Origin of the sequence: uncultured Escherichia sp. (assembly GCF_948475835.1) — a bacterium.
Lineage (GTDB): Bacteria > Pseudomonadota > Gammaproteobacteria > Enterobacterales > Enterobacteriaceae > ECMA0423.
Genome location: NZ_CAOLGM010000025.1, coordinates 1 through 44,125 on the forward strand (window position 1 = coordinate 1; position 44,125 = coordinate 44,125).

The 44,125-nt window shown below is 50.4% G+C and carries 38 protein-coding genes and 1 pseudogene; 19 read left to right on the top strand and 20 right to left on the bottom strand.

Annotated features, from left to right (window positions below; genetic code table 11):
• Window positions 1-91 precede the first annotated feature (91 nt).
• The gene (gene fdhD / locus QZF50_RS07275) at window positions 92-925 is read right to left on the bottom strand and encodes a formate dehydrogenase accessory sulfurtransferase FdhD (RefSeq protein WP_000753589.1); all 834 of its coding nucleotides are present in this window, start codon (window positions 923-925) and stop codon (window positions 92-94) included.
• 193 nt (window positions 926-1,118) lie between these two features.
• On the opposite strand from fdhD, the gene fdnG reads away from it, so the two are divergent.
• From fdnG to fdhE, 4 genes are read left to right on the top strand one after another with little or no spacing between them, the layout of a single operon-like run.
• Window positions 1,119-4,169, top strand: coding sequence for a formate dehydrogenase-N subunit alpha (gene fdnG, locus QZF50_RS07280; RefSeq protein WP_011310337.1), 3,051 nt, complete (start codon window positions 1,119-1,121; stop codon window positions 4,167-4,169).
• Between the two features lie 12 nt (window positions 4,170-4,181).
• On the top strand, window positions 4,182-5,084 hold the full coding sequence (gene fdoH / locus QZF50_RS07285; protein WP_000331377.1) for a formate dehydrogenase O subunit beta: 903 nt from the start codon (window positions 4,182-4,184) through the stop codon (window positions 5,082-5,084).
• Window positions 5,081-5,716, top strand: a complete 636-nt coding sequence (gene fdoI, locus QZF50_RS07290) for a formate dehydrogenase cytochrome b556 subunit (RefSeq protein ID WP_000829013.1) — start codon at window positions 5,081-5,083, stop codon at window positions 5,714-5,716. Before fdoH ends, fdoI begins: the two co-directional genes overlap by 4 nt.
• On the top strand, window positions 5,713-6,642 hold the full coding sequence (gene fdhE / locus QZF50_RS07295; RefSeq protein WP_001749031.1) for a formate dehydrogenase accessory protein FdhE: 930 nt from the start codon (window positions 5,713-5,715) through the stop codon (window positions 6,640-6,642). The genes fdoI and fdhE overlap by 4 nt, the downstream gene beginning before the upstream one ends.
• A gap of 329 nt (window positions 6,643-6,971) precedes the next feature.
• Here the strand turns inward: fdhE and yiiF are convergent, their stop codons facing one another.
• The 4 genes from yiiF to QZF50_RS07315 form a co-directional block, all read right to left on the bottom strand.
• Window positions 6,972-7,214, bottom strand: a complete 243-nt coding sequence (gene yiiF, locus QZF50_RS07300; protein WP_001086388.1) for a protein YiiF — start codon at window positions 7,212-7,214, stop codon at window positions 6,972-6,974.
• 218 nt (window positions 7,215-7,432) lie between these two features.
• The gene (locus QZF50_RS07305) at window positions 7,433-7,651 is read right to left on the bottom strand and encodes a CopG family transcriptional regulator (protein WP_001295676.1); all 219 of its coding nucleotides are present in this window, start codon (window positions 7,649-7,651) and stop codon (window positions 7,433-7,435) included.
• A 604-nt stretch (window positions 7,652-8,255) separates the two neighbouring features.
• On the bottom strand, window positions 8,256-8,546 hold the full coding sequence (gene nadS / locus QZF50_RS07310; RefSeq protein ID WP_000356397.1) for a NadS family protein: 291 nt from the start codon (window positions 8,544-8,546) through the stop codon (window positions 8,256-8,258).
• Complete coding sequence (locus QZF50_RS07315) at window positions 8,547-8,858, bottom strand: hypothetical protein (protein WP_000897305.1); 312 nt, start codon at window positions 8,856-8,858, stop codon at window positions 8,547-8,549. It abuts the gene before it with no gap.
• A 228-nt stretch (window positions 8,859-9,086) separates the two neighbouring features.
• Between QZF50_RS07315 and QZF50_RS07320 the strand changes: the two genes are divergently transcribed.
• Window positions 9,087-9,995, top strand: coding sequence for an alpha/beta hydrolase (locus QZF50_RS07320; protein ID WP_001162704.1), 909 nt, complete (start codon window positions 9,087-9,089; stop codon window positions 9,993-9,995).
• A gap of 63 nt (window positions 9,996-10,058) precedes the next feature.
• On the opposite strand, the gene fabY is transcribed toward QZF50_RS07320, so the two are convergent.
• The 6 genes from fabY to yihV all read right to left on the bottom strand — a co-directional run bounded on the left by fabY (window position 10,059) and on the right by yihV (window position 14,758).
• A complete protein-coding gene (gene fabY, locus QZF50_RS07325; protein WP_001343389.1) occupies window positions 10,059-11,000 on the bottom strand; it encodes a fatty acid biosynthesis protein FabY in 942 nt (313 codons plus the stop codon).
• Between the two features lie 44 nt (window positions 11,001-11,044).
• Window positions 11,045-11,482, bottom strand: a complete 438-nt coding sequence (gene dtd, locus QZF50_RS07330) for a D-aminoacyl-tRNA deacylase (RefSeq protein WP_000560983.1) — start codon at window positions 11,480-11,482, stop codon at window positions 11,045-11,047.
• Window positions 11,479-12,351, bottom strand: coding sequence for a virulence factor BrkB family protein (locus QZF50_RS07335; RefSeq protein ID WP_061892615.1), 873 nt, complete (start codon window positions 12,349-12,351; stop codon window positions 11,479-11,481). Before QZF50_RS07335 ends, dtd begins: the two co-directional genes overlap by 4 nt.
• Window positions 12,345-12,944, bottom strand: coding sequence for a glucose-1-phosphatase (yihX, locus tag QZF50_RS07340; RefSeq protein ID WP_001295269.1), 600 nt, complete (start codon window positions 12,942-12,944; stop codon window positions 12,345-12,347). The genes QZF50_RS07335 and yihX overlap by 7 nt, the downstream gene beginning before the upstream one ends.
• Before the next feature lie 98 nt (window positions 12,945-13,042).
• A complete protein-coding gene (locus tag QZF50_RS07345; RefSeq protein WP_000059678.1) occupies window positions 13,043-13,828 on the bottom strand; it encodes a DeoR/GlpR family DNA-binding transcription regulator in 786 nt (261 codons plus the stop codon).
• A gap of 33 nt (window positions 13,829-13,861) precedes the next feature.
• Entirely contained in the window at window positions 13,862-14,758 is an 897-nt protein-coding gene (gene yihV, locus QZF50_RS07350) for a sulfofructose kinase (RefSeq protein WP_000621656.1), read from the bottom strand.
• A 167-nt stretch (window positions 14,759-14,925) separates the two neighbouring features.
• Between yihV and yihU the strand changes: the two genes are divergently transcribed.
• The 8 genes from yihU to ompL all read left to right on the top strand — a co-directional run bounded on the left by yihU (window position 14,926) and on the right by ompL (window position 24,894).
• Window positions 14,926-15,822, top strand: a complete 897-nt coding sequence (yihU, locus tag QZF50_RS07355) for a sulfolactaldehyde 3-reductase (protein ID WP_000718893.1) — start codon at window positions 14,926-14,928, stop codon at window positions 15,820-15,822.
• A 23-nt stretch (window positions 15,823-15,845) separates the two neighbouring features.
• Window positions 15,846-16,724 carry a sulfofructosephosphate aldolase gene (gene yihT / locus QZF50_RS07360; protein ID WP_001737627.1) on the top strand — a complete coding sequence of 293 codons (879 nt, stop codon included), beginning with the start codon at window positions 15,846-15,848 and terminating at the stop codon, window positions 16,722-16,724.
• A gap of 16 nt (window positions 16,725-16,740) precedes the next feature.
• A complete protein-coding gene (gene yihS, locus QZF50_RS07365) occupies window positions 16,741-17,982 on the top strand; it encodes a sulfoquinovose isomerase (protein ID WP_000870916.1) in 1,242 nt (413 codons plus the stop codon).
• 137 nt (window positions 17,983-18,119) lie between these two features.
• Window positions 18,120-19,022 (top strand): aldose-1-epimerase, encoded by a 903-nt coding sequence (locus QZF50_RS07370; RefSeq protein WP_001167553.1) that lies wholly within the window; start codon window positions 18,120-18,122, stop codon window positions 19,020-19,022.
• Between the two features lie 198 nt (window positions 19,023-19,220).
• The gene (yihQ, locus tag QZF50_RS07375; RefSeq protein ID WP_038999031.1) at window positions 19,221-21,257 is read left to right on the top strand and encodes a sulfoquinovosidase; all 2,037 of its coding nucleotides are present in this window, start codon (window positions 19,221-19,223) and stop codon (window positions 21,255-21,257) included.
• 45 nt (window positions 21,258-21,302) lie between these two features.
• The gene (locus QZF50_RS07380) at window positions 21,303-22,688 is read left to right on the top strand and encodes an MFS transporter (protein WP_000018376.1); all 1,386 of its coding nucleotides are present in this window, start codon (window positions 21,303-21,305) and stop codon (window positions 22,686-22,688) included.
• A gap of 42 nt (window positions 22,689-22,730) precedes the next feature.
• Window positions 22,731-24,134 carry an MFS transporter gene (locus tag QZF50_RS07385; protein WP_001297066.1) on the top strand — a complete coding sequence of 468 codons (1,404 nt, stop codon included), beginning with the start codon at window positions 22,731-22,733 and terminating at the stop codon, window positions 24,132-24,134.
• A gap of 67 nt (window positions 24,135-24,201) precedes the next feature.
• Window positions 24,202-24,894: a porin OmpL gene (gene ompL, locus QZF50_RS07390; protein WP_000723475.1), complete on the top strand. Its 693-nt coding sequence runs from the start codon at window positions 24,202-24,204 to the stop codon at window positions 24,892-24,894.
• Between the two features lie 90 nt (window positions 24,895-24,984).
• Here ompL and QZF50_RS07395 read toward each other — a convergent pair whose 3' ends face one another.
• The 4 genes from QZF50_RS07395 to typA all read right to left on the bottom strand — a co-directional run bounded on the left by QZF50_RS07395 (window position 24,985) and on the right by typA (window position 30,090).
• Window positions 24,985-26,250 (bottom strand): MFS transporter, encoded by a 1,266-nt coding sequence (locus QZF50_RS07395; protein WP_038999036.1) that lies wholly within the window; start codon window positions 26,248-26,250, stop codon window positions 24,985-24,987.
• A 101-nt stretch (window positions 26,251-26,351) separates the two neighbouring features.
• The gene (locus tag QZF50_RS07400) at window positions 26,352-27,332 is read right to left on the bottom strand and encodes a TIM barrel protein (protein WP_000256396.1); all 981 of its coding nucleotides are present in this window, start codon (window positions 27,330-27,332) and stop codon (window positions 26,352-26,354) included.
• Window positions 27,333-27,339: 7 nt separating this feature from the next.
• A complete protein-coding gene (locus tag QZF50_RS07405) occupies window positions 27,340-28,050 on the bottom strand; it encodes a GntR family transcriptional regulator (protein ID WP_000147427.1) in 711 nt (236 codons plus the stop codon).
• 216 nt (window positions 28,051-28,266) lie between these two features.
• The gene (gene typA / locus QZF50_RS07410; RefSeq protein WP_000570668.1) at window positions 28,267-30,090 is read right to left on the bottom strand and encodes a ribosome-dependent GTPase TypA; all 1,824 of its coding nucleotides are present in this window, start codon (window positions 30,088-30,090) and stop codon (window positions 28,267-28,269) included.
• Window positions 30,091-30,462: 372 nt separating this feature from the next.
• Between typA and glnA the strand changes: the two genes are divergently transcribed.
• The 4 genes from glnA to QZF50_RS07430 all read left to right on the top strand — a co-directional run bounded on the left by glnA (window position 30,463) and on the right by QZF50_RS07430 (window position 34,883).
• On the top strand, window positions 30,463-31,872 hold the full coding sequence (gene glnA, locus QZF50_RS07415; protein ID WP_001271717.1) for a glutamate--ammonia ligase: 1,410 nt from the start codon (window positions 30,463-30,465) through the stop codon (window positions 31,870-31,872).
• Window positions 31,873-32,190: 318 nt separating this feature from the next.
• Window positions 32,191-33,240, top strand: coding sequence for a nitrogen regulation protein NR(II) (glnL, locus tag QZF50_RS07420; protein WP_000190577.1), 1,050 nt, complete (start codon window positions 32,191-32,193; stop codon window positions 33,238-33,240).
• Window positions 33,241-33,251: 11 nt separating this feature from the next.
• Window positions 33,252-34,661: a nitrogen regulation protein NR(I) gene (gene glnG, locus QZF50_RS07425; protein ID WP_001188777.1), complete on the top strand. Its 1,410-nt coding sequence runs from the start codon at window positions 33,252-33,254 to the stop codon at window positions 34,659-34,661.
• Window positions 34,662-34,772: 111 nt separating this feature from the next.
• Window positions 34,773-34,883, top strand: a complete 111-nt coding sequence (locus QZF50_RS07430; protein WP_000893994.1) for a YshB family small membrane protein — start codon at window positions 34,773-34,775, stop codon at window positions 34,881-34,883.
• Window positions 34,884-35,072: 189 nt separating this feature from the next.
• On the opposite strand, the gene hemN is transcribed toward QZF50_RS07430, so the two are convergent.
• The 3 genes and pseudogenes from hemN to QZF50_RS07445 form a co-directional block, all read right to left on the bottom strand.
• Entirely contained in the window at window positions 35,073-36,446 is a 1,374-nt protein-coding gene (gene hemN, locus QZF50_RS07435) for an oxygen-independent coproporphyrinogen III oxidase (protein WP_000116090.1), read from the bottom strand.
• 188 nt (window positions 36,447-36,634) lie between these two features.
• Window positions 36,635-37,144: a Der GTPase-activating protein YihI gene (yihI, locus tag QZF50_RS07440; protein WP_001295266.1), complete on the bottom strand. Its 510-nt coding sequence runs from the start codon at window positions 37,142-37,144 to the stop codon at window positions 36,635-36,637.
• Between the two features lie 118 nt (window positions 37,145-37,262).
• Window positions 37,263-37,429, bottom strand: a pseudogene (locus tag QZF50_RS07445) (hypothetical protein).
• Between the two features lie 296 nt (window positions 37,430-37,725).
• Here QZF50_RS07445 and yihA point away from each other — a divergent pair.
• Entirely contained in the window at window positions 37,726-38,358 is a 633-nt protein-coding gene (gene yihA / locus QZF50_RS07450; RefSeq protein WP_000183349.1) for a ribosome biogenesis GTP-binding protein YihA/YsxC, read from the top strand.
• Between the two features lie 381 nt (window positions 38,359-38,739).
• Here yihA and polA read toward each other — a convergent pair whose 3' ends face one another.
• Entirely contained in the window at window positions 38,740-41,526 is a 2,787-nt protein-coding gene (gene polA, locus QZF50_RS07455; RefSeq protein ID WP_000250006.1) for a DNA polymerase I, read from the bottom strand.
• A 363-nt stretch (window positions 41,527-41,889) separates the two neighbouring features.
• Between polA and QZF50_RS07460 the strand changes: the two genes are divergently transcribed.
• Entirely contained in the window at window positions 41,890-42,822 is a 933-nt protein-coding gene (locus QZF50_RS07460) for an acyltransferase (RefSeq protein ID WP_001593843.1), read from the top strand.
• 40 nt (window positions 42,823-42,862) lie between these two features.
• Here QZF50_RS07460 and QZF50_RS07465 read toward each other — a convergent pair.
• Window positions 42,863-44,125, bottom strand: a 1,263-nt coding sequence (locus tag QZF50_RS07465; RefSeq protein WP_290388842.1) for a DUF945 family protein, incomplete at its 5' end; no start/stop codon positions are given.

Sequence of the window (44,125 nt, forward strand, 5' to 3'; positions counted from 1 at the left end):
CACTACACGCGTTTTATTTATAAATAAAATAATAAAATTCACGAAATGAATAAGTCCTGCAATTTAATATATATCGCAGGACTTATTTTAATTAATTGCTCAAACGCTGCGGATGGGTATAAACCGTTGCCCGACCCGGCTTACAAAAACCCACCAGCGTCAGATTACAACGCTCAGCCACTTCTACAGCAAGCGTGGTCGCGGCAGACACCGCAAACAAAATCTCTACGCCGCACATCGCCGACTTTTGCACCATTTCATAACTGGCACGACTGGAAACCAGTACCGCACCTTGCTGCCAGCTTTCCCCTTCTTGTGACCGGCGGCCTAACAGTTTGTCCAGCGCCACATGGCGACCCACGTCTTCATGCCCGCCGACCAGTTCGCCAGATGGCAACATCCAGGCAGCGGCGTGAGTACAACCAGTCAGTTGCCCCACTGGCTGAAAATCGTTGAGATGACGTAATGCATCATCCAGTTTGTTGAGATCAAACGTCTGGGTGAACGGTAGCGGCTGCACCGGTTTTCCGATGTCATTAAGTTGCTCCACGCCGCATACGCCACAGCCCGTACGTCCCGCCAGCGCCCGGCGGCGCTCCTTCAACCCCATAAAGCGGCGGCTGGAAAGCTCAATTTGTACTTCAAGACCATTACAGGAAGGAACGACATCCATGCCGAAGATATCGCGCGGACTTTCTATTATCCCCTCGGAAAGCGAAAAACCGAGCGCAAAGTACTCAAGGTCTTTGGGCGACGCCATCATCACCACATGCGAAATGCCGTTGTAGACCAGCGCAACGGGAACTTCTTCCGCGACCTCATCTAACCGTGGGTGTTGTAAATCATCACGCCGCCATAACTCAATTTGACGAACACCTGTGATATTTGTCACATTTTCGATTTCTTTTTGCTGTGTTTTTTTCACTTTCTCTTAACCAGATAAGAACACACACACCAACATTATGGTATTCTGTTACAAACCCTTCCTGGATGGAGGGAAATTGAGCCAATTCTGGACCTTTGCGGCCCCTTCCGCAAAGAAAAATAACTCCCACTCCCTGCACACGCAGCAAGCGAATGTAAATGGGACGTGACAATGTCGAAACAAGGAGCAATCCATGCAGGTCAGCAGAAGGCAGTTCTTTAAGATCTGCGCTGGCGGTATGGCAGGCACCACGGCAGCGGCACTGGGTTTTGCACCCAGCGTAGCGCTCGCGGAAACCCGGCAGTATAAACTGCTGCGCACCCGCGAAACCCGTAATACCTGCACCTATTGTTCCGTAGGCTGTGGGCTGTTGATGTACAGCCTCGGTGACGGAGCAAAAAACGCCAAAGCATCTATCTTCCATATCGAAGGCGATCCGGATCACCCGGTCAACCGCGGTGCACTTTGTCCGAAAGGCGCTGGCCTGGTGGATTTCATCCACTCTGAAAGCCGTCTGAAGTTTCCGGAATACCGTGCGCCAGGTTCTGATAAATGGCAGCAAATCAGTTGGGAAGAGGCGTTTGATCGCATCGCCAAACTGATGAAAGAAGACCGCGATGCTAACTACATTGCGCAAAACGCCGAAGGCGTGACTGTTAACCGCTGGCTCTCCACCGGGATGCTGTGTGCTTCCGCGTCGAGTAACGAAACCGGCTATTTAACGCAAAAATTCTCCCGCGCGCTGGGTATGCTCGCGGTCGACAACCAGGCGCGTGTCTGACACGGACCAACGGTAGCAAGTCTTGCTCCAACATTTGGTCGCGGTGCGATGACCAACCACTGGGTCGACATCAAGAACGCCAACCTCGTCGTGGTGATGGGCGGTAACGCCGCTGAAGCTCACCCGGTCGGGTTCCGCTGGGCGATGGAAGCCAAAATTCACAACGGCGCGAAGCTGATTGTGATCGATCCTCGCTTTACGCGTACGGCGGCGGTAGCTGACTACTATGCCCCTATTCGTTCCGGTACTGACATTGCTTTCCTGTCAGGCGTATTGCTGTACCTGCTGAACAATGAAAAATTCAACCGCGAATACACCGAAGCCTATACCAACGCCAGCCTGATAGTGCGTGAGGATTACGGCTTTGAAGATGGCCTGTTCACCGGCTACGACGCGGAAAAACGCAAGTACGATAAATCCTCCTGGACTTATGAACTGGACGAAAACGGCTTCGCCAAACGCGATACCACGCTGCAACATCCGCGCTGCGTGTGGAACTTGCTGAAACAGCACGTTTCCCGCTACACGCCAGATGTGGTTGAAAACATCTGTGGTACGCCAAAAGACGCGTTCCTGAAAGTCTGCGAATACATCGCAGAAACCAGTGCTCACGATAAAACTGCCTCGTTCCTGTATGCCCTCGGCTGGACGCAACACTCCGTTGGTGCGCAAAACATTCGTACGATGGCGATGATCCAGCTGCTGCTCGGCAATATGGGGATGGCCGGCGGCGGCGTTAACGCCCTGCGCGGTCACTCCAATATTCAGGGGCTGACGGACCTGGGGCTACTGTCGCAGAGTCTGCCAGGTTACATGACGCTGCCAAGCGAGAAGCAGACCGATCTGCAAACCTACCTTACCGCCAACACGCCAAAACCGCTGCTGGAAGGCCAGGTAAACTACTGGGGCAACTACCCGAAATTCTTCGTCTCTATGATGAAGGCCTTCTTTGGTGATAAAGCGACGGCGGAAAATAGCTGGGGCTTTGACTGGTTGCCGAAGTGGGATAAAGGCTACGACGTCCTGCAGTACTTCGAGATGATGAAAGAGGGCAAGGTCAATGGCTATATCTGCCAGGGCTTTAACCCTGTTGCCTCATTCCCGAACAAAAACAAAGTGATCGGTTGTCTGTCGAAACTGAAGTTCCTCGTCACCATCGACCCACTGAACACTGAAACCTCTAACTTCTGGCAGAACCACGGTGAGCTGAACGAAGTTGACTCGTCGAAGATCCAGACCGAAGTGTTCCGTCTGCCATCGACCTGCTTCGCAGAAGAGAACGGTTCAATCGTTAACTCAGGTCGCTGGTTGCAGTGGCACTGGAAAGGTGCGGACGCCCCGGGGATTGCGCTGACTGATGGCGAGATCCTCTCCGGTATCTTCCTGCGCTTGCGCAAGATGTATGCCGAACAGGGTGGCGCGAACCCGGACCAGGTGCTGAACATGACCTGGAACTACGCCATTCCGCATGAGCCGAAGTCGGAAGAAGTAGCGATGGAGAGCAACGGTAAGGCGCTGGCCGATATTACCGATCCGGCAACCGGTGCGGTTATCGTCAAGAAAGGCCAACAACTTAGCTCGTTCGCCCAATTGCGCGATGACGGTACAACCTCCTGTGGCTGCTGGATTTTCGCCGGTAGCTGGACGCCGGAAGGCAACCAGATGGCGCGTCGTGATAACGCCGATCCGTCTGGCCTCGGTAACACGCTGGGCTGGGCATGGGCATGGCCGCTTAACCGCCGCATTCTGTATAACCGCGCCTCCGCAGATCCGCAGGGTAACCCGTGGGATCCGAAGCGTCAGTTGCTGAAATGGGACGGCACTAAGTGGACCGGCTGGGATATTCCGGACTACAGCGCAGCGCCTCCGGGTAGCGGCGTCGGGCCGTTTATCATGCAGCAGGAAGGCATGGGGCGTCTGTTTGCCCTCGATAAGATGGCGGAAGGTCCGTTCCCGGAACACTACGAGCCGTTTGAAACGCCGCTGGGAACTAACCCGCTGCATCCAAACGTTATCTCGAACCCGGCTGCACGTATCTTTAAAGACGACGCCGAAGCATTGGGTAAAGCCGATAAGTTCCCGTATGTCGGAACCACCTATCGTCTGACCGAGCACTTCCACTACTGGACCAAACACGCGCTGTTGAACGCGATTTTGCAACCAGAGCAGTTTGTGGAAATCGGGGAGTCGCTGGCGAATAAACTTGGCATTGCCCAGGGCGATACCGTGAAAGTCTCCTCCAACCGTGGCTATATCAAAGCCAAAGCGGTGGTGACCAAACGTATTCGTACGCTGAAAGCGAACGGCAAAGATATCGATACCATCGGTATTCCGATTCACTGGGGTTATGAAGGTGTAGCTAAAAAAGGCTTTATTGCCAATACGTTAACGCCATTCGTTGGTGATGCGAACACGCAGACGCCGGAGTTTAAGTCCTTCCTTGTGAATGTGGAAAAGGTGTAACGGAGACGACATATGGCTTATCAATCTCAAGATATCATTCGTCGTTCCGCGACTAACGGTCTGACCCCCGCGCCTCAGGCGCGGGACTTCCAGGAAGAAGTGGCGAAACTCATCGACGTCACCACCTGTATCGGCTGTAAAGCCTGTCAGGTGGCGTGTTCAGAGTGGAACGACATTCGCGATACCGTCGGCAATAACATTGGGGTGTACGACAACCCCAATGATTTAAGCGCCAAATCGTGGACGGTAATGCGCTTCTCGGAAGTGGAGCAGAACGACAAACTGGAATGGCTGATCCGCAAAGACGGCTGTATGCACTGTTCCGATCCAGGCTGCCTGAAAGCGTGCCCGGCGGAAGGTGCAATTATTCAGTATGCCAACGGTATCGTCGACTTCCAGTCCGAGCAGTGCATTGGCTGCGGTTATTGCATTGCGGGCTGTCCGTTCGACATTCCGCGCCTCAACCCGGAAGACAACCGCGTCTACAAATGTACGCTGTGCGTTGACCGCGTGGTGGTTGGGCAAGAACCAGCCTGCGTGAAGACCTGCCCAACGGGCGCGATTCACTTCGGTACGAAAGAGTCGATGAAAACGCTGGCGAGCGAGCGCGTTGCTGAGCTGAAAACCCGCGGTTACGACAATGCGGGTCTGTACGATCCGGCAGGCGTCGGTGGTACACACGTCATGTACGTGCTGCACCATGCTGACAAGCCAAATCTGTATCATGGCTTGCCGGAGAACCCGGAAATCAGCGAAACCGTGAAATTCTGGAAAGGCATCTGGAAACCGCTCGCGGCTGTTGGCTTTGCGGCTACCTTTGCGGCCAGTATCTTCCACTACGTGGGTGTCGGTCCGAACCGTGCGGATGAGGAAGAGAATAATCTGCACGAAGAGAAAGACGAGGAGCGCAAATGAAACGACGTGACACCATCGTGCGCTACACCGCGCCGGAACGTATCAACCACTGGATCACCGCCTTCTGCTTCATCCTGGCGGCGGTGAGCGGGCTGGGCTTTTTGTTCCCGTCCTTCAACTGGTTGATGCAAATCATGGGCACACCGCAGCTGGCGCGAATTCTGCACCCGTTTGTCGGCGTGGTTATGTTTGCCTCGTTCATCATCATGTTTTTCCGTTACTGGCATCACAACCTAATCAATCGGGATGATATCTTTTGGGCGAAGAATATTCGTAAGATCGTCGTCAACGAGGAAGTAGGTGACACCGGGCGTTATAACTTCGGTCAGAAATGCGTTTTCTGGGCGGCGATTATTTTCCTGGTTCTGCTGCTGGTGAGCGGCGTGATTATCTGGCGTCCTTATTTTGCGCCTGCTTTCTCAATCCCGGTGATCCGATTCGCGTTAATGCTGCATTCATTTGCCGCAGTGGCGTTAATTGTGGTTATCATGGTGCATATCTACGCCGCCCTTTGGGTGAAAGGCACGATTACCGCCATGGTGGAAGGATGGGTTACCAGCGCCTGGGCGAAGAAACATCACCCGCGCTGGTACCGTGAGGTCCGCAAGACAACGGAAAAGAAAGCTGAATGAGTATTCGCATAATCCCGCAAGATGAGCTGGGTTCGAGCGAGAAACGTACGGCGGATATGATTCCGCCGTTATTGTTCCCTCGGCTCAAGAATTTATACAACCGCCGCGCCGAGCGTCTGCGCGAGCTGGCAGAAAATAATCCGCTGGGTGATTACCTGCGCTTTGCTGCGCTTATCGCCCACGCCCAGGAAGTGGTGCTGTACGACCATCCGCTGGAGATGGATCTGACCGCGCGCATTAAAGAAGCCAGCGCACAGGGCAAGCCCCCGCTGGATATTCACGTTCTGCCGCGTGATAAGCACTGGCAAAAGCTGCTGATGGCGCTGATTGCTGAGCTGAAACCTGAAATGAGCGGCCCGGCGCTGGCAGTGATTGAGAATCTGGAGAAGGCATCAACTCAGGAGCTGGAAGATATGGCCAGCGCACTGTTTGCCTCTGATTTCTCATCCGTCAGCAGCGATAAAGCGCCGTTTATCTGGGCTGCACTGTCGCTCTACTGGGCGCAGATGGCCAATCTGATCCCCGGCAAAGCCCGCGCTGAATACGGCGAGCAACGTCAATATTGCCCGGTTTGTGGTTCTATGCCGGTGTCCAGCATGGTGCAAATTGGCACCACTCAGGGTCTGCGTTACCTGCACTGCAACCTGTGTGAAACCGAATGGCACGTAGTGCGCGTAAAATGCAGCAACTGCGAGCAGAGCGGCAAACTGCATTACTGGTCGCTGGATGACGAACAGGCCGCGATTAAAGCCGAAAGCTGCGATGACTGTGGCACTTACCTGAAGATTCTTTATCAGGAAAAAGAACCGAAAGTTGAAGCCGTGGCAGATGACCTCGCTTCTCTGGTACTGGACGCGCGAATAGAGCAAGAAGGCTATGCCCGCAGTTCCATCAACCCGTTCCTGTTTCCGGGTGAAGGGGAGTAATCTCTGACGTTTTCCGGGTGGCGCTGGTCGCCCGGATTACAGCTCATAGGGTGTGACGACACCATCTCTCGTATTCCGCGTTACCCATTCAAGATCATGCCGCAATTGTCTGTTTGCCTCGTTCTTCCCTCCAACACATCGATAAGGTTATGGGTATGTCACTGATGACAAGCGTATGATTGCCTGATGCGCTGCGCTTATCAGCCCTACCAATAAACTTCAATATATTGAATTTGCATGACTTTGTAGGCCGGATAAGGCGTTCACGCCGCATCCGGCATGAACAACGCGCACGTTGTCAGCAATCTGATTGACATCATTTTTTCCCATTACCATTCCTCGCGCAGCTTACGCTGATATTCGACACCATCTTCCTCACACCCTTGCCAGATGCCAGGAACACTGGTTCTTGCTGTTTGCGATTGATTTATCAGGTATTGATCTACCGCTTCCCTTAATAGGTCCGCACGAGGAAGATTACGCTGCACCTCGAGATCATCAAGTTGCTTAATCACCTCATTCGATAAATCGAGTAAAATTCTGCCCATATCTATACCTGCCAGAGAGTTCATAAATATCTCGCCAATATCATTTTTGAATCTATGGAGAGAAAAGTACCCTTGCCGAATCTTTAAAGAAAGCTCATTTACGCATCATTTTTTATTTTTGCGAGGCGTTTTCCAGATACGATGTAACAGTTGCAGTTATTATAAGTTCAAGTAAAACAGCCTTGTATTAATACCAGAATAAGGGCATCTGTTTTTTTATATTCAAGAATGAAAAATTTTTTTCATTCCTTATGCTCCTTACACTGATCATCAACACCAACTACCTCCCCCTTTTGCCTGCCTCCCTTTGCTTTACGCACCGGAAATTGCTGCCGCTCCAGATATTGCTCAACCGCTTCGCGTAAAATTGCAGATCGTGAAACCTTACGCCAGCCCCGAAGTTTGTTCAGCCGTTTAATTGCCTCTTCTGATAAATGAAGAAAAACCGTATTCATCGCCATTACCACCACCTTACCTATATTACTCATTAATGTATGTGCGAAAATTACGCCGGAAAATCATTTAAAAAAAGCGGATTTTTGCATGTTGTTTTGTTTTTGCGAGGCGTTTTCCAGAAATAATAAGAGTGTTGCAGTTGTTTCATTTATTACTCAAAAATGGTTTAGTTATCGCCCAGGATGAGTTATGGATGCTATGAATATATTATATTCAGGGATGTTTATTTTTTGATTGGATCTTTATTTGCATAATCTGAATGGTGTACCCGAAAAATGTCAGCATCCTAACAGCACCCGGATTTAAGGTGAAATTAATCATCCATCACAGACCGATCAGTACTGCCACCAACCGGTCTTTACTTGTTCATCGTTATAATTTTGTTGGTAACAGTTCGGGAAACAAGGAATTCCTTCCGGAACCCCCCGGTATCATCCGATAGCATTGACGTCAATCATCAGCGCGACGATGAGTTTTTTTAATCGCATCATAGGGTGGCGACGTTCAGCACGATTACGGGTCATAGCAAAACTCCTGGGCAGGCGACCACTATGCCGCTTTCACAGGAGTTCTGAATGCTAGTGCTTTCTGTATGGCATAACCATGCCTCTAACGGTTAAGTGCTTGCAGCACATGTTGCGGATCATTGGCAATCGCTCGCAGCAAAGCCTTTGCAGGCCCGGTCGGTGAACGTCGCCCCTGCTCCCAGTTACGCAACGTGTCTACGCTTACAGAAATAAGATCGGCAAATTTAGATTGTGACAACCCTGAAGCGCGGCGTATTTCTTTGATTTTCATAGCATCAACTTCAAAAGTCCGCGAAGGCTGTCGCGTTCCTTCAATAATTTCATTCATCTGGGCCATGCTGTGAGTCAACCGCTCAAAAAGTGCCTTATCCATTTACCACCTCGTATTTAACAACCGGAGCATTGCTTTTTCCTGGGGAGACAGATCATCTTTAATACCCTTACGATAAATAAGCAGTAATCTGATCTCATAATGTTTAACCTGATGAAAGTAAATAACCCTGACACCAGCACGTTTCCCCTTTCCTCCTGACACCCATCGAACCTTTCTTAACCCACCAGTTTCAGGTATTACCTCACCATAGTCAGGATTCAAGGCCAGGAAAAACTGAAAACGACTGAATTCATCGTCGGTCAGCAGTTTTTGAACATCTTCAGTAAAAATTTCCGTTTCGATGAAGAGCATAATTATACGCCATTGGCTTAGAGTAACAATCCTTTTTGTACGTCATTGACGTACCCTTGAAACCACTAGCTTACTGATAGTGCTCCAGCAAAACCACGTCTCTGCCGGGTTAGTCTTTAGATTTGCGAGGCGCTTTCCAGATTTTTCACGCCCGTGAATTTCCCTGTATCCATCCAGCAAAAACGGGTGTATAAGACTGTACATTCATACAGCAAAATAAGTTCTACTATGGCACTGGAAAAAGGAATTGCAGAGTTAGTCGAAAAGTTTATCGCTGCGGGTCGCCCCTCATCGCGTCAACAAAGTATTGCGCAGCGCAGGGAGGGCTATATCGCCAGCGCTGTCCTTGCGGGTGAGACAGAAACGCGGGTAGATATTCAGACTATCGAACTTGAAGGGATGACCTTACGAATAGTGTCGCCGCTGAATGCCCCGACATTACTCCCGACGATAATTTATTACTACGGTGGCTGTTTTGTTAGCGGCGGGTTCGCAACTCACGACAACCAGCTGCGCCAGTTAGCCTATTACGGGCAATGTCGGGTTATTGCCGTCCAGTATCGGCTGGCACCGGAACATACTTTCCCCGCCGCCCATGATGATGCGCAACGAGGTGCAGAAATAGTCTGGCAACACGCCGAACGACTCGGCGTTGATAAACAACGTATAACTCTTGCCGGTGACAGTGCGGGCGGACATCTGGCGCTGGTAACTGCTTTGCGATTAAAGCGTGCTGGCGAGTGGCAACCGGCACAACTCATCTTAATTTATCCTATGCTTGATGCGACTGCGCATTTCGAAAGCTACATACGCAATGGTCACGATTACATCATCACACGCGACACTTTACTGAGCGGCTTTGAGATGTATCTGCCAGGCATTGAACGCAGGCATCCTGAAGCCAGCCCTCTTTGGCGCGATGATTTCAATGGCTTGCCACCTGTACATATCATTACCGCTGAATACGACCCACTTTGCGATGAAGGTGAAGCGTTGTATCACCGCATGACAGGGCAAGGAGTGCAATGCACCTGCCAACGCTACCTTGGCGTTATCCACGGATTTTTTCAGTTAGGTGGTATCAGCGAGGCCGCGCGATCGGCACTACGGGATGTTGCCTGGAGAGCGGGAAGGTAACTTCGGACCTGGGCCCTGAAAAGGTTTTCAGATTGAAAACCTTTTCAGTCAAGTAAAACGCCCCTACTCTTCTTCGTTCCCGCCCTCTTCATACGGGCCAAATGGCTTCGCGGGCAGAACGATATACGTGCCTTCAAACACTGCACCCGGCGTCTCGTCGCCAAAGATTTCAACTTGCATCTGCACCCGTGCTTTTCGTCCGCGCGCCAGACGGTCGAGATCGCCGCTTAAGGCACCAAGGTCGGCTACCGCATGAGGTTTACCGCTAATCGGCTTGCTGTAGCGGATATGCGCATCCGCCAGAATAATCGTTCCGCCGAGATGGCGTTCGCGCAGCATCAGCCAGATAAGCCCCCAACCGGTGAGCGTTGCCAGTGAGAATAAACTCCCGGCAAACAGCGTATGGTGCGGATTCTGATTACCGGTTTCCGGCATGGTGGTGATAAATTTTTGCCCGGTATATTGTTGAATACGCACGCCCATTTTTTCACTAAGCGGGATATGTTCGTACCACGCCTGTTGCAGCTGCGCGCACCAGTCGCCGCGATGCAAAATATCATCCAGAGTGGCAACGGGTTTAATCATCAAAAAATGGCGAATCGGCGTGGTAGTTGGGGTGGTGATCTCCCCCTGATTAATGAATCCCAGCTTGGCGAAAAACTCCACCGCGTCTTCACGGGCGCTACAGGTCACGCGCTTAACGCCTTCCTGACGCGCCACCGACTCCAGGGTCATCGCCATCAGCGTGCCTAACCCTTTGTCCTGCACGTCCGGGTGAACGGCCATAAAGCGAATGGACGCTTCATTGTCGGCATTAATATACAATCGGCCTACCGCCACCAGATTACCCTGCTCGTCGACGACCATCTGGTGATGCGCCATCGCATCCCACGCGTCGCGTTCCGAACCTTTTGGTTGATGCAGGGGCTTACGCAACATTTCCCAGCGAAACTGATAGTAACGCTCTAATTCTTCTTCTGTTTGTGGAACCCGAAGGTGATACATAGCGATACTCTCTCTTGTTTCCCGTGACAACCCTGGAAGCTGGCTCATACCTGCAACCAGAATGTCACGGGGCCATCATTGACCAGCGATACCTGCATATCCGCAGCGAAGCGTCCTGTTTGCGTGTTCATCTCTTGCTGACGGCAGCGTTCGACGAAATAGTCATATAACGCCTCTGCGCGATCCGGTGATGCACCTTTGGAGAAACTTGGGCGCATCCCCCGTTCGGTATCTGCGGCGAGGGTAAACTGGGAAACCACCAGCACACTGCCGCCCGCCTGTTGCACGTTGAGGTTCATCTTGCCTTCGGCATCGCTAAAGATGCGGTAGCCGAGCACACGCTCGCACAGACGGTTTGCTTTCTGTTCGTCGTCATCCTTTTCGACACCCAATAACACCAAAAGTCCCGCGCCAATTTCGCCCGTCACTTCTCCCTCCACGGTGACGCTGGCACGGGTTACGCGTTGAATTAATGCAATCATGGTTCGTCGTCTTCTTCTTGTTCAGCTGCTTGTTTTAGTTTGCGGTATTCCCCGAGAGTGACAGTAATTTCCGCGCCAAGCAAGACGATACACCATGTCCAGTAGACCCAAACAAAGAGAATGGGGATCACCGCCAGCACGCCGTAAATGAGCTGATATAACGGGAACATGGTGATATAAAGCGCGAAACCTTTCTTTCCTGCTTCGAACAGGAGTGCAGCGACAAACGCGCCGACAATCGCGTCGCGGTTAGGTACGCGGATGGTAGGAACAATGCTGTACAGCAACCAGAAGGAGATCCACGACAACAGCAGCGGAAAAATACGCAGCACGTTGTCGATGACAGTATTGAGATCGCTCGCCCAGCGCAGGGAGAGCAAATAGGAACTGATCGCCAGACTGGCCCCTGCCAGCAGCGGCCCCAGCGTTAAAATCATCCAGTACACGGCAAACGAGTAAATTTTTGGTCGCGCTCGTTTACTGCGCCAGATGGTATTCAACGCGCTATCGATGGAGTACATCAACAATAATGCGGTGACGATCAGCCCGCACGCGCCAACGGCGGTCATCTTGTTGGAATTGGCAACAAATTGTTCGATATACCGCTGAATAACATCGCCAGTAGCAGGCAGAAAGTTGGCAAAAATAAAGTGACGCAACTGAATGCTGACGTCGGAAAACATGGGAAAAGCGGCGAAAAGCGCAAAAACAACGGCAACCAGCGGCACTAATGAGAGCAAAGACACATAGGCAAGGTTACCTGCCAGGGTTGTCATGTTGTCCTCATCAATACGTTGCCAGAGTAGTTTTAGCCAGGCCCATAGTGGACGAGTACGGTGCCTGGCTTTGTCCTGAATGGTTTTTAGCATAACACCTTCGCGAAATAGTCCGGGATGGTGGTTTTATCTTTCACCAGAATACTGGTAATGCCCAGCTGATTGGCTCCTTCTATATTATCGGCGTTATCGTCGAAAAAGACCGTATCGCTGGGTGAAAAACCTTCCGCCTGCAAAACATGCTGGTAAATTCGTGCTTCAGGTTTGCGCATCCCCAGATCTTGCGACAGATAGATATGGTCAGCAGCATCACGAATTTCCGGGTATTCTTCCGGCCAGAAGGTGGTATGCAGGCGGTTGGTATTGGAAAGCACCACCACGCGATGCCCCTGCTCACGCAGTTTATGCATGATGGCGATCACTTCCGGGCGCAGCGCAACAAACACCGCCTGCCAGCCGTGAGAGAACTGCTCGTAGCTTAGCGGTAGAGCCATCTCATGACACAGCGCCTCTGCGAACGCTTCGTCGCTAATTTCCCCACGCTCATGCTGATGAAACGCCTCCCCCATATGAAAACTCTTCTTAAGCGATGCCAACGGAATACGCGTTAAATCGCTCCAGGCTCCCAGCACACGGTTAAAGTCGATATCGACAATCACATTACCTAAATCAAAGATATAGAGCATTTTTGCCTCCTTTCGCGCCACAAGAAATTAACTGTAGCGGGAAAGGATGGGTTTGGCTATGTGGCAAGGTATGAAGCCAGGTTAACGGTCACAAAAATCTACGCGTCTTCCTGGGGAAGAATGATTTCAATTTGGCTGTCTTGTAAGCGTGATTTTAGCGCAGCGGGCGGCAGCTCGTCGGTAAAGAGCGCAGTGACCTGTGCCACGTTACCAATTTCAACCGCCGCCGAAGCATGATACTTAGTGTGATCGGCGACCAGCAGAATATTTCTCGCGTGCGCCATCATCGTTTTCACCACGTTAGCTTCGTTTACATCAAACTCCATCAACGCGCCATCGCTCTCAATCGCCCCAACGCTTGTTACCAGATAATCAGCACGAAAATCAGCCACAAAGGACGCCGCTGAAGGGCCAATGATCCCGCTATTATGAGAGCGCAACGTACCGCCGGGCACCATCACTTCAAAGCGCGGGTTGTGGTAAAGAATATGCGCCACACGCAGGCTGTTGGTGATTATCCGCAAATGATTATGGTTAAGTAACGCCCGGGCAACATGCTCAACAGTCGTACCAATGGTGATAAATATTGTTGAACCATCAGGAATATAGTCTGCCACCGCTTCGGCAATCGCTTTTTTTTCCTCGGTTTGCGAAACCTCACGCTGCTCGAACGCCGTATTAACGACGCTGGAAGCCCGACCCGCGCCACCGTGATGGCGCGTAATCAGGCCTTGCTCGCTTAATTTACGAATATCCCGGCGGACCGTCTGCGTGGAGACATCCAGCAGATTTGCCAGCTCATCAATATTCATATACCCACGCTCGGCGATCAGCATGAGGAGTTGGTCGTGCCGCGGGTTACCGGTTAGTTCGGTAAGGCTCATGAAAATTCCTCGAAAAACCATCACCCTGGCATTTTATACAAAAAGTGACAAAAAAGATCGGGTTTGATCACAGTCAGGGATCCCGGCTCGTCCACCGGGACGTGTGCATTTTAACGCCGCTACACCGCTGGCGAAGCGGACTGACTCCGCTAAATCCCCACTTGTTGCCAGCGCCACCGCCAAAGCGCCGTGAAAAACATCACCCGCACCTGTGGTATCTACCACATCAACTTTGAAGGCCGGTTGATGCTGACGCCCACCATTTTCCAGCCAGTCGCAGCCTGCGCTACCCTGGGTCACATAGACATGACCATTTGTGAGCGTTTGTGCCTGTTTTAGCGCACTGGCCATCTCTTTCACGCCCGTTAAGCGCGCCAGACCCGGTTCTGAAAAGGCCGCGTGATCGCTTAATGCCACCAGCTCACTGATATCCTGCGGCGTAATGTCCCCGTCCAGAACGGTCATCACACCCGCCTGACGGGCCAGGGTGAAGGCTTTTTTAGCGCCGTCGTGCCAGCGTACATCTGCCAGCACAACATCCCACTGAGAGAAATCAATTTCCTCCAACCACTCTGCGTCAGGCAGCAGATCCGGGCTGGGGTAGTTAATGATTATCCGCTCGCCTTTGGTATCCACCATGATGGCGGATTGCGAAGATTTCGCCTGGTTATACCGTTTGGTGTAACGGGTGTTAACGCCCCAGGATTCCAGCTCTGCCAGCAGGCTGTTGCCCGTGTCGTCATCACCTACGCGACCAATAAAATCGACCTGCGCCCCCAGCCTTGCCGCCGCAACCGCTGCCGTCGCCGCTGGCCCGCCACCAACTTCCGTATAATTTCTCGCCACGTATTTACCGCTCTCCGTCGGTAACCCTTCCACGTAATAGATGCGATCCATCACGGTTATACCTACACAAGCAACACGAATCATGGTCATTCCTTAAACATTTTGGGATGCGTTCATTTTAATTTCACCAATTGTTTAAAAAGTGACGGCTGTCAATTTTTTGACGATAAATTACAAATACGATCAAAAACAGACAAGCAAAGCATGTCATAAATGACAAAAAGTGACATCACTGTATTCAGGAGAGGGTTATGGCAGCAATCGCGTTTATCGGTTTAGGACAAATGGGTTCGCCAATGGCGAGCAATTTATTGCAGCAAGGGCATCAACTTCGCGTCTTTGATGTGAACGCCGAAGCTGTGCGGCATCTGGTAGACAAAGGTGCGACTCCCGCCGCCAACCCGGCGCAGGCCGCTAAAGATGCCGAATTTATCATTACCATGTTGCCGAATGGCGATCTGGTGCGCAACGTGTTGTTCGGTGAAAACGGCGTTTGCGAAGGCTTATCTACCGATGCGCTGGTCATTGATATGTCCACCATCCATCCGCTGCAAACCGATAAATTGATTGCCGATATGCAAGCCAAAGGCTTCAGCATGATGGATGTTCCGGTAGGCCGTACTTCTGCAAATGCCATTACCGGTACTCTGTTACTGCTGGCTGGCGGCACCGCTGAACAAGTTGAACGTGCCACACCGATCCTGATGGCGATGGGCAGTGAGTTGATCAACGCTGGCGGTCCGGGCATGGGGATCCGCGTTAAGCTCATCAACAACTACATGAGCATCGCGCTCAATGCGCTTTCGGCAGAAGCCGCCGTTTTGTGCGAAGCCCTGAATCTTCCCTTCGATGTTGCCGTCAAAGTGATGAGCGGTACCGCCGCCGGTAAAGGTCACTTCACCACTTCCTGGCCAAACAAAGTCCTCAGCGGAGATCTTTCTCCCGCCTTCATGATCGATCTTGCCCATAAGGATCTTGGCATCGCCCTTGATGTCGCCAACCAGCTGCATGTGCCAATGCCGCTGGGGGCCGCCTCACGGGAGGTTTATAGCCAGGCGCGCGCAGCGGGTCGCGGTCGCCAGGACTGGTCCGCCATTCTGGAACAGGTCCGTGTCAGTGCCGGGATGACTGCCAAAGTAAAAATGTAACGACTGGATAAAGGAATAAATGAATGAATAAGTACACCATCAACGACATTACGCGCGCATCGGGCGGTTTTGCCATGCTGGCGGTCGATCAGCGCGAAGCCATGCGCATGATGTTTGCCGCGGCTGGGGCACCCGCTCCGGTAGCCGATAGCGTTTTAACTGATTTCAAAGTTAACGCTGCAAAGGCCCTCTCGCCTTATGCCTCGGCGATTCTGGTAGATCAACAATTCTGCTACCGCCAGGTGGTTGAGCAAAACGCGATTGCCAAAAGTTGCGCCATGATTGTCGCCGCCGATGAGTTCATTCCTGGCAACGGTATTCCGGTCGATAGCGTGGTTATTGACCGCAAAATCAATCCGCTACAGATCAAACAAGACGGTGGCAAAGCCTTAAAACTGCTGGTGCTGTGGCGTAGTGATGAAGATGCGCAGCAACGTCTGGATATGGTGAAAGAGTTCAACGAACTGTGCCACTCACACGGTCTGGTAAGCATCATTGAGCCAGTCGTCCGCCCACCGCGTCGTGGCGATAAATTCGATCGCGAACAAGCGATCATCGATGCCGCCAAAGAGCTGGGCGACAGTGGCGCTGACCTCTACAAAGTTGAAATGCCGCTTTATGGCAAAGGTCCGCAACAAGAGCTTCTCTGTGCTTCACAACGTCTGAATGACCATATCAATATGCCATGGGTGATCCTCTCTTCCGGTGTCGACGAAAAACTGTTCCCGCGTGCCGTACGCGTGGCAATGACGGCGGGCGCATCGGGATTCCTGGCAGGCCGTGCAGTCTGGGCATCGGTCGTCGGTTTACCAGACAACGAACTGATGCTGCGTGACGTTTGCGCACCGAAATTACAACAACTTAGCGATATCGTCGACGAAATGATGGCTAAACGCCGCTAAGATGAGGATAAAAGGAATGAAATGGTTTAACACCCTAAGCCACAACCGTTGGCTGGAACAGGAAACCGACCGCATCTTTGATTTTGGTAAAAATTCAGTAGTGCCGACTGGTTTTGGCTGGTTAGGCAATAAAGGGCAAATCAAAGAAGAGATGGGCACCCATCTGTGGATCACCGCTCGTATGTTACACGTTTATTCCGTTGCTGCGGCGATGGGTCGACCTGGCGCTTACTCGTTGGTTGATCACGGTATCAAAGCCATGAACGGCGCACTGCGTGATAAAAAATATGGCGGCTGGTATGCCTGCGTGAATGACGAGGGCGTGGTGGATGCCTCCAAACAGGGCTATCAACACTTCTTTGCTCTGCTGGGTGCCGCCAGCGCCGTCACAACGGGTCACCCGGAAGCGCGCAAGCTGCTCGATTACACCATTGAAATTATCGAGAAATATTTCTGGAGCGAAGAAGAGCAGATGTGCCTGGAATCCTGGGACGAAGCCTTCAGCAAAACCGAAGAGTACCGCGGCGGCAATGCCAATATGCACGCGGTGGAAGCTTTCTTGATTGTTTATGACGTCACTCACGACAAAAAATGGCTGGATCGCGCGATTCGCGTGGCTTCCGTGATTATCCACGACGTCGCCAGAAATAATCATTATCGCGTTAACGAACACTTCGATACCCAGTGGAATCCGCTGCCGGATTACAACAAAGATAACCCGGCGCATCGCTTCCGCGCGTTCGGAGGTACACCAGGCCACTGGATCGAATGGGGCCGTTTAATGCTGCACATCCATGCTGCCCTGGAAGCCCGTTGCGAACAACCACCAGCATGGCTGCTAGAAGATGCCAAAGGTCTGTTTAACGCCACCGTGCGCGATGCCTGGGCACCCGATGGCGCGGACGGGATTGTTTATACCGTTGACTGGGAAGGAAAACCGGTGGTCCGCGAACGTGTACGTTGGCCTATCGTCGAAGCAATGGGTACGGCCTACGCGCTCTACACCGTCACTGGCGATCGCCAGTATGAAACCTGGTATCAAACATGGTGGGAGTACTGCATTAAGTACCTGATGGACTATGAAAATGGTTCCTGGTGGCAGGAGCTGGATGCGGACAATAAGGTCACCACCAAAGTCTGGGACGGCAAACAGGATATTTATCACCTGCTGCATTGCCTGGTGATCCCGCGTATCCCGTTAGCGCCCGGCATGGCTCCAGCGGTTGCAGCGGGTCTGCTGGATATTAATGCGAAATAACTGATCTGAAAATAGGGTGCGGGTTTTCCCCTCACCCTAACCCTCTCCCCAAAGGGGCGAGGGGACCGTCCGGTGCAGTTTTTGGGTTTGACATCAGCCTCACGGGAGGCTGTATGTCGTTAATTAAGGTGCCTTGTATGCAAATCACCAATATGCATTGCAGTGGACAGACCGTTTCACTTGCCGCGGGGGATTATCACGCGACCATTGTGACCGTCGGTGCTGGTCTGGCTGAATTAACCTTTCAGGGTTGTCATTTAGTCATCCCGCACAAACCCGAAGAGATGCCGCTGGCGCATCTGGGTAAAGTGCTTATTCCGTGGCCGAACCGGATCGCCAACGGCTGTTACCGCTATCAGGGGCAGGAATATCAGTTACCCATTAATGAACATAGTTCAAAAGCCGCTATTCACGGGCTGCTTGCCTGGCGAGACTGGCAAATTAGTGAATTAACCGCCACCAGCGTTACCCTGACAGCTTTTCTGCCGCCCAGTTACGGCTATCCGTTTATGCTGGCTTCACAAGTTGTTTATTCGCTCAACGCACACACGGGTCTTTCCGTTGAGATCGCAAGCCAGAATATCGGCACTGTCGCAGCGCCTTATGGCGTGGGTATTCATACTTATTTAACCTGCAACTTAACATCTGTTGATGAATATCTGTTCCAGCTTCCGGCAAACCAGGTTTATGCCGTTGATGAACACGTAAATCCGACAACGCTTCACCACGTTGATGAGCTGGATTTAAATTTCACGCAGGCGAAAACAATAGCCGCGACAAAAATCGACCACACCTTTAAAACCGCTAATGATCTGTGGGAAATAACCATTACCCATCCACAACAGGCGCTTTCGGTTAGCCTTTGTTGCGATCAACCCTGGGTACAAATTTATAGCGGTGAAAAATTACAGCGTCAGGGACTGGCAGTTGAACCTATGAGTTGCCCGCCTAACGCCTTTAATTCAGGTATCGACTTATTATTACTGGAACCAGGAAAACCGCACCGCCTGTTTTTTAACATTTACGGACAGAGAAAATAACTTGTATTGATTAGCAGTCAAAATCATTGAAGAACATTTCACTCGCTAAAGGCAACATTATGTATCTTCAATTTATTAAGTTAAAAACAGCTCAGCTTCTGTAAAGTTTTTATATATCAGTTTTATGAGAATCATTTTACATAAGCCTGTAATAACAGGAAGGCAACAATCTCGTTCTCAACTCTATGGAGATTAGTTATGGATACGCCACGTCCACAGTTATTAGATTTTCAATTTCATCAGAATAACGACAGTTTTACCCTACATTTTCAACAACGTCTTATTTTAACCCATAGCAAAGATAATCCTTGTTTATGGATTGGCTCAGGTATAGCGGATATCGATATGTTCCGCGGTAATTTCAGCATTAAAGATAAACTACAGGAGAAAATTGCGCTTACCGACGCCATCGTCAGCCAGTCACCGGATGGTTGGTTAATTCATTTCAGCCGTGGTTCTGACATTAGCGCCACGCTGAATATCTCTGCCGACGATCAGGGCCGTTTATTGCTGGAACTACAAAACGACAACCTTAACCACAACCGTATCTGGCTGCGCCTTGCCGCTCAACCAGAGGACCATATCTACGGCTGCGGCGAACAGTTTTCCTACTTCGATCTGCGTGGCAAACCGTTCCCGCTATGGACCAGTGAACAAGGCGTTGGTCGCAACAAACAAACCTATGTCACCTGGCAGGCCGACTGCAAAGAAAATGCGGGCGGCGACTATTACTGGACTTTCTTCCCACAGCCTACGTTTGTCAGCACGCAGAAGTATTACTGCCATGTTGATAACAGTTGCTATATGAACTTCGACTTTAGTGCCCCGGAATACCATGAACTGGCGCTGTGGGAAGACAAAGCAACGCTGCGTTTTGAATGTGCTGACACATACATTTCCCTGCTGGAAAAATTAACCGCCCTGCTGGGACGCCAGCCAGAACTGCCCGACTGGATTTATGACGGAGTAACGCTCGGCATTCAGGGCGGGACGGAAGTGTGCCAGAAGAAACTGGACACCATGCGTAACGCGGGCGTGAAGGTCAACGGCATCTGGGCGCAGGACTGGTCCGGTATTCGTATGACCTCTTTTGGCAAACGCGTGATGTGGAACTGGAAGTGGAACAGCGAAAACTACCCGCAACTGGATTCACGCATTAAGCAGTGGAATCAGGAGGGCGTGCAGTTCCTGGCCTATATCAACCCGTATGTTGCCAGCGATAAAGATCTCTGCGAAGAAGCGGCACAACACGGCTATCTGGCAAAAGATGCCTCTGGCGGTGACTATCTGGTGGAGTTTGGCGAGTTTTACGGCGGCGTTGTCGATCTCACTAATCCAGAAGCCTACGCCTGGTTCAAGGAAGCGATCAAAAAGAACATGATTGAACTCGGCTGCGGCGGCTGGATGGCTGACTTCGGCGAGTATCTGCCCACCGACACGTACCTGCATAACGGCGTCAGTGCCGAAATTATGCATAACGCCTGGCCTGCGCTGTGGGCGAAGTGTAACTACGAAGCCCTTGAAGAAACGGGCAAGCTCGGCGAGATCCTTTTCTTTATGCGCGCCGGTTCTACCGGTAGCCAGAAATACTCCACCATGATGTGGGCGGGCGACCAGAACGTCGACTGGAGTCTCGACGATGGCCTGGCGTCGGTTGTCCCGGCGGCGCTGTCGCTGGCAATGACCGGACATGGCCTGCACCACAGCGACATTGGCGGTTACACCACCCTGTTTGAGATGAAGCGCAGCAAAGAGCTGCTGCTGCGCTGGTGCGATTTCAGCGCCTTCACGCCGATGATGCGCACCCACGAAGGTAACCGTCCTGGCGACAACTGGCAGTTTGACGGCGACGCAGAAACTATCGCCCATTTTGCCCGTATGACCTCCGTCTTCACCACCCTGAAACCTTACCTGAAAGAGGCTGTCGCGCTGAATGCGAAGTCCGGCCTGCCGGTTATGCGCCCGCTGTTCCTGCATTACGAAGACGATGCGCACACTTACACCCTGAAATATCAGTACCTGTTAGGTCGCGACATTCTGGTCGCTCCGGTGCATGAAGAAGGCCGTAGCGACTGGACGCTCTATCTGCCGGAGGATAACTGGGTCCACGCCTGGACGGGTGAAGCGTTCCGGGGCGGGGAAGTTACCGTTAATGCGCCCATCGGCAAGCCGCCGGTCTTTTATCGCGCCGATAGCGAATGGGCGGCACTGTTCGCGTCGTTAAAAAGCATCTAATCACATCCGCCCGTGGGGAAACTCATGGGCAAAGGGAGAACATCGATGAGTCACATCACAACGGAAGATCCAGCAACTTTACGCCTGCCCTTTAAAGAGAAACTCTCTTACGGTATTGGCGACCTGGCCTCTAACATCCTGCTGGATATCGGTACGCTTTATCTTTTGAAGTTTTATACCGACGTTCTGGGGCTGCCAGGCACCTATGGCGGCATTATCTTTTTGATTTCAAAATTCTTTACTGCGTTTACCGATATGGGTACCGGCATTATGTTGGATTCCCGACGCAAGATCGGTCCAAAAGGTAAGTTCCGTCCTTTTATTCTGTATGCGTCATTCCCGGTCACCTTACTGGCGATCGCCAACTTTGTCGGCACACCGTTTGATGTCACCGGTAAAACGGTGATGGCCACTATTCTGTTTATGCTTTACGGACTGTTTTTCAGCATGATGAACTGCTCCTACGGCGCAATGGTCCCGGCAATCACCAAAAACCCCAACGAACGCGCCTCACTGGCGGCATGGCGTCAGGGCGGCGCTACGCTGGGCCTGCTGCTGTGCACGGTGGGATTCGTGCCAGTTATGAATCTTATCGAAGGTAATCAGAAACTTGGCTATATCTTCGCCGCCACGCTGTTTTCACTGTTCGGCCTGCTGTTTATGTGGATCTGCTACTCAGGCGTGAAAGAGCGTTATGTCGAAACCCAACCAACCAATCCGGCGCAAAAGCCTGGCCTGTTGCAATCTTTCCGCGCAATTGCCGGTAACCGCCCACTGTTCATTCTGTGTATTGCCAACCTCTGCACCTTAGGGGCGTTTAACGTCAAGCTCGCCATTCAGGTCTATTACACCCAGTACGTACTTAACGATCCCATCCTGTTGTCGTATATGGGATTTTTCAGCATGGGCTGTATTTTCATCGGCGTGTTCCTGATGCCTGGCGCAGTCAGACGTTTTGGTAAGAAGAAGGTCTATATCGGCGGCCTGCTGATTTGGGTGCTGGGCGATCTGCTCAACTATTTCTTCGGCGGCGGCTCGGTCAGCTTTGTGGCGTTCTCCTGCCTGGCGTTCTTCGGCTCAGCGTTTGTTAACAGCCTGAACTGGGCGCTGGTTTCCGACACCGTCGAGTACGGCGAGTGGCGCACCGGCGTGCGTTCGGAAGGCACGGTCTACACCGGCTTCACCTTCTTTCGCAAAGTGTCTCAGGCGCTGGCTGGTTTCTTCCCCGGCTGGATGCTGACGCAAATTGGCTATGTGCCGAACGTCGCACAGGCTGACCACACCATTGAAGGGTTACGCCAGTTGATCTTCATCTACCCAAGCGCACTGGCGGTAGTCACCATTGTGGCGATGGGTTGCTTCTACAGCCTGAACGAGAAGATGTATGTCCGCATTGTGGAAGAGATAGAAGCCCGTAAACGCACGGCGTAATAATAATAAACGACGCCCTGCGGGGCGTTATAAGGAGTGATTATGTCTGACCATAATCCACTGACATTAAAACTGAATCTGCGGGAAAAAATCGCCTATGGTATGGGCGACGTCGGTTCGAATTTAATGCTCTGCATCGGTACTCTGTATCTCCTCAAATTTTATACCGATGAATTAGGGATGCCTGCTTACTATGGCGGGATTATCTTTCTGGTGGCGAAGTTTTTTACCGCGTTTACCGATATGCTCACCGGATTTTTACTCGACTCGCGGAAAAATATTGGGCCTAAAGGCAAATTTCGTCCCTTTATTTTATATGCAGCAGTTCCGGCGGCGTTAATTGCAACGCTCCAGTTTATCGCCACCACCTTTTGTTTGCCGGTTAAAACGACGATTGCCACCGCGCTGTTTATGATGTTTGGACTTTCATACAGTCTGATGAACTGCTCGTATGGTGCGATGATCCCGGCAATTACCAAAAACCCGAATGAGCGCGCGCAGCTCGCGGCTTACCGCCAGGGTGGTGCAACCATAGGGCTATTGATTTGTACCGTGGCGTTTATTCCGTTGCAGTCGCTTTTTTCTGACTCAACCGTCGGTTATGCCTGTGCGGCACTTATGTTCTCCATTGGCGGCTTTATTTTTATGATGCTGTGCTACAGAGGCGTCAAAGAGCATTATGTGGACACAGCGCCAACCGGACATAAAGCCAGTATTCTCAAATCTTTTTGCGCGATATTTCGTAATCCACCATTGCTGGTTTTATGCATTGCTAACCTGTGTACTCTGGCGGCATTTAATATCAAACTGGCGATTCAGGTCTATTACACCCAGTATGTGCTGAATGATATTAATTTATTGTCGTGGATGGGATTCTTCAGTATGGGATGCATCCTCGTCGGCGTATTACTGGTGCCAGTAACTGTAAAATGTTTTGGTAAAAAACAGGTTTATTTAGCTGGCATGGTGCTATGGGCGGTGGGTGATATACTGAATTATTTCTGGGGAAGTAACTCTTTCACTTTCGTCATGTTCTCTTGTGTCGCCTTTTTTGGCACGGCCTTTGTAAACAGCCTGAACTGGGCACTGGTACCAGATACCGTAGATTACGGTGAATGGAAAACCGGTATTCGTGCCGAAGGTTCTGTTTATACCGGTTATACCTTCTTTCGTAAAATTTCTGCCGCACTTGCTGGCTTCTTGCCAGGCATTATGCTGACGCAAATTGGTTATGTTCCCAACATCGCGCAAAGCGATGCGACATTACAGGGTTTGCGTCAGCTCATTTTTATCTGGCCTTGTGCACTGGCAATTATTGCTGCATTGACGATGGGATTCTTTTACACACTCAATGAAAAACGGTTTGCATTGATTATTGAGGAAATCAACCAACGCAAAAATAAAGAGATGGCGACAGAAGAAAAAACGGCTTCCGTAACGTTATAAATGTCAATAGCCGCTATTTCCATCCTGGTGGGTGGCGGCCTCCCTACGTTTAAAAAATGGACTTATTATGAAAAAGATTAATGCAATAATTTTATTATCTTCTCTGACCTCTGCCTCGGTATTTGCTGGCGCATACGTCGAAAACAGGGAGGCATATAATCTTGCCTCCGATCAGGGCGAGGTTATGCTACGTGTGGGTTATAACTTCGATATGGGCGCGGGTATTATGTTAACCAATACCTACACCTTTCAGCGAGAAGATGAACTAAAACATGGCTATAATGAAATTGAAGGTTGGTATCCTTTATTCAAACCAACCGATAAATTAACCATCCAGCCCGGTGGCCTAATTAATGATAAGAGTATCGGTTCGGGTGGTGCAGTGTATCTGGACGTCAACTATAAATTTGTACCATGGTTTAATCTGACAGTACGAAATCGCTATAACCATAATAACTATAGTTCAACAGATTTGAGCGGGGAACTGGATAATAATGACACCTATGAAATTGGCACCTACTGGAATTTTAAAATCACCGATAAATTTTCCTATACATTTGAGCCACATTACTTCATGCGAGTGAATGACTTTAATAGTAGCAACGGGAAAGATCATCATTGGGAAATCACTAACACCTTCCGTTACCGTATTAATGAAAACTGGCTCCCTTATTTCGAATTGCGCTGGTTAGACCGCAACGTCGAACCGTACCACCGCGAGCAAAACCAGATCCGTATCGGGACGAAGTATTTCTTCTGATGTGAAACTGCCGGATGCGGCGTAAACGCCTTATCCGGCCTACGGTTGATACGGTTTTCATTGGCCGGATTAAGCACATCCGGCCATTAATTAAGCTTCAGCCGCCAGCATCTCTTTCTTACGTTGGCTAATACGCTTAACCAGCATTACGGAAACCACCGCACCACTGAATGCGAAGCAGGCCATAATGCCAAACACGATTTTGTAGCCAATAATCCCCGGATTTAAATCCAGAATGTAGCCATACAGACTGAAGCAGAACATCGCCGGAGCGTAACCAATAAAGCTACCCAACGCCATCGCCGCACCTGTTTTATTTTCAGCAATTTTTGCTTCGCCGATAGGTGCAAAAAATACGGCTCGCTGTGTAAAGACTATCGCGCCAAAGCCCAGCGTACATACCATCCCTAAATAGACCGGCATACTTTCGTGCGGCAGCATAATCAACAGTACGAGCGCAGCGGTACTGATGATAAAGGTGTAGCATAGATATTTACTCGGCGATTTCAGGATCTTATCTGAAATCATGCCGCCAATCGGTCCACCAATCATTTTCAGACAGTATTGGTTAATGATGCCGTAAGCCCCCACCAGCGCAACGGGCAATAGATAGATGTTTTTCAGGAATGGAATGAAGAATGTCAGGCCACAGTAAACCGCGTAAACGAAGAAGACGTTAAAAGCGATAAGCCAGATGGTTTTGTCTCTCAGCACCGAGGTCATACTGGTGTTTTGCGATGCTCCGTCTTCTTTTTTCACCTCAACGGACGGTGCCTCTTCTTTGTCATTCAGGACAAAGAAAATAATAATGCCTACGGCAATCACAATAAGGGAATAGAACCAGATGCCTGCTTTAAAACCCAATAAGCCACTGCCAAACCAGGTAAATACTGCCAACGCAGAAAATGCCACCACGGTATCGACAATGCCACGCCCTGTTTCGAAGAAGCCAAACAACCGACCTTGTTGTTCGCTATTGCCCAATCGACTTACCGACTTGAGCAAGACCGGCCAGTTCATCATGTCGCAAGTAACGCCAAATAGCGCCCAGACAAAGAGGATGCCCCAATACCCCGGCATTGTCGTCAAATAAACACCCAGTAATCCTGTCGCAATGAGTGAGAATGACATGGTGTATCTGCGCGGTAGTTTATCGGCAAAATAAATAGACAGAAAAAAACCCACTGTCGTGACAAATGAGTTTACCGACATAGCATTACCAATTTGACCATTGGTCAAATGGAAATATTCCTGCATCGGGATATAAAACGCATCTTTCAGCGACGGTAATTTATAAATTGTACCGCCACACAATGTTAATAGACTAAATAACGCCCATTTCTTTTTCGTGAGCATAACATCCCCTAAGCGATTTTTAAAATCACTGTTTTAAAGGCAATAAGATACCGATCATTCATATGGAATGGTTTTATTAACTGCGTATGAGTTAAAACTTATTAGTGGTTCAGAAGATGGTTTGCCTCTTGTTTGATTTGTTGTAGTACATTACGCACATGATTTATCTGATTAATTGCATCTTCTTTTTCTTTACGTAACCGCGCATCCAGTAAATGATTTTCTGGCAATGGTGTTTCACTCATCTGGCGATAAGGGATCCACGGATTATCATCTTCGTCTTCAAAGCGGAACGCCGGCGCATAGTAATCAACCTCTTCTTCCAGGCCATATGCCGTCACCTGCGGCTCATCATCACCCAGGCATATAAGGTGCGTTAATAACGCTTTGAACGGCATATCACCCTGACCTGAAATACAGGCTTTATGACCCAGGCCACCCGGTTCTTTAACGATCAAGGCATCTTTGATATGGACCTGGGTAATATGCGGCGCCATCGTTTTTAAAGCGTCGATGGGATGCTCATTTGCATTGATCATGTTCGCAAAATCAAACAGTAAGGAAAGAGATTCCATCTCACTTTCTTTGACCAGCGACACCAGCTCATGGCTTTTTAAATCTTCATGCTGTTCGATCGTAAAAGTCAGGCCGCTGTCCTGATACGTTTCCCGTACATAGGCAATGTCGTTAGCGATGATCGATAATACGTCGCGCAAATTACCTTCATAACGTGGATAAAAACGTACGGACGATGCCCCAGTTTTCAACGCAATGGCGACGGCTTCGTCAATAGATGCCTTATCTGAGGCGCTGGTTTCAATATGAATATCAAGGTTCAGACGGCGGGCTTTATCTCCAAAGGCAGAGAGTTCTTTATCGTCCATATTACCAAGAGAAAAACGCTCGCCATCCAGAACATGGATTTTGACGCCACGTAGATTATTTTCACTTGCGATATCAAGTAAATCAGCAGGCAACACTCTTTCCAGCCGCATATTTAAATGAAAGGCATAAGCATGTAAATAAAGAGGAAGAGTGTCGACACGTTGTAGAATCTTTCTTGCGTTATTTATTGTCACCATAAAACACCTACAGATTAATGATGAGGTCTACGGCCTCAAATCGCCAATATTCAATATCTATCTGGACAATATTGCCTTGCTGGTCGGCGCGATGCTTTTCAATTAAGATCGCTGGCATACCCGCAGAACCGCCAAGATACTTGCTGATATCGCCCGGCATTCTGACGGGTTTGAAAATCAATTTTTTTACTACCGTCTCTTTTTGGTAGCACTTTTCCCAGACTGCAGAAAATGAGTGGTTTTCAAGTTGTTCAATAAAACCCGGAGCAACTTCAGGATTAATATATGTTTCGTGATAGAAAACTTTATGTCCTTCCAGCGCCCCCCAGCCGGTGATGCGATAGAGTTCAGTTGATGGTGTCACTGCAATCAGTGGCGCGAGCGTCTCGGGAATATCGCTGGTACGGTTTTTCTCGGTAAACCCCCAGGAAGGCTCTCGTCCTTGCTCAATTGCGGCCCGCTGAAAGCTCGCCGACAACTCCGGACTGTAATTAAATCGCGGCTGGGTCACGAACCACCCCTTACGATCCTTACGGAAGATTTTGGATTCTGCCTCGAGGTTCAACAACGCCTGGCGCAGCGTCATACGTTTAATGCCCAGCAGTTCTCCCAGCTCTCTTTCTGAAGGGAGTTTTCCACCCGGCGTGGTGATGCCATCTTTTAACCACCGATCCAGTTTCTCTTTTGCATTTTCTACGGTGGATTGATTTCCCGTCATTGTTTAATCCTTTTGGTTTAAACCAGATGAGGCATCTTACGCTTACGCCAAAAAAGAAAGCAATTAACGGCGTATGACTTTGCAGATAATTGTGACAAAGCTCTCTATTGACGTAATCCCAGACTTATAAGGGAGATACTCGCATTGGTGTGCGCTCACGACAGGTAAAAAAAAACCTGCCAGCGATGGCAGGTTTTTTATAACTAAAAAACGAAATTAATCGTCTTTCGGTGCGCGGTTGGCGCGGCGACGATCGTTTTCCGTCAGGTGACGTTTACGAATACGGATAGAGGTCGGAGTCACTTCTACCAGTTCGTCATCATCGATGAACTCCAGAGCTTGTTCCAGAGTCATGCGGATAGGCGGAACCAGAACAACGGCTTCGTCAGTACCGGAAGCACGCATGTTGGTCAGTTTCTTACCGGTCAGGCAGTTTACAGTCAGGTCGTTAGAGCGGCTATGAATACCGATAATCTGACCTTCGTAAACTTCTGCACCGTGACCGAGGAACAGCTTACCGCGATCCTGCAGACCGAACAGCGCGAACGCGACCGCTTTACCCTGACCGTTAGAGATCAGTACGCCGTTCTGACGCTGACCCACTTCACCCGGACGTACGTCGTCGTAGTGGCTGAAGGTGGAGTACAGCAGACCAGTACCGGAAGTCATGGTCATGAACTCAGAACGGAAGCCAATCAGACCACGGCTTGGGATCACGTAGTCGAGACGTACGCGGCCTTTACCGTCTGGATTCATGTTTTTCAGGTCGCCTTTACGTTCGCCCAGCGCCTGCATTACAGAACCCTGATGCTGTTCTTCAACGTCCAGAGTCACGTTTTCATATGGCTCTTGTTTACGACCGTCGATTTCACGGAAGATAACTTTCGGACGGGATACCGCCAGTTCGAAACCTTCACGACGCATGTTTTCGATCAGAACAGACAGGTGTAGTTCGCCACGACCAGAAACGCGGAACGCATCAGCGTCTTCGGTTTCTTCTACGCGCAGCGCAACGTTGTGTACCAGTTCTTTGTTCAGACGATCCAGGATCTGACGAGACGTTACGAACTTACCTTCTTTACCGCAGAACGGCGAGGTGTTAACGCAGAAGAACATAGAAACGGTCGGCTCATCAACGGAGAGTGCCGGCAGCGCTTCAACGTTTTGCGTGTCGCAAACGGTGTCAGAAATGTTCAGTTCGCCAAGGCCCGTGATCGCAACGATATCGCCAGCTTCCGCCAGGTCGGTTTCGATACGTTCCAGACCGAGGTGGCCCAGCACTTTACCGACTTTCGCGTTGCGGGTTTTGCCTTCGCTATCGATGATAGTGACCTGCTGGTTCGGCTTCACTTTACCGCGCTTGATGCGGCCAATGCCGATAACGCCAACATAGCTGTTGTAATCGAGCTGAGAAATCTGCATCTGGAACGGACCGTCAAGGTCAACGTCCGGCGCAGGAACGTGGTCAACAATCGCCTGGTACAGCGGGGTCATGTCTTCCGCCATATCTTCGTGGTCCAGACCCGCGATACCGTTCAGCGCAGAAGCGTAAACGATCGGGAAGTCCAGCTGCTCGTCGGTCGCGTCGAGGTTAACGAACAGATCGAATACCTGATCCACAACCCAATCAGGACGCGCGCCAGGGCGGTCAACTTTGTTGATAACAACAATCGGCTTCAGGCCGTAAGCAAACGCTTTTTTGGTTACGAAGCGCGTTTGCGGCATCGGGCCGTCAAATGCGTCAACCACCAGCAGCACTGAGTCTACCATGGACATTACACGTTCAACTTCACCACCGAAGTCGGCGTGCCCCGGGGTATCAACGATGTTGATACGGTAATCATTCCATTTGATAGCGGTGTTTTTCGCGAGGATGGTAATCCCACGCTCTTTCTCCAAATCGTTGGAGTCCATCACGCGCTCTTGGGTTTCGGCACGAGAGTCGAACGTACCGGATTGTTGGAGCAGCTTGTCTACCAGGGTGGTTTTACCATGGTCTACGTGCGCGATGATGGCGATATTACGCAATTTTTCGATCACAACTTTGCCTCAGGCATTAGAAATAGCGCGTTATTGTACACGGATTAATCGCACTACAAAACAGGATCACAAACATCCTCCGCAAACAAGTATTGCAGAGTCCCTTTGTGATCGCTTTCACGGAGCATAAAAAGGGTTATCCAAAGGTCATTGCACCAACATGGTGCTTAATGTTTCCATTGAAGCACTATATTGGTGCAACATTCACATCGTGGTGCAGCCCTTTTGCACGATGGTGCGCATGATAACGCCTTTTAGGGGCAATTTAAAAGTTGGCACAGATTTCGCTTTATCTTTTTTACGGCGACACGGCCAAAATAATTGCAGATTTCGTTACCACGACGACCATGACCAATCCAGGAGAGTTAAAGTATGTCCGCTGAACACGTACTGACGATGCTGAACGAGCACGAAGTGAAGTTTGTTGATTTGCGCTTCACCGATACTAAAGGTAAAGAACAGCACGTCACTATCCCTGCTCATCAGGTGAATGCTGAATTCTTCGAAGAAGGCAAAATGTTTGACGGCTCCTCGATTGGCGGCTGGAAAGGCATTAACGAGTCCGACATGGTGCTGATGCCAGACGCATCCACCGCAGTGATTGACCCGTTCTTCGCCGACTCCACCCTGATTATCCGTTGCGACATCCTTGAACCTGGCACCCTGCAAGGCTATGACCGTGACCCGCGCTCCATTGCGAAGCGCGCCGAAGATTACCTGCGTTCCACTGGCATTGCCGACACCGTACTGTTCGGGCCAGAACCTGAATTCTTCCTGTTCGATGACATCCGTTTCGGATCATCTATCTCCGGTTCCCACGTTGCTATCGACGATATCGAAGGCGCATGGAACTCCTCCACCCAATACGAAGGTGGTAACAAAGGTCACCGTCCGGCAGTGAAAGGCGGTTACTTCCCGGTTCCACCGGTAGACTCGGCTCAGGATATTCGTTCTGAAATGTGTCTGGTGATGGAACAGATGGGTCTGGTGGTTGAAGCCCATCACCACGAAGTAGCGACTGCTGGTCAGAACGAAGTGGCTACCCGCTTCAATACCATGACCAAAAAAGCTGACGAAATTCAGATCTACAAATATGTTGTGCACAACGTAGCGCACCGCTTCGGTAAAACCGCGACCTTTATGCCAAAACCGATGTTCGGTGATAACGGCTCCGGTATGCACTGCCACATGTCTCTGTCTAAAAACGGCGTTAACCTGTTCGCAGGCGACAAATACGCAGGTCTGTCTGAGCAGGCGCTGTACTACATTGGCGGCGTAATCAAACACGCTAAAGCGATTAACGCCCTGGCAAACCCGACCACCAACTCTTATAAGCGTCTGGTCCCGGGCTATGAAGCACCGGTAATGCTGGCTTACTCTGCGCGTAACCGTTCTGCGTCTATCCGTATTCCGGTGGTTTCTTCTCCGAAAGCACGTCGTATCGAAGTACGTTTCCCGGATCCGGCAGCTAACCCGTACCTGTGCTTTGCTGCCCTGCTGATGGCCGGTCTTGATGGTATCAAGAACAAGATCCATCCGGGCGAAGCCATGGACAAAAACCTGTATGACCTGCCGCCAGAAGAAGCGAAAGAGATCCCACAGGTTGCAGGCTCTCTGGAAGAAGCACTGAACGAACTGGATCTGGACCGCGAGTTCCTGAAAGCCGGTGGCGTGTTCACTGACGAAGCAATTGATGCGTACATCGCTCTGCGTCGCGAAGAAGATGACCGCGTGCGTATGACTCCGCATCCGGTAGAGTTTGAGCTGTACTACAGCGTCTAATAGTTGAAGTTGTACTACCCGGCGCAACAACGCCGGAGGTTCAAACCAGGCCCATCTGGCGTAATTGTTGCAGCCAGTTTGAACACGGACAGCGCGCAGAACCCGGAGCGTACACTGGTACGTGAGGAGTTCGAGCACTGCCCAGGTTCAAAATGGCAAATAAAATAGCCTGATGGGACTGGTTTTTAGTTGCCGTGGAAATTTCAGCCCATCTCTGCATGGGCTTTTTTCTCCGTCAATTCTCTGATGCTTCGCGCTTTTTATCCGTAAAAAGCTATAATGCACTAAAATGGTGCAACCTGTTCAGGAGACTGCTTTATGGCAACAGGCACGCAGCCCGATGCTGGGCAGATCCTCAACTCGCTGATTAACAGTATTTTGTTAATCGATGACAACCTGGCGATCCATTACGCCAACCCTGCCGCGCAACAACTGCTCGCCCAAAGCTCCCGCAAATTGTTTGGTACACCGTTACCGGAACTGTTGAGCTACTTCTCATTAAATATCGAGCTGATGCAAGAAAGTCTGGAGGCGGGGCAAGGTTTTACCGATAACGAAGTGACGCTGGTCATCGACGGGCGCTCGCATATCCTTTCTGTGACGGCCCAGCGTATGCCGGACGGCATGATCCTGCTGGAGATGGCTCCGATGGATAACCAGCGCCGCTTAAGTCAGGAACAGCTACAGCACGCCCAGCAGGTTGCTGCCCGTGATTTAGTGCGCGGCCTGGCACATGAGATTAAAAATCCGCTTGGCGGTTTACGTGGCGCGGCGCAGCTGCTCAGCAAAGCGTTACCTGACCCATCACTACTCGAATATACCAAAGTGATTATCGAACAGGCGGACCGGCTGCGAAATCTGGTCGACCGTCTGTTGGGGCCGCAGCTGCCCGGTACGCGCGTTACCGAAAGTATTCACAAAGTGGCTGAACGCGTGGTAACGCTGGTGTCGATGGAACTGCCGGACAACGTGCGGTTGATTCGTGATTACGATCCCAGCCTGCCGGAACTGGCGCACGACCCGGATCAAATTGAACAGGTCTTGCTGAATATTGTGCGCAATGCGCTACAGGCGCTGGGGCCGGAAGGCGGTGAAATCATTCTGCGTACCCGCACCGCGTTTCAACTGACCTTACACGGCGAGCGCTACCGGCTGGCGGCGCGGATTGATGTGGAAGATAACGGGCCGGGCATTCCGCCTCATTTGCAGGATACGCTGTTTTACCCGATGGTCAGCGGCCGCGAAGGTGGCACCGGGCTTGGCTTATCCATCGCTCGTAATTTGATTGATCAGCATTCAGGCAAAATTGAATTTACCAGTTGGCCAGGGCATACCGAGTTCTCGGTTTACCTGCCTATCAGGAAATAAAGGTGACGTTTATGCAACGAGGGATAGTCTGGGTAGTCGATGACGATAGTTCCATCCGTTGGGTGCTTGAACGTGCGCTCGCTGGGGCAGGTTTAACCTGTACGACGTTTGAGAACGGCGCAGAAGTGCTGGAGGCGCTGGCGAGCAAAACGCCGGATGTGCTGCTTTCAGATATCCGTATGCCGGGAATGGACGGGCTGGCGCTGCTCAAGCAGATTAAACAGCGCCATCCAATGCTTCCGGTCATCATTATGACCGCACATTCCGATCTGGATGCTGCCGTCAGCGCCTATCAACAAGGGGCGTTTGATTATCTGCCCAAACCGTTTGATATCGACGAAGCAGTGGCGCTGGTTGAGCGCGCTATCAGTCATTACCAGGAACAGCAGCAGCCGCGTAATGTTCAGCTTAACGGCCCAACGACCGATATCATCGGCGAAGCGCCAGCCATGCAGGACGTGTTCCGTATTATCGGTCGGCTTTCGCGTTCTTCTATTAGCGTGCTGATTAACGGCGAATCCGGCACCGGTAAAGAACTGGTCGCTCATGCCCTGCATCGCCACAGTCCGCGCGCCAAAGCGCCGTTTATCGCGCTGAATATGGCAGCTATCCCAAAAGATTTGATCGAATCAGAACTGTTTGGCCACGAGAAAGGCGCGTTTACTGGCGCGAATACCATTCGTCAGGGGCGTTTTGAACAGGCCGATGGCGGTACATTATTCCTCGACGAAATTGGTGATATGCCGCTGGATGTGCAGACGCGTTTGCTGCGCGTGCTGGCAGACGGTCAGTTTTACCGCGTTGGCGGCTATGCGCCGGTGAAAGTGGATGTGCGGATTATCGCTGCCACTCACCAGAATCTCGAACAGCGAGTGCAGGAAGGTAAGTTCCGTGAGGATCTGTTCCACCGCCTGAACGTTATCCGCGTTCATCTGCCGCCGCTGCGCGAACGTCGGGAAGATATTCCCCGTCTGGCGCGCCATTTTTTACAGGTTGCCGCGCGCGAACTGGGCGTAGAAGCGAAGTTACTGCATCCGGAAACCGAAGCTGCTCTGACGCGTCTGGCGTGGCCAGGCAACGTGCGCCAGCTGGAAAACACCTGCCGCTGGCTAACGGTGATGGCCGCCGGGCAGGAAGTGTTGATTCAGGATTTGCCCGGCGAACTGTTTGAATCAACGGTTGCGGAGAGTACTTCGCAAATGCAACCGGACAGCTGGGCGACGCTTCTTGCGCAGTGGGCAGACAGAGCGCTGCGTTCCGGTCATCAAAATCTGCTTTCCGAAGCGCAGCCAGAGCTGGAGCGGACGTTACTGACGACCGCGTTGCGACATACGCAGGGGCATAAACAGGAAGCGGCGCGGCTACTCGGCTGGGGCCGCAACACCCTGACGCGTAAGTTAAAAGAGCTGGGGATGGAGTGATTCACAGCTTGTGTGTAAAGATTGATTATTGAGCGCAAATTGCTGGTATTTTACGCTTTACTGTTCCGATAAGTTCAGTATGATCTTGCCCGGAAAACGGGGAGAGTCATTATGCTGGAATCAATAATTAATCTGGTATCGAGTGGCGCAGTTGACAGCCACACACCGCAAACTGCCGTTGCTGCCGTGCTGTGTGCCGCAATGATTGGGCTGTTTAGTTGAGTTTCAGATTGCTGATGAAGTGCTCTTTGTTCATGCCGGATGCGGCGTGAACGCCTTATCCGGCCTACAAAAGCAATATTTTCAACAGGTTTTGTAGGCCTGATAAGCGTAGCGCATCAGGCAATCTTGTTCTCAGCACATTGATGGCGCTTTCGTTTTCTACTTTGTAAACGAAGCGCCATTCACTATTTAAATCACCCGTGAGAACTGCTGCATCCGCGCTTTCTGGCGCAGATAGGTATCAAAGCACATGCAAATGTTGCGGATCAGCAAGCGACCTTTCGCCGTCACCTGTATTCCCTTCTCATCCACATCCACCAGCCCATCTTTTGCTAACGGGGCGAGCAGCTTGAGATCTTCCGCAAAGTAATCAGCGAAGTGCAAATCCCACTGTTTCTCAATAGGGGCGTAATCCAGACGGAAGTTGCAGATGAGCGACTTAATCACATCGCGGCGAATACAGTCATCACGCGTTAGCGCAATACCACGCCACAGCGCATTGCCTTGTTCATCCACTTGCTGATAGTACTGCTTCAACTCTTTCTGGTTCTGCGCGTAGCAGTCGCCAATCATGCTGATGGCGGAAACGCCCATCCCCAGCAGATCGGTATCGCCCTGAGTGGTGTAGCCCTGGAAGTTACGATGCAGCACGCCTTCACGCTGGGCCACCGCCAGCTCGTCATCCGGACGGGCAAAGTGATCCATACCGATAAACTGATAGCCCGATTGCGTCAGGAAGGCGATGGTTTCCTGCAGGATATCGAGTTTTTGCTGCGGACTCGGCAGGTCAGCATCTTTGATTTTGCGCTGAGCAGCAAAAATGGTCGGCAGATGCGCGTAGTTAAAGACACTCAGACGATCGGGGTTCAGCTCCGCCACACGTTTCAGGGTAAAGGCGAAACTCTCCGGCGTCTGTTTCGGCAGGCCGTAAATCAGGTCGATGTTGGTGGAGGTAAAACCAATCTCACGCGCATGGTTAAGCAGTGCAAAGATGAACTCTTCATCCTGCTCGCGGTTAACCAGACGTTGCACTTCTTTGTTGAAGTCCTGCACGCCCATGCTCAGGCGATTAAAGCCTTCGGCGCGTAAATGATCGAGTACATCCAGTTCGATTTCCCGCGGATCGACTTCGATCGAAATCTCCGCATCGGCATTGAACTGGAAGTTTTCGCGCAGCAGCTTCATCAGGCGGCTGATTTGCGCTTTATTCAGATACGTCGGCGTTCCGCCGCCCCAGTGCAATTGGCTGACGTGACGCCCGGCGAACAGCGGTGCACGATGGACGATTTCTTGCTCCAGCGCGTCCAGATACTGATCGGCCTTGTGCTGCTGGCGAGTAACAATCTTATTGCAACCGCAGAAGTAACAAAGCTTATGGCAGAACGGGATATGTACGTAGAGAGATAATGGACGCTCAGGATAGCGCGCCACGGCTTGTAAAAACGCCTGTTCGCCGAAGTCTTCTGAAAACTCCAGCGCGGTCGGGTACGAGGTGTATCGTGGCCCGGAATAGTTATATTTCTGGATCAGGGCCAGATCCCAGTCGATTTGCTGTACAGACATGCTCACTCCTTCCGATGGCGTCTCTGGCGGCTACGGCGTACCGGCGGATGCCCGTTTCGGGTCATCAGCCGGTTGCGCAGCCACTTTTGTCGCCGCGACAACCGCTGTAGTTTAACGAATAACCACACCAGATAACATATAACCGGAAGGGTTATCAGCAGAACGGGAAGGCCCACGGCGGCAATCCGTTAGTTGCCCCGCAGCAGACGCATCATGTCTTCTTGCTTCTCGTCTTCTTCCTCTTCTTCGTCATCGTCATAAGAGAGGCCGAGTTTCTGCATCAACTCATCAATACGATCCAGTTTAGCATCCACCCAGGATTGCTCTTCGGCACTCAGGGTTTCGCCTGCTTCCAGACGTTCCAGCAGCGCATCCAGACGCTCATCCGTTTCCAGTAATTCCAACTCCGCCTGCGGTGAAAGCATAGGTTTCTCACTCTTCGGTTTGTGCTGTTTGGTGACTTTTTCAGTCACGCCCAATGGAATAGGGGTTTTACTGCCAATACGTGGATCTTTTGGTGCGTTCTGGCCTTTGCTGCCTGACGTGGTGTTTCCGCCCGCTGCGCGGCTGCCCGGCGCATGACCACGACGTTTTTTCTGACGCTTGCGATCACGAGCTTCCTGATCCAGCTCCTCGCGTGTTTTTCGACGCGCTTTTGCATGACCTTTGCTGCGTGAGTTTGAAGATGATGGTTTCATAATGGTTCGTCTTTTAGCCGTTTTATTCAGTATAGATTTGCGGCGGAATCTAACAGAAAGCAAGCAAAGAAAAAAGGCGACAGATTACTCTGTCGCCTTTTTTCCTGACTCATAACCCTTAACGGGTCTTACAATCCTTGCAGGCCGCCAACACACCCTGTTTTTCCTTTAGCCGGAACAATCCGTGTTGATTCCATTTCCGTTTAATTACGTCTCCGGACGTTTGTCTTCCTGACAATCCTCTGTCTTCGCCTCCTGGCGCTCCTGACCCTCATCCTGAGTCATTGTTCCTGTTAGCGTCCTCGCTCTATGGGTGCTACTTTACGCCTTTGCTTTAAACAAACAATCAACCGCCATCAGTATTTGCACATTTTCAGAGTTTTATATAAAAGCAATTCACTGATTTATATAGCTTATTTGACATGCATCGCAGAATTTTCTCTGCTATTTCGCATAAAGACTATCGGCAATGTCTCACAAAGCGTATGGCTTTTACTTACAACGCTCACGCCGAAAAATCCGCCTTTTATTATGGTTCAGGTATAATCGCCACAAAGCTTTGACTGACGGAGACGACCGCTTTGACTAATTTGAATTATCAACAGACGCATTTTGTGATGAGTGCGCCTGATATTCGCCACCTACCTTCCGATACCGGAATTGAAGTGGCTTTTGCAGGCCGTTCCAACGCAGGTAAATCCAGCGCGCTGAACACGCTGACTAACCAGAAAAGCCTGGCTCGTACCTCAAAAACCCCAGGGCGCACCCAGCTTATCAACCTGTTTGAAGTGGCTGACGGCAAGCGTCTGGTTGACTTGCCTGGGTACGGTTATGCGGAAGTCCCGGAAGAGATGAAGCGCAAATGGCAGCGTGCGCTCGGCGAATACCTCGAAAAACGTCAGAGCCTGCAAGGTCTGGTGGTGCTAATGGATATTCGCCATCCGCTGAAAGATTTGGATCAGCAGATGATTGAGTGGGCGGTAGACAGCAATATCGCCGTTCTGGTGCTGCTGACCAAAGCGGACAAACTGGCAAGCGGCGCACGTAAAGCGCAATTGAATATGGTGCGTGAAGCTGTACTGGCGTTTAACGGTGATGTGCAGGTTGAAACGTTTTCTTCGTTGAAGAAACAAGGCGTGGACAAGCTGCGGCAGAAACTGGATACCTGGTTTAGCGAGATGCAGCCTGTAGAAGAAACGCAGGACGGCGAATAATTTTCTTGCCTTAATGCTTGTGCCGGATGTGGCGTATCCGGCCCGTAAATTCAATAGATTACAATTCTACCGTTGGCCTGATAAACATAGCGCATCAGGCATTACGGATCTTTTCTTTCGCCCAATAAAAAACGCCCCAGTCATTACTGACTGGGGCGGCTAAAATATTCAGCCAAATCCGATTACGTGAAGTAAAAGGTCTGAAAGATAGAACATCTTACCTCTGTACCCTACGCGACTAACTTTACTCTTTTTTGTTCAGTTCAGAAAGCACTTTTTGTAATTTTTTTTCAGTTGTTGCATAGGAATTTCTAATAGCCATCACAAAACGTGACAGCTTATGTTGCTTACTTACGAAAAAAGGGCATGTTCAGGCGAATCTTAGTGCGCCTGATCCCAGTTTTCGCCACTCCCCACTTCCACCAGCAACGGCACATCCAGACGGGTACAGTTTTCCATCAGTTGATGAATCTGCTTCGCGACGGCATCAACATCATCTTTATGAACTTCAAATACCAGTTCATCGTGTACCTGCATGATCATACGTACACGCGGTTGCTCAGCCTGTAACCACGCATCAACGGCAATCATCGCCCGTTTGATAATGTCGGCGGCGGTTCCCTGCATTGGCGCGTTAATGGCTGCACGTTCAGCCGCTGCACGACGAGCACCATTGCTGGATTTGATATCCGGCAGATACAGACGGCGTCCGTCCAGCGTTTCAACGTAGCCCTGCTCTTTCGCCTGAGCACGGGTGCGTTCCATATACTCCAGCACGCCAGGGTAGCGTTCGAAGTAAAGGTCCATGTACTTCTGCGCTTCTTTACGTGGAATGTTCAATTGCCGCGCCAGACCGAAAGCACTCATGCCATAAATCAGACCAAAGTTGATCGCTTTCGCGCTACGGCGTTGCTCGCTGGTGACGGTTTCCAGTGGCAAACCAAACACTTCTGCCGCCGTTGCCCGGTGGATATCTTTTCCTTCCGCGAATGCGGTCAGCAAGCCTTTGTCACGCGAAAGATGCGCCATAATGCGCAGTTCAATCTGCGAGTAGTCCGCTGAGACAATCACATAATCCTCTGGCGCAATAAACGCCTGGCGGATACGACGACCTTCTTCGTTACGCACCGGAATGTTTTGCAGGTTAGGATCGGTTGACGATAAACGTCCCGTTGCAGTTACTGCCTGGTGATAAGAGGTATGCACACGCCCGGTTTTCGGGTTGATCATCAGCGGCAGCTTGTCGGTGTAGGTCGATTTCAGCTTCGCCAGACCACGATACTCCAGAATCACTTTTGGCAACGGATAGTCCAGCGCCAGTTCTTCCAGTACCTCTTCCGACGTTGACGGCGCGCCACCCGGCGTTTTCTTCAGCGGTTTAATACCCTGTTTTTCAAAGAGAATGGTTTGCAACTGCTTGGTGGAAGAAAGGTTAAATTCTTCACCTGCAATTTCATGCGCTTTCTTTTCCAGCTCAGCCAGACGCAAGGTGAGCTCTTCAGAATGATTGTGCAGCACTTTCGGATCGATCTTCACACCGTTACGTTCAATGCGTGAAAGCACCGGCACCAGCGGCATTTCGATATTCTCGAAGACGTTCAACGGCCCTTTGTGTTTTTGCAGATCTGGCCACATTTTCAGATGCAACTGCAAGGTGACATCAGCATCTTCGGCGGCGTAACGTCCGGCCTCTTCGAGGGCAATCTGGTTAAAGGTCAGTTGATTTTTGCCTTTACCCGCAATCTCTTCAAAAGTGATGGTTTTGTGCTTCAACCAACGTTCCGCGAGGCTGTCCATATCGTGACGCCCGGCAACGCTATTGAGAATGTAGGACTCCAGCATGGTATCAAACGCAATCCCACGCAGCTCAATGCCGTAATTCGCCAGAATACCGCGATCGTATTTCAGGTTTTGCCCGACCTTCAGCGCCTTTTCATCTTCCAGCAGCGGTTTTAGCAACTCGAGTGCACGCTCGCGAGAGATTTGATCGGGCGCGTCAAGATAATCATGAGCAACCGGAATATATGCCGCTACGCCTGGCTCGATAGCAAAAGAAAGCCCGACCAGGTTAGCAGAGATGTTATCAAGGCTGTCGGTTTCGGTATCAAATGCAAATACCGGCGCTTTTTCCAGCTTCGCAATCCACGCTTTCAGTGTTTCTTCATCAAGGATGGTGACGTAGTTGTCATAAGAAATCACCGTTGCCGTCACTTCTGGCGCTTCGTCTGCAACACTGGTTTCCTGTGGCTTCGCGGCTGGTTTTGCCCCTTTGGCCTGTAACCATTTGCCCGCTTCGACATCAGCAGTCCAGCGTTTGAACTCATACTTTTTGAACAGCCCCAACAACTCTTCCGCTGCCGGTTGCTGCACTTCCAGTTGTTCACAGGTCAGCTCCAGTTCAACGTCGGTTTTAATCGTCGCCAGCTGGTATGAGAGATAAGCAACTTCTTTGTTTTGCTCGAGCTTCGCTGCCATTGTTTTCGCGCCACGGAAGCTCAACCCAGCAATTTTTTCTGGCTCGGCATACAGCGTATCCAGTCCGCCAAGACCTTGCAGCAATGCCTGCGCGGTTTTTTCACCGACGCCCGGTACGCCAGGAATGTTATCAGAGGAGTCACCCATCAGCGCCAGGAAATCGATGATCAGTTCTGGCGGCACGCCGTACTTATTCACCACCTCTTCCGGTCCGAGGATGGTATTCGTCATGGTATTGATAAGCGTAATATTTGGCGTCACCAGCTGCGCCATATCTTTATCGCCAGTGCTGATCAGCACCGGACGCCCGGCTTTTTCGGCTTCGCGCGCCAGAGTACCGATAACGTCGTCCGCTTCTACGCCAGAAACCGCCAGCAGCGGCAGTCCCATCGCTTTAACCATCGCGTGCAAGGGTTCGATTTGTGCACGCAGATCGTCCGGCATTGGCGGGCGATGTGATTTGTAATGTTCAAACAGTTCATCACGAAAGGTTTTTCCCTTGGCGTCAAAGACCACCGCTGCATGCGTCGGTTTATATTGCATGATCAGACTGCGCAGCATGTTGAGGACACCATACATCGCACCGGTCGGCTCGCCTGCGCTGTTAGTCAGCGGGGGAAACGCGTGATATGCGCGATAAAGATAAGATGAACCATCTACAAGGATAAGTGGATTTTGGGGGATCTGAACCATAATGTCCGTGCCTGTTTATCAGATTATGGGTAAAGGATGCCACAGACAGGATGAAAACATGAGTTTTTCACCGCTTTTCGTGAAAATCTTTTGTAGATCTTCTGGATCGCTCGCAAATCGTCATGTGGATAACTTTGTGCATAAATTATTTACATCGCTTTTAATTTATTATCATGCTTTTTACAGCATGATGTTTGTCTTTGTTTTTCATGCAGTTAAAAATAAAGCTATCCCTAATAATTGAGATAATGGGATTTTTTCTAATGTGGATAGATATGAATTATTTTTCTCCTTAAGGATCATCCGTTATTTGGGTCGTTTTCTGCTAAAATCTGCGCCTTGCGCTTCTTTAGCGCACTGTCTATGGCTAACCTTTTGAATAAATTCATTATGACGAGAATACTCGCTGCGATAACCCTTTTGCTGAGTATCGTATTGACCATTTTGGTCACTATTTTTTGTTCCGTCCCGATCATCATTGCCGGGATTGTAAAACTATTGCTACCTGTGCCAGTCATTTGGCGAAAGGTTTCGCGTTTTTGTGATTTTATGATGTATTGCTGGTGTGAAGGTCTGGCGGTATTACTGCATCTGAACCCACACCTGCAATGGGAAGTTCACGGGCTGGAAGGGTTAAGTAAGAAGAACTGGTATCTGCTTATTTGTAACCACCGTAGTTGGGCAGATATTGTCGTACTGTGCGTGCTGTTTCGTAAGCACATTCCGATGAATAAATATTTCCTCAAGCAACAGCTGGCCTGGGTGCCATTTCTTGGCCTGGCGTGCTGGTCGCTGGATATGCCGTTTATGAAGCGGTATTCCCGCGCTTATTTATTACGTCATCCGGAGCGACGTGGTAAAGATGTTGAAACCACTCGGCGTTCTTGTGAAAAGTTTCGCCTGCATCCCACCACCATTGTCAATTTCGTTGAAGGCTCCCGTTTCACGCAAGAAAAACATCAGCAAACCCACTCCACTTTTCAAAACTTGTTGCCACCAAAGGCGGCAGGCATTGCGATGGCGCTAAATGTACTGGGTAAACAATTCGATAAACTGCTTAATGTTACGCTGTGTTATCCGGACAATAACCGTCAGCCGTTCTTCGATATGTTAAGCGGTAAACTGACGCGAATTGTCGTTCATGTGGATTTACAGCCTATTGCCGATGAGTTACATGGCGACTACATCAATGACAAAAGCTTTAAGCGCCATTTTCAGCAATGGCTGAACTCACTGTGGCAGGAAAAAGACCGACTTCTGACGTCGTTGATGTCATCACAGCGGCAGGACAAGTAAATTTTGCTCGCCTCTGAATGAGCAGAGGCGAGTGAGTATTTTAATGAACAAAACGTCCGGCACGAGACATAAATTCTTCTTCGCTCATCTCCTGTCCGTTAAAAACAACTTTACCCGGTGTATAACGCAGTTGCAGCGAGGCGGTATTGTTGTCAATCGTGATTAACTGAAACATCTGACCTAAGGTCATCATCCCGCTGATTTGTTTATCAGCCCGCTTTTGCGCTTTTTCCGCATCCATTCCTTCAGATAAATTAAGCTGTTTTGCGGTTTCTGTGACGACATTAAGCGGTAACTTCACATCAAAATTGAGCGATTTAATATCTTTGTTTGTGGATGATGAAGATTTGGCTGGGTCGGCAATACTGATATCCAGATTGGCATTTAGTTCGCCGAGTGCGTTCTTCCATTTTACCGGTTGTTTAATGGTCGGCTCACTTTTTTGTAATAACGGTAAATACTCTTTGAACAATGCAGCATTCACTTCTTGCAGAGCAACTTCATCGTTTGCTAACTCAGGGTGTGCAGCAAGCTGCTTCTGCATTGCAATGTTATACTGGATGATAAATTGGCGCACCGCTGAGGGATCAATAGATTCAGCAATCAATGACCACTCACCACTACCGAGTTGCTGATTCCCTTTTGTTAACTTATCAAGTTCGTAGGTCAGATTGACATTGATATAATCTTTGTCTTTAACGCGATCCAGCATGGTTTTTGCAACGAAAGCATCGATTTGGGCAACGTCTTCCCCGTGATTGATAATGTTAATCTGATTAAATTTCGACTCGCTTTCACCAACCGGAAATTTCTTTTCTTCTAATCGCGCCAGAGAATCAATGGTAAAACTTTTTGCCGTTACTTTGTTCATTGGTGATAATTGCAGAACAATATCTTCGACTTTGCCTTCAATATCCAGGTTAGACAATGAACTACCATCACCATTAAAAGTAAACTGGCCCTCACCAAAAGAAAACTTTCCATACTCTGCAGGGGCAACATCTAATGTCGTAGAGAATGAGCCACCAAACGCGAATCGCAATGTCGCTTCCACGGGCGATTTATTTTTCGCGGCGATAAATAGCGGTTGTGTCAGTTCATTATTCACTAAGTTCACTTTTGCCGCTGCCAGTGCAGGGATGACATTACCATGCATTAACATTGTGATGGGCAACGGACCGTGCTCAACATCCACATCAAATACAACTTTCTGGCCTGGCTTGATATTGAGATCGGGTGCACCGTTATCGAATGTCATTTGCATTTGAAAACGAGAATTAAAAAAACCTTTGTCAAAATTTTT

What these genes read in the sequence shown, in the direction of transcription:
- fdoH (WP_000331377.1), top strand. Translation starts at nt 4,182, where the DNA reads ATGGCTTATCAATCTCAAGATATCATTCGTCGTTCCGCGACTAACGGT.
- fdoI (WP_000829013.1), top strand. Translation starts at nt 5,081, where the DNA reads ATGAAACGACGTGACACCATCGTGCGCTACACCGCGCCGGAACGTATC.
- fdhE (WP_001749031.1), top strand. Translation starts at nt 5,713, where the DNA reads ATGAGTATTCGCATAATCCCGCAAGATGAGCTGGGTTCGAGCGAGAAA.
- yiiF (WP_001086388.1), bottom strand. Translation starts at nt 7,214, where the DNA reads ATGAACTCTCTGGCAGGTATAGATATGGGCAGAATTTTACTCGATTTA.
- QZF50_RS07305 (WP_001295676.1), bottom strand. Translation starts at nt 7,651, where the DNA reads ATGGCGATGAATACGGTTTTTCTTCATTTATCAGAAGAGGCAATTAAA.
- nadS (WP_000356397.1), bottom strand. Translation starts at nt 8,546, where the DNA reads ATGGATAAGGCACTTTTTGAGCGGTTGACTCACAGCATGGCCCAGATG.
- QZF50_RS07315 (WP_000897305.1), bottom strand. Translation starts at nt 8,858, where the DNA reads ATGCTCTTCATCGAAACGGAAATTTTTACTGAAGATGTTCAAAAACTG.
- QZF50_RS07320 (WP_001162704.1), top strand. Translation starts at nt 9,087, where the DNA reads ATGGCACTGGAAAAAGGAATTGCAGAGTTAGTCGAAAAGTTTATCGCT.
- fabY (WP_001343389.1), bottom strand. Translation starts at nt 11,000, where the DNA reads ATGTATCACCTTCGGGTTCCACAAACAGAAGAAGAATTAGAGCGTTAC.
- dtd (WP_000560983.1), bottom strand. Translation starts at nt 11,482, where the DNA reads ATGATTGCATTAATTCAACGCGTAACCCGTGCCAGCGTCACCGTGGAG.
- QZF50_RS07335 (WP_061892615.1), bottom strand. Translation starts at nt 12,351, where the DNA reads ATGCTAAAAACCATTCAGGACAAAGCCAGGCACCGTACTCGTCCACTA.
- yihX (WP_001295269.1), bottom strand. Translation starts at nt 12,944, where the DNA reads ATGCTCTATATCTTTGATTTAGGTAATGTGATTGTCGATATCGACTTT.
- QZF50_RS07345 (WP_000059678.1), bottom strand. Translation starts at nt 13,828, where the DNA reads ATGAGCCTTACCGAACTAACCGGTAACCCGCGGCACGACCAACTCCTC.
- yihV (WP_000621656.1), bottom strand. Translation starts at nt 14,758, where the DNA reads ATGATTCGTGTTGCTTGTGTAGGTATAACCGTGATGGATCGCATCTAT.
- yihU (WP_000718893.1), top strand. Translation starts at nt 14,926, where the DNA reads ATGGCAGCAATCGCGTTTATCGGTTTAGGACAAATGGGTTCGCCAATG.
- yihT (WP_001737627.1), top strand. Translation starts at nt 15,846, where the DNA reads ATGAATAAGTACACCATCAACGACATTACGCGCGCATCGGGCGGTTTT.
- yihS (WP_000870916.1), top strand. Translation starts at nt 16,741, where the DNA reads ATGAAATGGTTTAACACCCTAAGCCACAACCGTTGGCTGGAACAGGAA.
- QZF50_RS07370 (WP_001167553.1), top strand. Translation starts at nt 18,120, where the DNA reads ATGCAAATCACCAATATGCATTGCAGTGGACAGACCGTTTCACTTGCC.
- yihQ (WP_038999031.1), top strand. Translation starts at nt 19,221, where the DNA reads ATGGATACGCCACGTCCACAGTTATTAGATTTTCAATTTCATCAGAAT.
- QZF50_RS07380 (WP_000018376.1), top strand. Translation starts at nt 21,303, where the DNA reads ATGAGTCACATCACAACGGAAGATCCAGCAACTTTACGCCTGCCCTTT.
- QZF50_RS07385 (WP_001297066.1), top strand. Translation starts at nt 22,731, where the DNA reads ATGTCTGACCATAATCCACTGACATTAAAACTGAATCTGCGGGAAAAA.
- ompL (WP_000723475.1), top strand. Translation starts at nt 24,202, where the DNA reads ATGAAAAAGATTAATGCAATAATTTTATTATCTTCTCTGACCTCTGCC.
- QZF50_RS07395 (WP_038999036.1), bottom strand. Translation starts at nt 26,250, where the DNA reads ATGCTCACGAAAAAGAAATGGGCGTTATTTAGTCTATTAACATTGTGT.
- QZF50_RS07400 (WP_000256396.1), bottom strand. Translation starts at nt 27,332, where the DNA reads ATGGTGACAATAAATAACGCAAGAAAGATTCTACAACGTGTCGACACT.
- QZF50_RS07405 (WP_000147427.1), bottom strand. Translation starts at nt 28,050, where the DNA reads ATGACGGGAAATCAATCCACCGTAGAAAATGCAAAAGAGAAACTGGAT.
- glnA (WP_001271717.1), top strand. Translation starts at nt 30,463, where the DNA reads ATGTCCGCTGAACACGTACTGACGATGCTGAACGAGCACGAAGTGAAG.
- glnL (WP_000190577.1), top strand. Translation starts at nt 32,191, where the DNA reads ATGGCAACAGGCACGCAGCCCGATGCTGGGCAGATCCTCAACTCGCTG.
- glnG (WP_001188777.1), top strand. Translation starts at nt 33,252, where the DNA reads ATGCAACGAGGGATAGTCTGGGTAGTCGATGACGATAGTTCCATCCGT.
- QZF50_RS07430 (WP_000893994.1), top strand. Translation starts at nt 34,773, where the DNA reads ATGCTGGAATCAATAATTAATCTGGTATCGAGTGGCGCAGTTGACAGC.
- hemN (WP_000116090.1), bottom strand. Translation starts at nt 36,446, where the DNA reads ATGTCTGTACAGCAAATCGACTGGGATCTGGCCCTGATCCAGAAATAT.
- yihI (WP_001295266.1), bottom strand. Translation starts at nt 37,144, where the DNA reads ATGAAACCATCATCTTCAAACTCACGCAGCAAAGGTCATGCAAAAGCG.
- polA (WP_000250006.1), bottom strand. Translation starts at nt 41,526, where the DNA reads ATGGTTCAGATCCCCCAAAATCCACTTATCCTTGTAGATGGTTCATCT.
- QZF50_RS07460 (WP_001593843.1), top strand. Translation starts at nt 41,890, where the DNA reads ATGGCTAACCTTTTGAATAAATTCATTATGACGAGAATACTCGCTGCG.